We start from the raw sequence: 54,825 nt of genomic DNA, 5'->3' as shown, positions 1-54,825 counted from the left end.
TACTCCTTACTGAATCGAAGAGCACCAACATCACTGTGGTCAGTTGAGAAAGGGAGACCATGCGGGTTCACGCACGTCGCCCGATGCGGAAGGCAGCCGGAAGGACGCACGTCCGTCGGCGGTCACTGCCCCCAATACCCCGCTGTTACCCTGCTGGGTGGCGAAGATTACCATGGTCCCGTTGGGCGCAACACTGGGGGATTCATCCCAGCGCGAATCGCTCAGCACGACCAGTCGTCCGCTGTCCAGGTCCTGGCGCGCCACCTGGAAGCCGTTGCTGGAGCGGTGAACGAGGAAGATCGATTCCCCGTCGGGCGAGAAGCGCCCGCGGGCATTGTAGTTGCCGGTGAAGGTGAGCCGCTGCTGCTGGCCGCTGGCGAAGTCGTGGCGGTAGAGCTGCGGCCCGCCGCTGCGGTCCGAGGTGAATAGCAAGCTGCGACCGTCCGGCGCCCAAGCCGGCTCGGTGTCGATGCTCGAGCTGTTGGTGATGCGCTGGAACTCTCGCGAGGCGATGTCCATCACGTAGATCTCCGGCTGGCCATCCTTGGAGAGCGACATGGCGAGTCGGCGGCCATCCGGTGACCAGGCCGGCGCTCCGTTGACGCCCGGGAAGGAGGTCGCGCGCACCCGCTGGCCCGAGGCCAGGTCCTGGATATAGATCGCCGGCCGCTCGGTCTCGAAGGAGACATAGGCCAGGCGGCGCCCGTCGGGCGACCAGGCCGGCGACAGGATCGGTTCCCGTGAGCTCAGCACCTGCTGGCTGTTGCGGCCGTCGGCATCCGCCACGTAGAGGGTAAACTGCATGTTGTCGCCCACGCCCTGGGCCGTCACGTAGGCGATGCGGGTCGAGAAGGCACCGCGAATGCCGGTGATCGCCTCGAAGATCTGGTCGCTGATGTAGTGGGCGGCGCCGCGCAGTTCGTTCTGGTCGGCGGTAACCACCTCCCCCAGCATGCGGCGCTCGCCGCTGACGTCCATCAGCTCGTAGCGCAGGCGGTAGCCGTTGCCTTCGCGGCTGGCACGCCCCACCACTAGGTAGCGCACGTCTAGGCTGCGCCAGGTGCCATAGCGCACCTCGTCGCTCTCGCTGGGGCGGTCGAGCATCTGACGGCGCGGCAGCGGGTCGAAGTAGCCGCTGCGCTCCAGGTTGTCGTGGATCACCTGGGCGACGTCCTCAGGGAAGTCGTCGCCGCCGGCGAAGGGCACCACGGCGACCGGGGTCGCCCGGTCACTGCCGCGGGTGATCTCGATGGTCAGGTTGGCCTGGGCCATGCCGCTGAAGAACAGCAGCAGAGCCGTCAGCCAGGAAGTGATCAGGGCTTTCATCAGCGCACGTCTCCCGGTGTGAAACGCAGATTGAATTGACGGTAGTCCCGTTGCAGGTTGGCTGGCAACTGTCGCAGTTCGGCGAACGGTGCCGCGGCCTCGACCGCCTGGATCGCCGAGCGATCGAAGGCGCTGTCGCCGCTGCTGCGGGTGATCGAGGCGCCGAACAGCTCGCCGGAAGGGCCGAGACGCACCGCGACCTCCGCGGTGGAACCGCCCGGTACATTGGGGGGAATCACCCAGGCCTGCTCCACCGCGCGGCGGACCAGGTTGATGAAGCTGTTGGCGGCCTCCTGGCCCTGTCGCGCATTGGCGACGGCGTCGCTCTCGCCATCGATGGCGCGATCGAGCCCCTGGCTCGCCGCCTCGGCGGCGCGGCGCGCGGCTTCCTCGGCCTCGCGCTGGCGCTGGGCCTCCTGCTCCCGGCGGCGCTGCTCCTCCGCTTCGCGCTGACGACGGGCCTCTTCCTCGGCCTGACGCTGGCGTTCGGCTTCGGCCTGGCGCTGACGCTCGGCTTCCGCCTCGGCCTGACGCTGGCGTTCGGCTTCCGCCTCGGCCTGGCGCTGGCGCTCGGCCTCTGCCTCGGCCTGACGCTGGCGTTCGGCTTCCGCCTCGGCCTGGCGCTGGCGCTCGGCCTCTGCCTCGGCCTGACGCTGCCGTTCGGCTTCCGCTTCGGCCTGGCGCTGTCGCTCGGCTTCCGCCTCGGCCTGGCGCTGTCGCTCGGCTTCCGCCTCGGCCTGACGCTGTCGCTCGGCTTCCGCCTCGGCCTGACGCTGCCGTTCGGCCTCTTCCTGCTGAACGCGCTGCTCCTCACGCTGCTGGGCCTGGCGTTCGGCCTCTTCGGCGCGCCGGGCGGCGTCGGCCTCGGCCGCCTCGGCGGCACGACGGGCCTCTTCCTGAGCCTGGGTCTCGGCCTCCTGCTCCGCCTGACGCGCGGCCTCGACGGCGGCAGCCGCCTCCTCTGCCTCGCGGGCGGCCTCCTCGGCCTGACGCTGCTCCTCCGCTTCCCGCGCCAGGGCGCGCGAGCGCGCCGCCTCGGCACGCTGCGCCTGGTCGGTCACCGTCTCGGTGCTGACCAGGGTCGCCTGGACGATGGAGGATGAGGTCGGTTCCGGCTCGCGGCTGGGCAGGCTGATCACGCTGAACAGCACCACCACCACGTGCAGCGCCACCGCGAGGATCGTCGGCAGGCCGTACCCTACCCGTGGGTCCTGTGTGGCCATCGATAATCCTCAGCCTTCTCCGGAGGGCGGTTCGGAGATCAGTCCGACGTTGGCCACGCCGGCCACCTGCAGGGTGCTCATCAGGGTGACCACCTGGCCGTAGGAGACGCTGCGATCCCCGCGCACCATCACCGGCGTGCCGGGGCGGCGCTCGAGCAGGATGATCACCCGATCGGCGAGTTCGTCGAGGTCCACGGCGCTCTCCTCGCCGCCGATGGAGAGGTAGTAGCCGCCGTCGCGATCCACCGAGACGATGATCGGGTCGCTCTCATCGGCGTTCTCGATGGGCTCGGAGGTCACCTGGGGCAGATCGACCTGCACGCCCTGGGTCATCATGGGGGCGGTGATCATGAAGATCACCAGCAGCACCAGCATGACGTCGATGAAGGGCACGACGTTGATCTCGCCCATGGGCTTGCGCCCGCTGCGATTGAAAGGTCCATGCATGGCCAGACTCCCTCAGGCGGCGCCGGATTCGGCCCGGCCCTGCAGGTTGCGGTGCAGGATGGAGTGGAACTCCTCGGCGAAGTCCTCGTACTTGCCCAGCAGCCGCGCGGATTCGGACGACAGGCGGTTGTAGAAGATCACCGCCGGGATGGCGGCGAACAGCCCCATGGCGGTGGCGATCAGCGCCTCGGCGATCCAGGGGGCCACGGTAGCAAGCGTCGCCTGCTGGGTCATGGAGAGTGCCTGGAAGGAGCCCATGATGCCCCAGACGGTGCCGAACAGGCCGATATAGGGGCTGGCCGAGGCCACGGTGGCCAGGAACACCAGGTGCAGGCTGAGGCGCTCCTCCTCCCGGGACCAGGCCACCCGCATGCTGCGCTGGACGCCATCGAGGATCGCCTGGGGGCTCTTGGTTTTGGGCAACAGGCGGTTGAATTCGCGGAAGCCGGCGCGGAACACGTGCTCGGCGCCCTGGGTCTCCTGCTCCGCCGGGGTCTCCCGGTAGAGCTCGTTGAGGTCGACGCCGGACCAGAAGCGCTCCTCGAAGGCCTGGTGGGTCTGCTTGGCACGGCGCATCACGAAGGTGCGCTGGAAGATCACGACCCAGGAGAGGATCGAGCCCACCGTGAGCAGCAGCATGACCAGCTGCACCACGGTACTGGCGCTCATGATCAGGTGGGGTATGGACATGGAGTCGTTCACGGGCATCCTCGTCAGTCTTGCGGTTGGGCAGAGGGTTGGGCAGAGGGTTGGGCCAGGGCCGCGGCCAGCGCCGGCGGCCAGGGTACGGGCTTGAGGCGCGTCGCATCGATGCAGGCGATGTCGACCCGCGCCTCGCACAAGGGTTCCCCGCGACGGCTCACGACCTGGCCGAACTGCAGCCGGGCGCGGCCATGGGACCGGATCTCGGCGCTCACCTCGAGCGCGTCATCCAGTCGGGCGGGCTTGGCATAGCGACACTCCAGCTTGTGCACCACCAGCTGGATGCCGGCCTCGAACAGCTCGCGCTGGGTGATCCCCTGCGCGCGCAGCCACTCGCTGCGTGCCCGCTCCATGTACTTGAGGTAGTTGACGTAGTAGACGATGCCACCGGCATCGGTGTCCTCGATATAGACGCGCACCGGCAGACGGAACTCGCTCACGGCCGGGTCTCCCCGGCGGCGTCCGCGGCATCCTCGGCGGGTGCCAGGCCGAAGTGCAGCCAGGCCTGGCGGGTCACCACCCGCCCCCGCGCGGTGCGCATCATCAGCCCCTGCTGGATCAGGTAGGGCTCGATGACGTCCTCGATGGTATCGCGCTCCTCGCCGATGGCGGCGGCCAGCGAGTCGACCCCCACCGGGCCGCCGTCGAACTTCTCGATCATCGCCAGCAGCAGGCGGCGGTCCATGTGGTCCAGGCCGTGATGGTCGACGTGGAGCATGTCCAGCGCCCGGTCGGCGATCTCGGCGTCGATACGGCCGCTGCCGCGCACCTCGGCGTAGTCGCGCACGCGGCGCAGCAGGCGGTTGGCGATGCGCGGGGTACCTCGGGAACGGCGCGCCACTTCCCGGGCGCCGTCGGCGTCCGCCTCGACCCCCATCAGCCGCGCCGAGCGGGTGACGATCTCGGTGAGCTCGCCGATGGCATAGAACTCCAGGCGCTGGACGATCCCGAAGCGATCGCGCAGCGGCGAGGTCAGGAGTCCCGCCCGGGTGGTCGCCCCCACCAGGGTGAAGGGCGGCAGGTCGAGCTTGATGGAGCGCGCCGCCGGCCCCTCGCCGATCATGATGTCGAGCTGGAAGTCCTCCATGGCGGGATAGAGGATCTCCTCCACCACCGGCGAGAGGCGATGAATCTCGTCGATGAAGAGCACATCGCCGGCCTCGAGGTTGGTCAGCATGGCGGCCAGGTCGCCGGCGCGCTCCAGCACCGGGCCGGAGGTGGACTTCAGCCCTACCCCCATCTCGGCGGCGATGATGTTGGCCAGGGTCGTCTTGCCGAGCCCCGGCGGGCCGAACACCAGGGTGTGGTCGAGGCTCTCGTCACGGGCGCGGGCGGCGCCGATGAAGATCTCCAGCTGCTCGCGCACCCGCGGCTGGCCGATGTAGTCGGCCAGCCGCTTGGGGCGGATGGCGCGGTCGATGGGCTCCTCGTCCTCGCGGGCGTCGGCAGCGATCAGACGATCGTTCTCCAGCATCGCGCTACCCCTCCATCCGGCGGCTCAGGGCCGCCTTGATCATCGCCTCGGTGCTGCCCTCGCTCTCGAGGCCCGCCAGCATCCTGGCCGCCTCGGCGGGCTTGTAGCCCAGGCTGATCAGGGCCGCCTCGGCATCGGCCAGGGGGGCGTGGCGCGAATCGGCAGGCTGGGCACCGCCGGCCAGCTCCGCCAGGGCATCGTCGCCGGGCTCCCAGTGGGGGAAGCGGTCGCGCATCTCGATGATCAGCCGCTCGGCGGTCTTCCTGCCCACCCCGGGCAGGCGCATCAGCGCCTTGACGTCGTCGTCGAGCACGCAGCGCCGGAAGGCGGCCTCGTCCATACCGGAGAGGATCGCGAGTGCCAGCCTGGGGCCTATGCCATTGACCTTGATCAGTGCGCGGAACAACGCCCGCTCCTGCTCCCGAGCGAAGCCGTAGAGCAGGTGAGCGTCATCGCGCACGATCAGGTGGGTGTGCAGGGAGACGGCCTCGCCGGTGGCTGGCAGGGCCACCAGGGTGGTCATGGAGGCCTCGAGTTCATAGCCGACCCCGGCCACATCCACCACCAGCCAGGGAGGCTGCTTCTCAAGCAGGGTGCCGCGCAGGCGTCCAATCATGGAGAAATCCGTGTCCTTCACTGCAGGAAAGGCGGCTCAGGGCCGCCAATGACGCCACTATACTGGTCGCCCGTGCGGCTGACCAGCCCATGCTGAAACAGCGTTCGACAACTCGCCGACGCCTCATCCGGCGTCGCCGGGGAGCGACAGCCTCAGGGTTGGAAATCGCGCCAGGAACCGCCCTTCCGGCGGCTGCGGTGGCCGCCGAAGCTGCCGGCCTGGAGCAGGCCGAGGCGGGCATGGGCGTGGGTCAGGGCGATGGCCAGGGCGTCGGCGGCATCGGCCTGGGGCCTGGCGGAGAGCCCCAGGATGGCTGTCACCATATGTTGCACCTGGGCCTTGTCGGCGCCGCCGGTGCCGGTCACCGCCTGCTTGATCTGCCGCGGACCGTACTCGCTCACCGGGAGGCCGTGGTTGGCGGCACAGACGATGGCGGTGCCCCGAGCCTGGCCGAGCTTGAGCGCCGAATCGGCGTTCTTGGCCATGAACACCTGCTCGATGGCGAATTCACCGGGGCGATGGATGGCGATCAGCTCGCTCACCCCCGCATAGACCTGGGCCAGCTTCTGGGCCAGGTCATCGGCCCGGATGCGGATGCAGCCGCTGGCCACGTAGCGTGGCGTCGAGGTCGAGACGTCGAGCACCCCGTAGCCGGTGAGCCGCGAGCCGGGGTCGATGCCGAGAATCAGCACGGCCCTGCCCCGCCATCGGTTTGCTGCGTGCTCCTCATGGGGCCTCCCTGCTCGGCTCGGTGATCGGATCAGTCGCCATCATACGACACCGGCGCCCATCGGGCGCCGGTCTCTTGCTGCGTCAGGGGCCAGGAGGGATCACTCCTGCCCTTCCGCCTTGGCCTTCTGGCGCAGACGGATGCTCAGCTCGCGCAGCTGGTCGATGCTCACCTCGCCCGGGGCGTCGGTCATCAGGCAGCCGGCGCTCTGGGTCTTCGGGAAGGCGATCACCTCGCGGATGGTGCGGGCACCCGCCATCAGCATCACCAGGCGGTCGAGGCCGAAGGCCAGGCCGCCATGGGGCGGCGCACCGTACTGCAGGGCGTCGAGCAGGAAGCCGAACTTCTCGCGGGCCTCCTCCTCGCCGATGCCGAGGATCTCGAACACGGTGGTCTGCATCGCCTGGTCGTGGATACGGATGGAGCCACCGCCCAGCTCGGTGCCATTGAGCACCATGTCGTAGGCCCGGGAGAGCGCGCCCGCCGGGTTGGCCTTGAGCTCCTCGGGGCTGCAGGAGGGCGAGGTGAAGGGGTGGTGCAGCGGGCTCAGACGACCGTCGTCGTCGGCCTCGAACATCGGGAAGTCCACCACCCACAGCGGCGCCCAGGGCCGGGTGTAGAGGTCGAGGTCCTCGCCCAGCCTGACGCGCAGCGCGCCGATCGCCTCGTTGACGATGCGCGCCTTGTCGGCACCGAAGAAGATGATGTCCCCGTCCTCGGCGCCGACGCGGTCGAGCAGCTGCTCCACCACGTTCTCCATGAACTTGACGATGGGCGACTGCAGGCCCTCGAGGCCCTTGGCACGCTCGTTGACCTTGATCCAGGCCAGGCCCTTGGCGCCGTAGATGCCGACGAACTTGGTGTAGTCGTCGATCTCCTTGCGCGAGAGCTTGGCACCGCCCGGCACGCGCAGCGCGGCCACGCGGCCATCCTCGGCGCTGGCCGGGCCTGAGAAGACCTTGAAGTCCACCTGCTGCATCAGGTCGTCGACGTCGGTGAGCTCGAGCGGGATGCGCAGGTCCGGCTTGTCGGAGCCGAAGCGGTTCATCGCCTCGCTCCAGGTCATGCGCGGGAACTCGGGCAGCTCGACCTTGAGCACCTCCTGGAAGAGCTGGCGGATCATCGCCTCGGTGATCCCCATGATGTCGTCCTCGGAGACGAAGGAGGCCTCGAGGTCGATCTGGGTGAACTCCGGCTGGCGGTCGGCGCGCAGGTCCTCGTCGCGGAAGCACTTGGCGATCTGGTAGTAGCGGTCGAAGCCGGCCACCATCAAGAGCTGCTTGAAGAGCTGCGGCGACTGGGGTAGCGCGAAGAAGCTGCCCGGATGGGTGCGGCTCGGCACCAGGTAATCGCGGGCCCCTTCCGGGGTCGCGCGGGTGAGGATCGGGGTCTCGATGTCGAGGAAGCCCTGCCCCTCCAGGAAGGCGCGCACGCTGTGGGAGATCCGCGAGCGCAGGCGCAGCTTCTCGATCATCTCGGGACGGCGCAGGTCGATGTAGCGGTGCTTGAGGCGCACCTCCTCGCCCACCTTGCCGTGCTCGTCGAGCTGGAAGGGCGGCGTGGCGGCGGTGTTGAGCACCTCCACCTCCTTGGCCAGCACCTCGATCATGCCGGTGGGCATGTTGGGGTTCTGGGTGCCTTCCGGGCGCAGCCGCACGCGGCCCTGGATGCGCAGCACGTACTCGCTGCGGGCGCGGTCGGCGGTGGCGAAGGCCTCGGCGGTGTCGGGGTCGACCACGACCTGGGCGATGCCGTCGCGATCGCGCATGTCGAGGAAGATCACGCCCCCGTGGTCACGGCGGCGATGTACCCAGCCGCACAGGGTGACCGTCTGGTCCACCAGGGTCTCGTTGAGCTGGCCGCAATAATGGCTGCGCATGTCGTATCCTGTTCTGTAGCGAAATGAGGGGTTGGCGAGTGGCTGGGCGGCCCTCAGGCCGCCGCGCCCTCCTTCTTGCTGGACGATGACCCGCTCTGGGCGGAGCCTCCTGCATCACCGGCCAGGTTCTTCTTGCCGCCGGACTTGAAGTCGGTCTCGTACCAGCCGCCGCCGGCCAGGCGGAAACCGGCCGCCGAGACCAGCCGCGAAAGCTCGGGGGCCTCGCAGGCGGGACAGTCGGTCAGCGGGGCGGCGCTGATCTTCTGCAGCTTTTCCAGGCGCTGGCCGCAGGCCTTGCACTCGTATTCGTAGATGGGCATGGTTTGATCACTCCGGAAAATCACGGTATCCAGATCAGGACGCTGCCGGGCGTTCCCGGCGACAACGAATATGTGGCCGGCCCGCAGCGAATCCAAGCCTGCCAAAGCCGGACATTATAGCGTGCCCACCACCCGTGCGGGCAAGGCGCCTGCGCAAGGCCCCCAGAAGGAAGCCAACCGATGAATGCCGTCCTCCTCGATGCCTCAAGCCTAGGCCCCGATATCGACCTCGCCCCGATCCGTGAGCAGGTCGACTCCCTGGCGGTCCACGATCAGAGCACCACCGCCGAAGCCCGCGAGCGCCTGGCCGGGGCCCGGGTCGCCATCGTCAACAAGGTGGTGCTGGACGCCGCGACCCTCGAGGCGCTGCCCGAGCTCAGGTTGATCTGCGTGCTTGCCACTGGCACCAACAACATCGACATGGCCGCCGCCGAGCGCCTGGGCATCGCGGTGAAGAACGTCACCGCCTACGGCACCGCCAGCGTGGCCCAGCACACCCTGATGCTGATGCTCGCCCTGGCCAACCGCCTGCCCCTCTACCAGCGCGACGTGGCGACCGGGCGCTGGGGCGAGAGCCCCTTCTTCTGCCTGATGGACCACGGCACCCTGCAGCTGGAGGGCAAGCGCCTGGTGATCGTCGGCCAGGGGGTGCTCGGCAGCCGGGTCGCCCAGCTCGCCGAGGCCTTCGGCATGGCCGTGACCTTCGCGGCCCGGCCCGGCAAGGCGGATGACAGCCGCCCCACCCTGGCCGACCTCGCCCCCGAGGCCGACATCATCAGTCTGCACTGCCCGCTCAGCGAAGCGACCCGGCACCTGGTCGATGCCGACCTGCTGGCCACCCTCAAGCCCGGCGCCCTGCTGGTCAACTGCGCCCGCGGGGCCATCATCGACGAGCTGGCGGCCCTCGAGGCCCTCCGCGAGGGACGCCTGGGCGGGCTCGGCGTCGACGTGCTGCCGGTGGAGCCGCCCCAGGACGGCCATCCGCTGATTGATGCCCTGGCGGAGCCGCTGAACCTGATCGTGACCCCTCACAATGCCTGGATCACCCCGGAGTCGCGCCAGAATGTGGTGGCCCTCACCGCCGACAACCTGCGAGCCTGGCAGTCCGAGTGACGGAGGCCCCGCTCACAGCCCCAGCCCCTTGAGGAGCCCCCATGCGCCATCCGATCATCTTCGATACCGACCCCGGGGTGGATGACGCCCAAGCCATCGCCATCGCCCTGCGTCACCCCGAGCTCGAGCTGCTCGGCCTGACCACCACCTATGGCAACGTCGACGTGGCCACCGCCACTCACAATGCCCTGCTGCTGGCCGAGCTGGCCGGCCGCGGCGATGTGCCGGTGGCCCAGGGGGCGGCCGCGCCGCTGGTCAAGACCCGCTGTCCGCCGCCGGCCCATATTCACGGCGCCAACGGCCTGGGGGACATCGCGCTGCCAGCGGTGAAGGGCCGGGCCGATGGGCGAAATGCTGCGCAGTTCATCGTCGATACCGTCAATGCCCGCCCCGGCGAGGTCACCCTGGTGGCGGTGGGGCCGCTGGGCAACCTGGCCGCCGCCCTCCAGCTCGACCCGTCGCTTATCCAGCAGGTGAAGCAGGTGGTCATCATGGGCGGTTCGATCCGCGAGGGGGGCAACGTCACCCCGGTGGCCGAGGCCAACATGTTCAACGACCCCCATGCAGCGAGTCGGGTACTGACCGCCGGCTGGCCGCTGACCCTGGTCGGCCTCGATGTCACCCACCGCTGCGTGCTGACGGCAGAGCACATGGCGCACATCGAGGCCGGCCAGGGCGAGCTTGGCCGCGTGCTGGCCGGCAGCTACGCCTTCTACCGCGACTTCTACCGGACCTTCCTGGACATCGACGGCTGCTGCCCCCACGACAGCTGCGCCCTCGCCTGGTTGCTCAGGCCAGAGCTCTTCAGCACGGTACGCGGCCACATCACCGTGGTCACCGACGGTGATGCTGAAGGCCAGACGCTCTTCGCCCCCGAGGGGCGGACCTTCATCGACTCACGCTGGTTGCGAACGCCCGCGGTGGACGCCTGCCTGGGGGTCGACGGCGAAGCGGTGAGCGACTGGATCGCCGACGTTCTCGCCTGAGGCTCAGCCGGTGCGGAAGTCGTCCGGGGCGTGGGTGTCGAGCACCTCAAACTCCACGTGAGTGACCCGGGCGTTCTCCGGCCCCTTCCACAGCCACTCGGCGACCTCCTTGACGGCGTCGCGGCCGCCGCACAGCAGCACCTCCACCCGTCCGTCGGGCAGGTTCCTGGCGTGGCCGGTGACACCGTGCTGCAGGGCCTGCTCTTGAGTCGCCCGGCGATACCAGACCCCCTGCACCTTGCCCGTCACCAGGGCCTTGACGCAACACATCTCCATGCCCACCTCCATCGTCGCAGTGTCCGGAACGGCCCGCTGCCGCTCCGCTGGGTATGCCCTCGTTTCTACCAGCCCCGACGCTGCGGTGGCGGCCGGGCACGCCATACCGCGCGAGGCCGGCATGCTGCCGGCCTCATCGCCTTGGGGTCTCTTGGTCTTGGTGCCTGGCCCCGTCAGGGGTCCATCAGCTCGCGCCTGACCACCACGGCGGTATTGCGCGGCACCAGCGGGCGTCCCCGCTCGGCCAGATGGCAGCGAGTGAAGGCGGCGCCGAACAGCAGGATCAGCGAGCTGTAGTAGACCCACAGCAGGATCATCACCACCGAGCCCGCGGCCCCGTAGGTCGAGGCGGTGGCGGTGTGGGAGAGATAGACGGCGATCGCCGAGCGCCCCACCGAGAACAGCACCGCCGTGACCACGGCCCCCACCACCACGTCCTGCCAGCGCAGCACCACGTCGGGCAGCACCTTGAAGATGGTGGCGAAGAGCACCGCGATCACCGCCAGGGAGACCAGGAACTCCACCCCCGTGGTCAGGAAGCCCACGAAGGGCAGCAGGTCATCGGCGGCCTGCAGCATGGCGCGCACCACTACCCCGAGCACCAGTGACACCAGCAGGATGAAGCCGATAGAGAGCACCACGGTGAGCGACAGCAGGCGATTCTTGATGAAGACCAGGGCGCTGTTGGCGCTGGGCCGAGCGGTGACCCCCCAGATGGTATTGAGCGAGAACTGCATCTGGGCGAACACCGTGGTGGCCCCGACCAGCAGGGCCCCGATGCCCAGCAGCGTGGGCAGCAGGCCCGACTCCTCGATGCGCGAGCTCGCCACGGCCTGTTCGATGGCGGCGGCGGCATCATGGCCCATGGTGTCCTGCAGCTGGGCGACGATCTGGCCCTGGGCGGCATCCTCGCCCAGCACCAGGCCGATCACGGTGACGGCGATGATCACCGTGGGGGCCAGGGAGAAGAGCGTGTAGAAGGCCAGCGACCCGGCGTAGCTGAAGGCGTTGCGCTCCAGCCAGAGGCGAATCGCCCCCTGGGTCACGTTCCACCAGAACAGCAGCGTGGCCCTGAGCGCGGCCGGTGTCAGTCGGTTGAGCTCGATCATGGTGTTCCCCGCATCCCTGTGTGCCTTTCAGCATACGCGAATGTAACCGCGTGTGCTGCCATAGGGCGCATTGCACCCGCCTGCGGCGCTGACCATAATGAGCGGCGCCTTCACACCGCCCGCCAGGAATGCCCATGACCGACTGCCCGGACATCGACCGCGACGCCTTCGACTTCGACTGCCTGGTGTTCATCGGTCGCTTCCAGCCGCCTCATCTGGGGCACCTCGCGGTGATCCACGAGGCGCTCAAGCGCGCCCGCCAGGTGATCGTGCTGGTGGGCTCCTCCTGGCAGGCGCGCTCGCTGCGCAATCCCTGGCGCTTCGACGAGCGCCGCGCCATGCTGCGCAGCGCCTTCGACGACGAGGAGAACCGCCGGCTCGCCGTGGTGCCGCTGCTCGACGCCCTCTACAACAACGATGTCTGGGTGCGCGACGTGCAGCGCAAGGTGCGCGATATCGCCAGCCCTCAGGGGGCGCGGCTGCCGCGCATCGGCCTGATCGGCGCCAGTCGCGGACAGTCCAGCTACTACCTCTCGCTGTTTCCCCAGTGGGAGTCGGTGAGCGTGCCGCTGGTGGAGGGCATCTCGGCCAGCCAGATCCGCGAGCGCCTGTTCCGCTCCCCCTCCTCCGCCGACGACTACCTGAGCACCGGGGCCGCCCACGACCTGCCACCCGGGGTGGTCGCCGCCGTCCGGGACTTCTGCGCCGGCGACCACTATCGCCAGCTCAGCGAGGAGCAGCGCCTGCTGGACCAGTACCGCAGCGCCTGGGCCCAGGCGCCCTATCCACCCATCTTCGTCACGGTGAATGCGGTGGTGGTGCAGTCGGGACACGTGCTGCTGGTGCGCCGCACGGCGGCGCCCGGCAAGGGGCTACTGGCGCTGCCCGGCGGCTTCATCAACTCCCATGAGCGGCTGCTGGATGCCTGCCTCCGGGAGCTGCGCGAGCGGATTCGCCTCAAGGTGCCGGAACCGGTGCTCAAGGGGTCGCTGCGCGGCCAGCGGCTCTTCGACGAACCCCATCGCAGCTGGCGGGGTCGCACCCTGGCGGAGGCCTTCTACTTCGCGCTGACCCCCGACCAGCAGCTGCCGCGCCTCAAGCCGGTCAAGGGCGGCGACCACGCCCGCTGGGTGGCACTGGCGGACCTCGATCCCGAGGCCCTCTTCGAGGACCACTTCTTCATCATCCAGGACTTCCTGGGCCTGCCCGCCGACTTCGGCGGCACCTAGCTCAGGAAAAGGATGTGATTTCCGTCGCGAGCGATGAGGGGCCGGTCACCGCCGGAGAGGAGCTACCGGAGTGTAGTGGCCTACATGAGGATAGCGACGATCCGCCGGGGGCCGGGCTATCGAGCGCAGCAGGAAATCGCACCTTTTTCAGGCCTGGAGGAAGTCGCGCGGGAGCTTCTGCATCTGCCGCCACAGCTTCTCCACGCCGGGCTTGTGGACCAGCGAACAGCGGTAGAGGCGGATCTCCAGGGGCACGTCCCACTCCTCGCCACCGGCGCGCACCAGGCGCCCGCTCTTGAGCTCCTCGCGGATGCAGAAATCGGGGATCCAGGCCATGCCGATGCCCTGCAGCACCATCCCCTTGAGCCCCTCGGCCATGGCGGTCTCGTAGACGGTGCGCAGACGCAGGCGCAGGGCGTCATTCTTGAGCAGCATGCGCACGCTGCTGCCCAGGAAGGCGCCCTGGGTATAGGCGAGATAGGGAATCGACTCGCTCCCCTCCAGCGGAAAGCGCGGCCTGCCCTCCTCGTCCGGCAGGCTCACCGGCAGCATCTTCACCTGGCCGATGGAGAAGGAGGGAAACACCTCCGGGTCGAGCTGCATGCTGGCGTAGGGGTCGTAGTAGGCCAGCATCAGGTCGCACTTGCCCTCCCTCAGCACGTGGATCGCCTCCCCCACGTTCATGGCCACCAGCCGGGTCGGCAGCTCGCCGACCCCCTGCTGAAGGCGTGAGATCCAGGGCGGGAAGAAGCTCAGCGCCAGGGAGTGGGCGGCGACGATATCCAGCGCCTCGTTGGCGATGGAGAGCCCACGCAGGTGGCCCAGGCTCTCGTTGAGCTGCTCCACCAGGTTGCGGGCGGTCACCAGGAACAGCTGCCCTTCGGGAGTGAGGTCCACGGGCGTGGTGGAGCGGTCCACCAGGGTGGCGCCCACCACCTGCTCCAGGGCGCGAATGCGGCGGCTGAAGGCGGGCTGGGTAACGTGGCGCTGCCTCGCCGAGGCGGAAAAGCTGCGGGTATTGGCCAGAGCGACGAAGTCTTCCAGCCACTTGGTCTCGAGGTTCACCGTGACTCCCGGTCCGCGGATGGCAGGGTGGCCGACGCAGCGGCCATCGTGAAACGATAATGTATCACTGGATGGGGGACAGCAGGTAGGCGGCCCGCGAGACCAGCTTGCGCCACAGGGGGCGCGAGGTGATCTCGTCGAGGCTGATCCGTCGGCAGTCGGCGAAGTCCTTCTCCAGCATCAGGCGCACCTTGGCGGCGAACAGGCGATCCGGCAGGAAGGCGGTGATCTCGAAGTTGAGCCGGAAGGAGCGGTTGTCGAGGTTCACGGTGCCGACGCTGGCCGCCGCATCATCGATCAGCATCACCTTCTGGTGCAGGAAGCCCGGCTGGTAGCGATAGACCTTCACGCCGGCCCTGAGCATGTCGGGCAGGAAGGAGAAGGCCGAGAGGAACACAAGCAGGTGGTCGGGGCGCTCCGGGATCATGATGCGCACATCGACGCCGCGCATGGCGGCCAGGCGCAGGGCGTCCTGGACGCCCTGGTCGGGCACGAAGTAGGGGCTGGTCACCCAGAAGCGCTCGCGGGCGCTGTGGATGGCATGCTGCACCAGCAGCCCGGCGGTGTCCTGGCGGTCCGCCGGCCCCGAGGGCACGATGACCACCTGGTGGCACTCCTCGCAGGTGACCCGCGGGGTCCAGGAGAGGGTGATGACCTCGCCCGTCGCCCAGTGCCAGTCCTCCCAGAAGGCCTCCTGGAGGCCCAGCGCACTCGGCCCGGTCAGCTTGAGGTGGGTGTCCCTCCAGGGCCCATGGCGCCCCTGTCCCAGGTACTCCACGCCGACGTTGAAGCCGCCGACCCACCCCACGTGGCCGTCCACCACCAGCACCTTGCGATGGTTGCGGAAGTTGAGCTGGAAGCGGTGGCGGAAGCCCCGCGACGACCGGAAGGCGCTCACCTCCACCCCACTGCTGGCGAGGTCGCGCAGATAACCCTCGTTGAGCTTGTGGCTGCCCACCTCGTCGTAGAGGAAGTAGACCCGCACCCCGCGCTCGGCCACCCGCTGCAGGCGGTGCTTGAGCTCGATGCCCAGGGCGTCGTTGCGCACGATGAAGAACTGGATCAGCACGTAGTCCCTGGCCCGCTCGATGCCGTCGAAGAGGCTGTCGAAGGTGGCCTCCCCGTCCACCAGCAGCTCGGCGCGGTTGCCGCTGGTCAGCGGCATCTGGGCCAGCTGCTCCACGGCGCGCACGTCGGGATCCCGGGCATCGGCCACGAAGGGTTCGAGCTGCTCGCGATAGCGGGACAGCACACGGCGCAGCACGGAGTCGCGCTCGCCGCGGGCGGAGACGTAGCCGTAGAAGCGCGGGCGGCCGAAGATCCAGTAGGCGGGCACTGCCAGATAGGGCAGCGTGATGAGGGAGAGGATCCAGGCGATGGCGCCCTGGGAGGTACGACTCGACAGCAGGGCCAGCAGCGCGGAGACGACCCCCAGCACGTGGAAAAGAAAGATGGCCAGGCCGAACAGCCAGGAGGTCATGATCTCTCCCTGAAAAAACAGTGTCCTACAGGATACCCAAACGGCAGCGGCCCCGCCAGATGGCGGGGCCGCTCGGTTACCCTCGGCAGGGATCAGGCGCGCTCGGCGATGATCTCCTTCCACTTGGCGGGGCCGGTCTGGTGCACCGAGGTGCCTTGGCTGTCCACGGCCACGGTCACCGGCATGTCCTCCACCTCGAACTCGTAGATGGCCTCCATGCCGAGGTCCTCGAAGCCCACCACGCGGGACTTCTTGATCGCTTGGGCCACCAGGTAGGCGGCGCCGCCCACGGCCATCAGGTAGACCGCCTTGTTGTCGCGGATCGCCTCGATGGCGGCCGGGCCGCGCTCGGCCTTACCTACCATGCCCAGCAGGCCGGTCTCTTCCAGCATGGTACGGGTGAACTTGTCCATGCGGGTGGCGGTGGTGGGACCGGCCGGACCCACGACCTCGTCGCCCACCGGATCCACCGGGCCGACGTAGTAAATGAAGCGCCCCTTCAGGTCCACCGGCAACGGCTCGCCCTTGGCGATCATGTCCACCATGCGCTTGTGGGCGGCGTCGCGGCCGGTCAGCAGCTTGCCGTTGAGCAGCAGGGTGTCGCCGGGCTGCCAGCTCTGTACCTCCTCCGGCGTGACACTGTCGAGGTTGACGCGCTTGACGTTGCCCCCCGCCTCGCGGGTGATTTCCGGCCAGTCCTCGAGCTTCGGCGCCGGCAGCGCGGCCGGGCCGGAGCCGTCCAGGGTGAAGTGGGCGTGACGCGTGGCGGCGCAGTTGGGGATGATCGCCACCGGCTTGTTGGCCGCGTGGGTCGGGTAGTCCTTGACCTTGATGTCGAGTACCGTGGTCAGGCCGCCCAGGCCCTGGGCGCCGATGCCGCTCTTGTTCACCCTGTCGAAGAGTTCGAGGCGCAGTTCCTCGGCGCGATTGGAGGGCCCGCGGGCCTGCAGCTCCTGGATATCGATGGGATCCAGCAGCGCTTCCTTGGCGATCTCCATGGCCTTCTCGGCGGTGCCGCCGATGCCGATACCCAGCATGCCGGGCGGACACCAGCCGGCGCCCATCTTGGGAAGCTGTTCCATCACCCAGTCGACCACGCTGTCGGAGGGGTTGAGCATGGCGAACTTGGACTTGGCCTCGCTGCCGCCCCCCTTGGCTGCTACGTAGACCTCCACGGTGTCACCGGGCACGATCTTGTGGTGGATGATCGCCGGGGTGTTGTCACCGGTGTTCTTGCGGGCGCCGTCCGGGTCGGCCAGCACCGAGGCGCGCAGCACGTTGTCGGGCAGCGCATAGGCACGGCGAACGCCTTCGTTGACCATGTCGTCCAGGCTCATCTCGGCGTCCCAGCGCACGTTCATGCCCACGTGCAGGAAGACGGTCACGATGCCGGTGTCCTGGCAGATCGGCCGGTGCCCCATGGCACACATGCGCGAGTTGATCAGGATCTGGGCGATGGCGTCCTTGGCGGCAGGGTTCTCCTCGCGCTCGTAGGCCTGAGCCATGGCGTCAATGAAGTCCTTGGGATGGTAGTAGGAGATGTACTGCAGCGCATCGGCGACGCTCTGAATCAGATCGTCCTGGCGGATCTCGGTCATGAGCAAGGGGCTCCTTGGCGTTGTCGGCATGCCCGCTCGTCGCCGGCGTCGCGGCCGGCGTGGCGGGCTCGAACGGCCGGCATTATACCCTACCCCGCCGCCTGTCGACATTGGGCCGCCAAAGGTAGCAGATGCCTTCCGCAACACAAGATAACGGTATAAAAATGGAGGCTCAAGGGGATGCCTGGCAGCGCAGGCAGGCGAAGAGCCTACCCTCGGCCACCAGCCGCACCCGCAGCGAGCAGCCGGTGTCCGGCTCGCGTTCGGCATCGTGGAGCCTCCAGACGCCGTAGAGCTTGGTTATGGGAGTAGCGCACCCGGCCATCGTCGAAGCGGGCCAGCAGCGCCTTGCCCCTGCTGTCCACGGCGCTGACCCGCCGCCCCTCACCTTGGCGAAGTCGCGAGGCTGTCTATCCAAGCGCTATCCAAGCGCCAGCTGGCGCTCCTTGAGCTCGTGCAGCCGGTCGCGCAGCCGCGCCGCCTCCTCGAACTCGAGGTTCTGGGCCGCCTCGAACATGGCGTCCTCCACCCGGGTCAGCTCCTGGGCCAGCTCGGCCGGCGACAGCGCGGCGGGGTCGTAGATCGCCTCGCGCTCCGCCACCTTGCGCTCGCCGCGGCGCCCCTTGCCCTTGCGGCCCGGCGCCTGGGCGGCCTCGAGGATATCGGCCACCGAGCGGGTCACCGTGGTCGGGGTGATGCCATGGGCCTCGTTGTGGGCGATCTGCTTGTCGCGGCGTCGCTCGGTCTCCTCCATGGCGCGGCGCATGGAGTCGGTGACCCGGTCACCGTAGAGGATCGCCTTGCCGTGGGCATTGCGGGCCGCGCGGCCGATGGTCTGGATCAGCGAGCGCTCGTTGCGCAGGAACCCCTCCTTGTCGGCATCGAGGATCGCCACCAGCGAGACCTCGGGAATGTCGAGCCCCTCGCGCAGCAGGTTGATCCCCACCAGCACATCGAACTTGCCCAGGCGCAGGTCGCGGATGATCTCCACCCGCTCCACGGTATCGATGTCGGAGTGCAGGTAGCGCACCCGCACGTCGTGCTCGCCGAGATACTCGGTGAGATCCTCGGCCATGCGCTTGGTCAGCGTCGTCACCAGCACCCGCTCGCCCACCGCGCTGCGCAGGCGGATCTCCGAGAGCAGGTCGTCCACCTGGGTGCCGGCCGGGCGCACCTCCAGCTCCGGGTCGAGCAGCCCGGTAGGCCGCACCACCTGCTCCACCACCTGGCCGGCATGCTCGGCCTCGTAGGGACCTGGGGTCGCCGAGACGAAGATCGTCTGGGGGCAGATCGCCTCCCACTCCTCGAACTTCATGGGGCGGTTATCCAGCGCCGAGGGGAGCCGGAAGCCGTACTCCACCAGGGTCTCCTTGCGCGAGCGGTCGCCCTTGTACATGCCGCCCACCTGGGGAACGCTGACGTGACTCTCGTCGATGAACAGCAGCGCATCCGCCGGCAGGTAGTCGAAGAAGGTGGGCGGCGGCTCGCCCGGGTTGCGTCCTGAGAGGTAGCGGGAATAGTTCTCGATGCCGTTGCAGTAGCCCAGCTCGAGCATCATCTCGATGTCGTAGAGAGTACGCTGCTCCAGGCGCTGGGCCTCCACCAGCTTGTCATGCTTGCGCAGCCAGTCGAGGCGCTCCTTGAGCTCCGCCTTGATGGCGTCGATGGCGCCGAGGATGGTCTCCCGGGGCGTCACGTAGTGGGACTTGGGGTAGATCGTCATGCGCGGCACCTTGCCCCTGACCTCGCCGGTGAGCGGGTCGAAGAGACTGATGGTGTCGATCTCGTCGTCGAACAGCTCCACGCGCACCGCCTCGTCCTCGGCGTCTGCCGGAAAGATGTCGATGACATCGCCGCGCACCCGATAGGTGCCGCGCTTGAAGTCCATGTCGTTGCGGGTGTACTGCAGCTCCGCCAGGCGGCGCAGGAAGGAGCGCTGGTCGATCAGCTCGCCGCGGGTAAAGTGCAGGCGCATCTTCAGGTACTGGTCGGGGTCACCCAGGCCGTAGATGGCCGACACCGAGACCACGATCAGCGCATCGCGCCGCTCCAGCAGGGCCTTGGTGGCGGAGAGGCGCATCTGCTCGATATGGTCGTTGATGGAGGCATCCTTCTCGATGAAGGTGTCCGACGACGGCACATAGGCCTCGGGCTGGTAGTAGTCGTAGTAGGAGACGAAGTACTCGATGGCGTTGTCGGGGAAGAACGCCTTGAACTCGCCGTAGAGCTGCGCCGCCAGGGTCTTGTTGGGCGCCATGACGATGGTCGGGCGCTGCAGGCGCTCGACCACGTTGGCCATGGTGAAGGTCTTGCCCGACCCCGTCACCCCGAGCAGGGTCTGGTGGGCGAGCCCCGCCTCGAGCCCCTTGACCAGGCTGTCGATAGCCGTGGGCTGGTCGCCGGCGGGCTGGAACTTAGAGGCGAGGCGAAAGGGCTTGCTCATGGCGTCTCCGCGTGTGGGGTCCGGAAGGTCAGGCCTCGACGGTGGTCCGCGTGGAAACCTCCACGGTGGAGCTGGTCATCAGGCGATGGATGGGGCACTTGTGGCTGATCTCCTCGAGGCGCAGGCGCTGCTCGGGCTCCTCGATGCCGTGAAAGGTCATCTCCACGTCGAGCCGGTAGGTGCCATGGCGCTCCTCGCTGTCATCGCGATGCACCTTCACGCTCACCCCCTCCAGGGGCCACTTCTTGCGCTTGGCATACATCATCGAGGTGATCGCCTTGCAGGCCCCGAGCGACAGGTCGAAGAAATCGTGGGGATCCGGGGCGCTGCCCTCGCCGCCATAGGCCTCCGGCACATCGACGAAGAGGTCGTCGAAGCCATCCAGTTCGACTCGCTGGCGGAAGATATGGTTGCGTACGCTTACGATCTCAATGGTCTTCTTCATGGGGAACCTCCTGTTCACTTGACCTGGATGGGAAGCTTGAGGGCCTCGATGGCCTTGATCAGCGCCTCGCGCCGGGCGCGCCCCTCGACCTCGGCACCGTGACGCCCCACCTCGGCGCTGTCGACGCCGTCGAGCATCATCAGGGCGGTGGTGATACGGTTGATCTGATCGGCGTTCTCGACGCCGGTGAAGCTCAGCGATTGGTGCGCCATGGGACGGCTCTCCGAGAGGATGGCAAAAGCGGGGGCGGGCCTGTCACGGCATGCCGCGACCGCCCAGCGGAAGACTGCGGCGAGTCTAGCATGGCGCCGAGACGACCACAGCGGTTGCAATGTCGCACGGCTACCCGCATAAGAAGAGCCAGCCACCCAGCAGACGACAAGGAGCTCCCCATGCACGACTGGATCACCGCCTGTGGCGGACGGCAGGACGCCGAGGACCGGATCGCCTTCGACACCCCGGCGCCGGCCCGCCAGGCCCTGGATGGCACCGTGGTCACACCGCTGGTGCATCTGGGCGTACTCGACGTGATCGGCCAGGACGCCGAGCGCTTCCTGCAGGGCCAGGCCAGCGCCCAGGTGGGCCTGGCCAACGGCGATTTCGCTCCTCTCACCGTGTTCTGCACCCCCAAGGGGCGAATGCTGGCCAATGCCCAGCTGCTGCGCGTCGCCGAGGGGCACTATCGACTGCTGATGCAGCGCGGCCTGGTCCAGCCCCTGTCGGAGCACCTGGGCAAGTTCGCCGCCTTCTACAAGGCCGAGCTCCGGGTTCGCGACGACCTGGCGCTGATCGGCCTGATCGGCCGTGACGCCCCGGCGCTGGCCGAGGTGAGGCTGGACCTGGTGCCGCCCCCGGTGTGGCATCAGGCAGGCGATGCCGAGGCCCAGCTGCTGACCCACCCGGGGCCGCTCCCGCGCCAGCTGATCTGCCTGGCCTCCGGCCAGGCCGCAGCGCTATGGTCGCGCCTCGCCGAGCAGGCCACGCCGGTGGGCAATGCCATCTGGTGCCTGCATGACATCCAGGCCGGCCTGGCCTGGCTGACCCCCGCCCATCGCGATGCCCTGCTGCCGCAGATGATCAACTGGGAGGCGCTCGGCGGGATCAGCTTCAAGAAGGGCTGCTACACGGGGCAGGAGGTAGTGGCCCGGGCCCACTTCCGCGGCCAGGTGAAGCGCCGCCTGGTGCGAGCCCAACTGGAAGGCGGCGAGCTGCCCGCCCTGGCAAGCCCGGTGGAGAGTGCCGATGGCAAGGCGGTGGGCGAGGTGGTGGCCGCCGAACTCGACGCCTATGACCAGGCGGAGATCCTGGCGGTACTGAGCACCAAAGAAGACCTGGGACCGCTCCGCGTGGCCGGCCAGGCCGTCAAGCAGCTGAAGCTGCCCTACCCCATCGAACGCCTGGACCCGGAGAGCCTGGCGGCCAGCCGCTAGTCACAGCCGAAAAAGCCGCCTGGCCGTGGCGGTGCTGGCCGCCGCCACGGCCTCGAAGGGTTCCTCGCGCAGTTCGGCCACGACCCGGCACACCTCCGCCACCCGCGCCGGCTCGTTGCGCTCGCCCCGGTGCCCTGCCAGCGGCATGTCGGGGCTGTCGGTCTCCAGCACATAGCCCTGCGCAGGCAGGCTCGCCACCGCCCGACGCAGGCGTTTCGCCCGGTCGAAGGTGACGGCGCCCCCCAGCCCCACCACGAAACCCAGATCGATGAAGCGCCGAGCCTGCTCCGGCGACCCGGCGAAGGCGTGGATCAGCCCGCCACCAGGGAGCGCCAGCTCACGCAGTCGCCTGGCGACCCGATCGTTGGCCCGCACGCAGTGGATTACCACCGGCAGGCGGCGAGCCTTGGCCAGCCTGAGCTGGGCATCGAAGAGCCGCCACTGGGCGTCGAGGGTCTCGGGAAAGCGGGCGTCGATGCCGCACTCCCCAATGGCGACCACCCCGGGGGCCGCCGCCACATGGTCGTCCAGCGCTTGGGCCAGCGCCTCGATATCTCCCTCGCCGTGCTCATCCATGAAATAGGGGTGCAGCCCCAGGCAGACGCTGACGTCGTCGCGCGCCCCCAGCGCCAGCACGCCGGGCCAGCGTTTGCGCGTCGTGCCCGGCACCACGAAATGCGAAACGCCCACCGCCCTGGCCCGCTCGACCACCGCCTCACGGTCGGCGTCGAAATCGGGGAAGTCCAGATGGCAGTGGGCGTCGATCAGCATGTATCCCCCTCCAGGCCCGTCCCCGGCGCCGCTCGCCGGTTTGCGATTCGGCTTGGTACCTCAGTGCTCCCGGGTGGGCTGGAAGCGGATCTCCGGCCAGCGCTCCTGGGTCATCTGCAGGTTGACCCGGGTGGGGGCGATATAGGTCAGGTAGCCACCGCCGTCGATGGCCAGGTTGGCGCTCGCCTTGCGCTTGAACTCCTCGAGCTTCTTCGCATCGTCGCAGTAGATCCAGCGGGCGGTGTTGACGTTCACCCCCTCGTAGACCGCCTCCACCTTGTACTCCTCCTTGAGGCGATGGGCGACCACGTCGAACTGCAGGGTACCCACGGCGCCGAGGATCAGGTCGTTGTTGTCAAGCGGCATGAAGACCTGAGTGGCGCCCTCCTCGGAGAGCTGCTGCAGGCCCTTCTGCAGCGCCTTCATCTTGAGCGGGTCCTTCAAGCGCACCCGCTTGAACAGCTCCGGGGCGAAATGCGGGATGCCGGTGAAGCGCATCTCCTCGCCCACCGTGAAGGTGTCGCCGATCTGGATGGTGCCGTGGTTGTGCAGGCCGATGATGTCACCGGGCCAGGCCTCCTCTACCTGGGAGCGGTCCGAGGCCATGAAGGTCAGGGCGTCGGCGATCTTGACGTCCTTGCCGATGCGCACATGGCGCATCTTCATGTTCTTCTCGTACTTGCCAGAGCAGACCCGCAGGAAGGCGATACGGTCGCGGTGGTTGGGGTCCATGTTGGCCTGGATCTTGAACACGAAGCCAGTGAAGCGTGAATCCTCGGCCTCCACGGTGCGGGTGTCGGTCTCCCGCGCCTGGGGCGGCGGCGCATACTCCACGAAGCCGTCCATCATCTCGCGCACGCCGAAGTTGCCCATGGCGGTACCGAAGTAGACCGGGGTCAGCTCGCCGCGCAGGTAGGCGTCATGGTCGAAGGCGTGAGAGGCCCCGCGCACCAGCTCCACCTCCATGCGCAGCTCCTCCGCCTGGTCCTCGCCCAGCACCGCGTCCACCTCGGGGTTGTCGAGCCCCTCGATGCGGCGGTCGTCGGGAATGCGGCTGCCCTGCCCCTGGGTGTAGAGATGGATGACGTCGTTATAGAGGTGGTAGACCCCCTTGAAGTGGCGCCCCATGCCGATCGGCCAGGTCATGGGCGCGCACTGGATGTTGAGCACCGTCTCCACCTCGTCCATGACCTCGATGGGATCGCGGATATCGCGGTCCATCTTGTTGACGAAGGTGAGGATCGGCGTGGTGCGCAGGCGGCACACCTCCATCAGCTTGATGGTGCGGGCCTCGACGCCCTTGGCGCCGTCGATCACCATCAGCGCCGAGTCCACCGCCGTCAGGGTGCGGTAGGTGTCCTCGGAGAAGTCCTCGTGGCCGGGGGTGTCGAGCAGGTTGACGATGCGCCCACCGTAGGGGAACTGCATCACCGAGGTGGTCACCGAGATGCCGCGCTCCTGCTCCATCTTCATCCAGTCGGAGGTGGCGTGGCGGTCGGCGCGCTTGCTCTTGACGGAGCCGGCCATCTGGATGGCGTTTCCGAACAGCAGCATCTTCTCGGTGATGGTGGTCTTGCCCGCATCGGGGTGCGAGATGATGGCGAAGGTCCTGCGCAGCCCGACTTCGCGGGCCAGTGTGGCGTCTGACATCGATGGGGTTCGTCATCGAGGCACCGTCATGGGTGCGTGAATGAGTGCCGGTTCGGCAGTGGCCGCATTCTACGCCGGTCGGCCGGCGAAATGTAGGGCGGCCCGGCAGCGGGTATGATGGATAGCCGTCAGCGAGGAGCCGCCATGACCACCACCCAGCCACTGCCTCTCTCCACCCCCAGTCGCAACCTGGTGCGCCTGACCATCGTGCGCGGGATCACCTGGACAGGTTTCCTGATCGGGGTGATCGTCGGCGTCGAGCTGCTCGGCTTCGAGCTCCAGGTCAAGGCGGTGATCGGGGTGATACTGGCGATGGCGCTGATCAATCTGGCCACCTGGTGGCGCCTGGGTCGTCACCGCGCCGTCTCCCACGGCGAGTACCTGACCCACCTGCTGGCCGATGTGGCGGGTCTCACCCTGCTGTTCTACTTCACCGGCGGCTCCAGCAACCCCTTCATCACCTACTATCTGGTGCCGGTGACCATCGCCGCCGCCACCCTGCCCTGGCGCTTCGCCTGGATCATCGCCACCACCGCCCTGCTGGCCTACTCGCTGCTGATGGTGCAGTACCACCCGGTGCCCCAGCTGGCCCACGGCAGCCATGCCGATCACGGCATCAGCCTTCACGTGCTGGGGATGTGGCTCAACTTCGCCCTGTCGGCGGGGCTGGTGACCTTCTTCATCTACAAGATGGCCCATGCGCTGCGCAGCCGGGAGCAGGCGCTGTCGCGCACCCGGGAAGCCGCGCTGCGCAACGAGCAGGTGCTGGCCGTCGCCACCCAGGCGGCGGGCACCGCCCACGAGCTGGGGACCCCGCTCTCCACCATGGCGGTCCTGCTCACCGAGATGCGCGATGAGGCCCGCGACAACCCCGCACTGGTCAAGGACATCGAGCTGCTGCGCCAGCAGGTGGACACCTGCAAGTCGCGGTTGCGCCAGCTGGTGGAGAACGCCGACCGACGGCGCATGGGGGAGCCCCAGGTGCGCGACGCCGAGATGTGGCTGGCCGCCGTGGTGCAGCGCTGGCTGGTGCTGCGCCCCGATGTCAGCCACCGCATGGCGGTGGCGGAGCGCCGGGGGCGCCCCTGGATCTCGGTGGACACCACCCTGGAGCAGGCGCTGACCAACCTGCTCGACAACGCAGCCGATGCCAACCCGGACGACATCCTGATCAGCCTCGACTGGAACACCCAGGAGGTGGTGATCGACATCCGCGACCATGGCCCCGGCGTGGCGCTCGCCATCGCCGACCAGCTGGGCGAGACCTTCATCTCCACCAAGAGCAAGGGGCTCGGGATCGGGCTGTTCCTGACCCACGCCACCATCAACCGTCTCGGCGGCGGCGTGAGCCTGTACAATCATCCCGAAGGCGGCACCCTGACCGAAGTGGTGCTGCCGCGCAGCGAACCGGCCAGCTGAGCCATGACCCGACGTGACGAGGACGCCATGCAAGAGCCAACCACAGCCGAACGGCTGCTGATCATCGACGACGACGAGATGTTCTGCCACGTGCTGGACCGCGCCATGCGCCGCCGCGGCTTCGAGGTCGTGGTGGCCCACGACGCCGAGCAGGCGCTGGCCCTGGCGCATCAGCAGCGCCCGGCGCTGGCCACCCTCGACCTGAAGCTCGAGCACGACTCGGGGCTGAAGCTGCTGCCGGAGCTGCTCGAGGTGGTGCCCGAGTGCCGCGTCGTGGTGCTGACCGGCTACTCCAGCATCGCCACCGCCGTGGAGGCGATCAAGCTGGGGGCGGTGAACTACCTCTGCAAGCCGGCGGATGCCGACGAGGTGCTGGCGGCCTTCGGCCGGGAGGGCGGCGACCCGGAGACGGAAGTGGCCGAGCAGCCGCCTTCCATCAACCGCCTGGCGTGGGAGCATATCCAGAAGGTGCTGCAGGAGCACGATGGCAACATCTCCGCCACCGCCCGCGCCCTGGGGATGCACCGACGCACCCTGCAGCGCAAGCTGCAGAAGCGGCCGGTGAGGCGATAACGCGGCAAGCGGCCAGGAAGCGATGCCGACCCTCAGACGCAAACCCCGAGGCCATGGCCTCGGGGTTTGCATATAGCTCGGCGCCTACGGCAGGGCGCTGGCGCTTACTGCGCCGTCCAGCCCAGGTCGATGTTCCAGCTCGAGCCGGTGACCGCACCAGCGGCATCCGAGGCCAGGTAGGCGACCAGCTCGGCCACCTCGGCGGGCTCGATCAGACGCTTCACGGCGGCGTTCTTGAGCATGATCTGCTCGATCACCTGCTGCTCCTCCATGCCGTGGAGCTTCGCCTGGTCGGCGATCTGATTGTCCACCAGCGGAGTCTTCACATAGGCCGGACAGATGGCGTTGGCGGTGATGCCCTGGGCCCCGCCCTCGAGCGCCGCGGTCTTGGTCAGGCCGATCATGCCGTGCTTGGCGCTGATGTAGGCGGACTTGCCGGGCGAGGCCACCTGGGCATGCACCGAGGCGATGTTGATCACCCTACCCCAGCCATTCTCGCGCATGGAGGGCCAGACGGCCTGGGTCAGCAGGAAGGGCGCCGTCAGCATCAGGTCGATGATCTGGCGCCACTTCTCCTCCGGAAACGCCTCGATGGGGGCGACATGCTGGATCCCGGCATTGTTGACCAGGATGTCCACCCGCCCGAAGCGGCGGATGGCCTCCGCCACTGCCGCCTTGCAGGCCTCGCCATCGGTCAGGTCGGCCTGGAAGAAGACGGCGCCGGCCTGCTCGGCGACCTCGGCACCGGCCGGGTTGAAGTCCACGGCCAGCACCTGGTGGCCCTGCGCGCAGAAGTGGCGCACCACGGCTTCACCGATGCCGCTCGAGGTGCCGGTCACCAGGGCAACGCGGGGAGTAATGGGGGCGGTTCCTGACATCAGCAGCTCCTTGTCTTTTCGTTGTCATGCCCAGCGCGCGGGGCTGGAGAAATGAAGCGCCCCCAGCATAAGGCCGCCTGCTCTCAGGCGCTACCATCGCCGGGCGAGCCATCGGCCATCACCCGCTCCATCAGCTGCTGGGCCAGCCGGCTCGCGGCCGGTCGGCTGGCCACGTCGGCGAGATCGTCGAGCAGCACCAGGCGCCGACACCAGGCCGACTCCCCCAGGGTGACGGTCTCCAGCGGGTACTCCCCCGAGGGCAGCGCCAGCCAGTGGCGGCTGCCCGCCTCGGGCATCTCGGCGCTGTCGGCCGCGGGCACCATCGCCAGCCACAGCGACACCGGGGTGACCAGGGCCCCCACCAGCTGCTCGCCGAGCTCGGGGTCGGTGTGGCGCTGGAAACAGAGGGCATCGGCGGCCAGCCGGGGGTTGAAGGTCGGCGACGCCTTGGCGTCGCGCAGGTGCGCATGGGTCCAGGCCTCGGCCAGCTGGCGCAGGCGGGCATACTGCTCGGCGGTCAGGGCATGCATGGTGGGCTCCTCGGCAAGTGGGCGGCAGTATAGCGTCGCCCTCCCCGCGGTTCAGCCCGGCCTGCTATGCTGGAAGGCCGTTTCCCACCCCATGGAGCCCGTCATGACCGATGCCGAACGCCTGGCCCTGGCCGTCGAGATCGCCCGGGAGGCCGGCCAGATGATCCGCGAGGCGCGGGAACAGCGGACCTTCGGCCACCGCTACAAGCAGGGGCACGAGCTGGTCACCGATGTGGATGTCGCCGTCGACACCCATATCAGCGCACGGCTCGAGGCGAGCTTTCCCGGCGAGGCGCGACTCAGCGAGGAGCTCGCCCCGGATCGCGAGGTGCTTGGCAGCCCGGCGCCGCTGTGGGTGGTGGACCCCATCGACGGTACCGTCAACTTCGCCCACGGCCTCCACCATGTGGCGGTCTCCATCGCCTGGGCCGTGGCGGGCCGCGTGCGCCTCGGGGTAGTCCACGCACCCTTCCTCGGCGAGACCTTCACGGCGCTCGACGGCCAGGGGGCCCACTGCAACGGGCGGCCCATCCAGGCCAGTCGCCGCGGCAGCCTCGAGCGCAGCCTGGTGGGCACCGGCTTCCCCTACCGCCGCGACAGCCGCCCGCCGCTGATGCGCCGCCTGACGGCGGTCCTCGAGCGCTGCCAGGACGTGCGCCGCAACGGTTCCGCCGCGCTGGACCTCTGCGACGTGGCCTGTGGCCGGCTCGATGCCTACTACGAGAGCGTCTCACCCTGGGACTTCGCCGCGGGCTGGCTGATCGCCCGGGAGGCCGGCGCACGCACCGGGCACCTCTACCCCCGCCCCGAAGGTTTCCCCGAGGATCTCTACGGCGAGAACCTGCTGGTGGCGAGCCCCGCCATCCACCGAGAGCTGGGCGAGCTGCTGCGCCGCGCCGACAGCGGCGAGGGCATCCCGCGCTGAAGCACACCGCGCCCCCATAGGGCCCGCCAATGGTGCCTCTTGATGTCGACTATTGGCGCACCCGGTGTCGATCCGTCACAATCGACACCATTCGACCACTTCGCCACCAGGAGTCCGCATGTTCGTCGTCATCTTCGGCCGCCCCGGCTGCCCCTTCTGCGTCTTCGCCAACGAGCTGGCCACCCGGTTGCAGGGCGCCGGCGCCATCGAGGGCTTCCGCTACGTGGACATCCAGGCGGAGGGCATCACCAAGGCCGATCTGGAGAAGACCATCGGCAAGCCGGTGCATACCGTGCCGCAGATCTTCATCGACGAGACCCCGATCGGCGGCTACACCGAGTTCGAGCAGTATGTGCGCGAGCATCGCCTGCTGGAGCCGGCCCGCAGCGTCTGAGCCAGCGCCCCTCCCTGCAGCGCGCTTCCGGCTACCCAGAAGCGTCATCGCGGCGTTGAAAGCCCCCGGGCGGCACCCGCCTATACTTCCCGCCAGCATCAGACGACAAGGGAAGCCAGCGAGATGCAGAGGGAAGAGTTCGTCCAGCAGCTGTGGCTGGACTATATTCATCAGCACCCGGAAGTGGGCGCCCTGCGGTTATGGCCGGTGGACGCCCCCGCGGAATATCTCGCGCTGCTGACACTTAACCATGGGCCCTGGAGCATGGATGCCCTGATGCCCAGCCTGGCGCATCTGGGCTATCGCCCCGGGCACCGCCACGCCATGGCCGACCGCGGGCTGCTGGTGACCCTGCTCTCCCCGCCGGACGATGGCCCCTGGCTGGTACTGGCCGAGCTGCAGCTGGGCACCCTCTCCCGGGAACCGCGCCAGCGGCTCGAATCCCTGATGGCCCAGGCCCCGGTGGCCGATCAGCGCGGTCAGAACCTGCTGTGCCGCGGACGCCCCTGGCCAATGCCGGACTGGGACACCTACCAGAGGCTGTGCGAGGCCCACCCCCTGGCCGGCCTACTGGCCGTCAACGGCCCCCGCCTCCACCATGCCGGCTTCGACTGCCAGCGCCTGGGGGACTCCCTCGAGTATTTCGATGCGCGGCTCGGCGAGAGCGGCTTCAGCGGCAGCAGCGACCGCCACCACGGCATCTTCCCGGTCTCCGGGCTGCTCGACTACCGCTTCTACCCGGCCTGCTCCCAGCGCCTGCCCTTTGCCGAGGGCGACGAGCACCGCATCGAGAGCGGCGGGCTCGCCCTGGTGCAGAAATCGGTCAGCGCCAACCAGGAGCGCGCCGTGGAGCTGCTGCTGCCCCACCATACCCGCTGCGAGATCGCCTGAGCGCCAGCCGTTTCACCGCCCCGAACGACGCCGGCCCGGTCGCATCGCGACCGGGCCGGCATGTCTCACACGTGACGTGATTAGTCGAAGGTCATCTCCGGCACGTGATCCGGAACGATCAGCTTGCCGGCGGTCTTCTCGACGATCTCCTCCACGGAGACGCCCGGGGCGCGCTCCTTGAGGTGGAAGGCGCCGTCCTTGATCTCCAGATAGGCCAGGTCGGTCAGCACCCGGTTGATGCAGCCCGCGCCGGTCAGCGGCAGGCTGCACTTCTCGAGCAGCTTGGACTCGCCGTGCTTGGAGGCGTGGGTCATGGTGCAGATGATGTTCTCGGCACCGGCCACCAGGTCCATGGCACCGCCCATGCCCTTGATCAGCTTGCCCGGGACCATCCAGGAGGCGATATTGCCCTCCTGATCCACCTCGAAGGCGCCGAGCACGGTCAGGTCCACGTGGCCGCCGCGGATCATGGCGAAGGACTCCGCGGAGTCGAAGATCGCCGCGCCAGGGCGGGCGGTCACCGTCTGCTTGCCGGCGTTGATCATGTCCGCGTCGACCTCCTCCTCGGTGGGGAAGCGACCCATGCCGAGTAGGCCGTTCTCGGACTGCAGCATCACGTCGATGCCGTCCGGCACGTAGTTGGCCACCAGGGTCGGGATGCCGATGCCCAGGTTGACGTAGAAGCCGTCCTCGAGTTCGCGCGCCACGCGCATTGCCATCTGTTCGCGAGTAAGTGCCATCTTGTTGCCTCGTTGTTCGATGTAACAGCTTCGGGGGAGAAGCTCAGGAAGCGCCGGCCGGGCCGGCGGTCAACGCATCGCTATGGCCTCAGGCCTCGCGGACGGTGCGCTTCTCGATGCGCTTCTCGAAGCTGCCCTGGATGATGCGATCGACATAGATGCCCGGGGTGTGGATCTGGTCCGGCTTGAGCTCGCCCGGCTCGACGATCTCCTCCACTTCCACCACGGTGATCTTGCCGCAGGTGGCGGCCAGCGGGTTGAAGTTCTGGGCGGTGTCGCGATAGACCACGTTGCCGTAGCGATCGGCCTTCCAGCCCTTGACGATGGCGAAGTCGGCGTGGAACGCCTCCTCGAGGATATAGTGACGGCCGTTGAACTCGCGCACCTCCTTGCCCTCGCCGATCGGGGTGCCGTAGCCGGTGGCGGTGTAGAAGGCGGGGATGCCCGCGCCCCCGGCCCGCATCTTCTCGGCCAGGGTGCCCTGGGGCGTCAGGATCACCTCGATCTCGTCGTTGAGCATCTGCTGCTCGAACATGGCGTTCTCGCCCACGTAGGAGGCGAAGATGCGGCTGATCTGCTTGTCCTCCAGCAGGATGCCGAGGCCGAAGCCGTCGACGCCGCAGTTGTTGGAGATCACGGTGAGGTCCTTGACGCCCAGGCGCTTGATCTCGGCGATCAGGTTCTCGGGGATGCCGCAGAGACCGAAGCCGCCGGCAACGACGGTCATGCCGCTCTCGATGCCTGCCATCGCCTCTTCGTAGGAGTTAACGCGCTTGTCGAATCCGGCCATAGTGAGTGGCGCCTCATGTTGTTGTGAATGAGCCTGGCCAGGGGGACGCTGTGGTGTCGGCGCCCTGGAGGCGGCTCGGGGGTGAAGGATAGCGGGTCCCTGGGGACACGATGGCCCCAGTGTTGTGCCTGGTGATATATTTGTTAAGTTTGTTTTTCTTATTGATTGATCAATCCGGCTTATAAATTTGACCTTGGTAGCATGCCATGACCGTCAAGCAGCTTCGCGCCTTCCTCGCCGTGGCCCAGTCCCTGAGCTTCACCCAGGCCTGCGAACGGCTGCATCTCTCCCAGCCGGCGCTGAGCCTGGCCATCAAGGGGCTCGAGGAGAGCCTGGGGGGGCGACTGCTGATCCGCACTACCCGCAGCGTGCGCCTCACCCCGGAGGGCGAGTCCTTCGTGCCGCTGGCCAAGCGGCTGCTGGCGGAGTGGGACAACACCGAGGAGCTGATGCGCCAGCGCTTCACCCTCCAGCTGGGTCGCCTGGCGGTGGCCACCATGCCGTCCTTCGCCAGCAACCTGCTGCCGCCGGCGCTGATGGCCTTTCGCAGTCGCCATCCGCGCATCAACGTCACGGTTCACGACGTGATCAACGAGCAGGTCATCGACATGGTGCGCGACCGCCAGGTGGAGCTGGGCATCGCCTTCGAGCCCGAGGCGGTGGGCAGCCTGGCCTTCACCCCGCTGTTCGTCGACCGCTTCGTGGCCGTGGTGCCGCCCCGCTCGCTGCTGGCCCATCACGACAGGCTCAGCTGGGAGACCCTCTTGACCCATGACTTCATCGCCCTGCAGCGCCCCTCCATGGTGCGGCGGCTGCTCGAGCAGCAACTCGGCGAACGCGGCATCCGCCTGCCGTCCGCCTTCGAGAGCCACCAGCTGGCCACCGTGGGGCGCATGGTGGCCAGCGGCCTGGGCGTCAGCGCGGTGCCCTCGCTGTGCGCCCGGCAGATGGAGGAGCTCGGCGCCCGCTGCCTGCCGCTGGACGACCCGGCCATCGAGCACGCCGTCGGCATGCTCACCCACGGCGAGCTCTCCGCCGCCGCGCTCGCGCTTCGCCAGGTGCTGGTGGAGACCCTCGGCCGAGCCGAGCCGGTGGCCGAGTGAGGACGCTGGGCAGCCGCCCGGCGATCCTTTAGCATTGCCGCATCCTTGCCCCTCCCACTGCCCACGGAGAGACGCATGCCGACCCTCAAGGGTCTCGTCAGCCTTCTGCTGCTCACCCTCAACACCCTGTTCTGGGGCGTTCCGCTGATCCTGCTCACCCTGCTCAAGCTGGTGACCCCCGGCCGGCGACTGCGCCGGCGCGTCCTGGGTGGGCTCAACGCCGTGGCCCTCAACTGGATCGGCGTCAACCTGTGGTGGATGCGCCACTGGCTCAAGCCGCGCTTCGAGATCGAGGTCCCCGAGGGGCTGCGCCGCGACCAGTGGTGGCTGGTGATCTCCAACCACCGCAGCTGGACCGACATCTTCGTGCTGTTCTTCGCCCTGCACCGCCGCATCCCCATGCCGCGCTTCTTCCTCAAGCGTCAGCTGATCTGGATCCCCATCGTGGGGCTGGCCTGGTGGGCCCTGGAGTACCCCTTCATGCGCCGCATGAGCGCCGAGCAGCGGGCCCGCCACCCCCACCTGGCGCGCCGCGACCAGGAGGCCACCGAGCGGATGTGCCACCGCGCCCGGGAGGCGCCCATCGCCATCTTCAACTTCCTCGAGGGCACCCGCTTCACGCCGGCCAAGCGCGAGGCCCAGGGCGCCCCCTTCCGCCAGCTGCTGCGCCCCAGGGCCGGCGGCATCGCCCAGGTGATCAACCTGCTCGGCGACCGGCTGGAAGGGGTCCTCGACGTGACCCTGAGCTATGACAACCCCGACCCCACCTTCTGGGGCTTCCTGTGCGGCCAGGAGCAACGCGTGGTGATGAAGGCGCGCGTCCTTCCGGTGCCGGCCTGGATGCTCGAGGGGGACTATCAGGACGACCCCGACCTCAAGGAGCGCTTCCACTCATGGCTCAACGCCCTGTGGCAGGAAAAGGACGACTCGCTCTCGCGCTGATGCTGGCGGCGCTGCTGCTGGGAGGCTGCGCCTCGCGGCCCGACGCCCCCGACAGCGCCCGCACCAACGCCACCGCCGAGAGCGGCGGCTGGGTGGTGGTGCAGCGCGGCGATACCCTGGGCGAGATCGCGCGACGCGGTCAGGTGCCCCTCGAACGCCTGCAGCGCTTCAACCCCGACGTGGACCCGCGGCGCCTCGCCGTGGGCCAGCGCCTGCTGATGCCCACCCAGCAGGAGCGTGCCCCCTCCGGCGGCCCCTATCGCTACCAGGTGCGGCCCGGCGATACCTACTCGAGCATCGCGCGCCGCTTCGGCACCCGTGCGTCGCGCATCCAGGCCGCCAACCCCGGGGTCCAGCCCACCGCCCTGAGGGTCGGCCAGCTCATCCAGGTCCCCCTCGCCGGCGGCGCCTCGGCCGGTGCCTCTCGCCCGGCGCAAGCCGGCTCGAGCGGGTCGGGGGGCGCCGCCGCCCCGGCGCGAGCCAGCCTCCCCGACCCCGGCAACCTGCCGAGTTCGGCCCGCAACTGGCCCTGGCCCCTGGAGGACTACCGCATCGTGCGTGCCTTCGGTGCCGACAGCCGCGGGACCCTGCAGCCGATGCTGCTGGCCACCGGCCGCGGCGCCCGGGCCCGCGCAGTAGCCGATGGCGAGGTGCGCTTCGCCGACAGCATGCGCCAGCTGGGGCAGGTGGTCATCGTCCACCACGCCGACAACCTGCAGAGCGTCTACGCCCTGTGCGAGACCACCCTGGTCGCCAACGGCGCCCGGGTCAGCCGCGGCGACCCGCTCTGCGAGGTGGGCTACAGCAGCACCAGCGAGCGCCATGACCTGCTGTTCGACCTGCGCCACGGCGGCAAGCCGATCGATCCGCGCCGCGTACTGCGCTGAACCGCGTCATGCAACCGTCACCCCGGCGTCGCCGGGGTGTCATCGCGCAGGCCCATCCTCGACGGGTGACGGGGCCCATGACGGGCCCGCCACGCCGCGGGGATGCACATGCGTATCTGTCTGGTCAGCGAAACCTGGGCGCCGGAGATCAACGGCGTCGCCCATACCCTGGGTCACCTGAGCCGGGAAGCCATCGCACGCGGCCATCGCCTGCAGCTGGTGCGTCCGCGACCGGCCTCACCGGCGCCACGCAGCGAGGGCATGGAGGCCGAGCTTCGGGTGCGCGGCGTCTCGCTGCCGGGCTACCGGGAGGTCCGCCTGGGGCTGCCCGCCGCCCGCTGCCTCACCCAGTTCTGGCGTGAACAGCGCCCCGACGTGGTCTACCTCGCCACCCAGGGCCCGCTGGGCTGGTCGGCGCAGGGTGTCGCGCGGCGCCTGGCCATCCCAAGCGTCGCCGGCTGGCACACCAACTTCGACCACTACTGCCATGACTATGGCGTTCCCTGGCTGAGCGGCCCGGTGCGCCGCCGCCTGCGCACCTTCCACAACCGCAGCCAGGCCACCCTGGTGCCGACCCGCAGTCAGGCCGAGGCGCTCACGGCCGATGGCTTCCGGGAGGTGCGGGTCATGGCACGCGGCATCGACGGGGAGCGCTTCTCCCCGGCCCACCGCGACCCCGCCCTGCGCGCCCGCTGGGGGGCCGGCGAACACACCCCGGTCATCCTCCACGTGGGACGCCTGGCCCCGGAGAAGAACCTGGCGCTGCTGCGGGAGAGCTGCGTGGCCATCGGCGAGGCCCGCCCCGATGCGCGCATCGTTATCGTCGGCGACGGCCCGGGACGCAAGGCCCTGGCGGCCTCGCTGCCCCATGCCCACTTCACCGGCTTCATCCCCGCCGACGACCTGGCGCGCCACTATGCCAGCGCCGACCTCTTCCTGTTCCCCTCGCTCTCGGAGACCTGGGGCAACGTGCTGCTCGAGGCGATGGCCAGCGGCCTGGCCACGGTGGCCTTTCGGCATGCCGCCGGCGCCGAGCTGATCGACCACGACCTCAACGGCTTGGCGCCGGCAGTGGAGGACGTCGCCGGCTTCCGGGAGGCCGCCGTTACCCTCTGCCAGCAGCCGGCCCGACGGGCCCGCCTGGGGCGAAATGCCCGTGAGCGGGCGCTGGCCTACGCCTGGCCGGCGATCGCCGACGCCTTCCTCGCTGTTCTCGACCACGCCCGGGAGACTCCCCATGGACACTCGCGCCCCCGCCCTGCTTGACCGCCTCGACCTGTTGGAGTGGCGACTCTGCCAGCGCATCGGCCGCCTCAACCTCTATCGCCCCTGGCTTTGGCTGCTCCGCCTTGCCAACCGTCTCGGGGACTGGCCCGCCTGGGTGGCCCTGGTGCTCGCCCAGCCGCTGCTGCAGGAGAGCGGCGGCTGGCGGCACCTGGTGCAGTACACCCTGACGGCCCTGGTCGCCATTGCCGTTTACCGCCTGGTGAAGACGCGCCTGTGCCGGGAGCGTCCCTTCATCACCTTCGTGGGCAACGTGCGCTCCCACGAGCCGGCCCGGGACCGCTACAGCTTTCCCAGCGGCCACACCATGCATGCGGTGATGTTCCTTGTGCTGACCGCGAACCATCTGCCCTGGCTGGCGCCTTGGCTGGTCCCGCTGGTGCTGCTGATAGCCCTCTCCCGGGTTGGCCTCGGCCTGCACTACCTGAGCGATGTGGTGGCCGGCGCCCTGCTCGGGCTGCTGTTCGCCGGCGCGAGCCTGGCCCTGGTCGGCTGACGCTCGGCGCACGGCTCGTCGGATCAGCACCGCCGTGGCATCCTTGGGCGATGCCGACCGAGATCCTGCTGCCCGACCCGCCCCTGTGGCTCACGGCTCCCCTGCTGGGGGAGCCCCATGCCTCCCGGCTGCTTCACACCCTCGATGCCGAGCTCGCCTGGCAGCGCCCCACCCTGCGCCTCTACGGCCGTGAGCACCTCATTCCCCGCGCCCAGGTCTGGATGGGCGACCCCGAGGCGCACTATCGCTATTCCGGTCGGGACTTTCGCCCCGAGCCCTGGCACCCAGCCGTGGCCGAACTGCGGGATCGGGTGATCGCCGCCCTGGCAGACCACGGCATGCAGGCCGGCTTCAACAGCGTGCTGCTCAATCGCTATGCGGGCGGCGAGGAGCGCATGGGCTGGCACAGCGATGACGAGCCCGAGCTCGGACGCGAGCCGCTGATCACCGCCGTCTCGCTGGGGGCCGAGCGCCCGCTGCGCTTTCGCCGGAAGCCGAGCGCGGCCCCTGCCGGAGTCGCGGGAGCCGCCGCGCCCTTCAATGCCTGGCTGCCCCACGACAGCCTGCTGGTCATGGGGCCCGGCGTGCAGCGTACCCTGCAGCACGCCCTGCTGCCGCGGCGAATCCCCGGGCTGCGCATCAGCCTGACGTTTCGTTGGATAAGAGGCTAGGCACGGCGAGTGGAGGGGGGATTCCTACGGGCGAGCACGACGACAAGTTAACGGTATAAAAACAACCGCCGCGCCCCGAGTACAGGACGGCCACCCGAAGGTGGCCGTCCTGTGTCCATCAACTCCCAGCGATCAGCCGCGGTAGTAGCCCGGCGCCACGAAGGGCATCCTGCTGACCGTCATCGGCAGGCGCTTGCCACGCACATCGGCGAACACCTGGGTCCCGATCTCGGCATGGGACACCGCCACGTAGCCCATGGCGACCGGCCGCCCCACCGACGGACCGAAGCCTCCGGAGGTGACGATCCCGATGCAACCGCCCTCGGCATCGAACAGCTCGACACCCTCGCGCACCGGCGCACGCCCCTCCCCCAGCAGCCCGACCCGCTTGCGCTGGTGATCCTTCGCGTGCATCTGGTGCAGGATCACATCCGCCCCGGGGAAGCCACCGGCACGCTCTCCGCCGCGGCGCCGCGGCTGGCCGATCGCCCACACCAGCCCCGCCTCCACCGGCGTGGTCTCGGTGTCGATATCGTGGCCATAGAGGCAGAGCCCCGCCTCCAGACGCAGGGAGTCCCGGGCGCCCAGGCCGATCGCCTCCACCTCTGGCTCGGCCAGCAGGCGTTGCGCCAGTGCCTCGCTCTGCTCGGCCGCCACCGAGATCTCGAAGCCATCCTCGCCGGTGTAGCCGCTGCGGCTGACCCACACGGGGAAGCCATCGATCTCGAAGCGGCCGTGCTGCATGAAGACCATCTCGCAGGCCGCCGGGCAGAGGCGCGCCATGACCTCGGCGGCCTTGGGGCCCTGCAGGGCCAGCAGGCCGCGGTCGAGGACCTCGAGCTCATGCCCAGCGGAGAGCCCACGGCGCAGGTGGGCGATGTCCTGCTCCTTGCAGGCGGCATTGACCACCAGGTAGAGATGGTCCCCGGCATTGACCACCATCAGGTCGTCGAGGATGCCGCCCGCCTCGCTGGTGAACAGCGCATAGCGCTGCCAGCCCGGCTCGAGGCCGACGATATCCGCCGGCACCAAGGTCTCCAGCGCCTCGGCCGGAGACGGCCCCCGCAGCAGCAGCTGGCCCATGTGGGAGACATCGAAGAGGCCGCAGGCGCTGCGGGTATGCTCGTGCTCCTTCTTGACACCGAGCGGGTACTGAACCGGCATCTCGTAGCCGGCGAAGGGCACCAGCTTCGCGCCCAGCTCCCGATGCAGACCATGCAGCGGGGTGTGCTTGAGTTCGCTCATCTTCTCTCCCTCGTCTTCGAGTCTCGCAAACAAGGACGGGAGGTGCCATGGCACCTCCCGTCGTCATCGGGCCGGCCTCAGCCCTTGTCGTGGTCGAGCTCTTCGCCCGGCAGGACCTCCTTGCCGTCGAAGTAGTCTCGGGTCAGCTTGAACACCACCGGCGACAGCAGCGCCAGGGCGATCAGGTTGGGAATCGCCATCATGGCGTTGAAGGTGTCGGCCATCAACCAGATGAAGCCCAGGTTGGCCATGGCCCCCAGCGGGATCGCCAGCACGAACAGCACCCGGTAGAGCATGATCGAGCGGGTACCGAACAGGAACTGGAAGCACTTCTCGCCGTAGAAGGACCAACCGAGGATGGTGGTGAAGGCGAAGACCGCCAGCGCCACCGACACGATCTGGTTGCCGAAGCCCGGCAGGGCCGCGTCGAACGAGAGCGCGGTCAGCGAGGCGCCGGCCTCCCCCTCGATCCACACCGTGGAGGTCAGGATCACCAGGGCGGTGATGGTGCAGATGATGATGGTATCGATGAAGGTGCCGAGCATGGCGATCATGCCCTGGCGCACCGGGTTCTTGGTCCTGGCAGCGGCGTGGGCGATGGGCGCACTGCCCAGGCCCGCCTCGTTGGAGAAGATGCCGCGGGCCACACCGAAGCGAATGGCCGCCATCACCGCCGCCCCGGCGAAGCCGCCGGCCGCCGCGATCGGGTTGAAGGCGTAGTAGAAGATCAGCCGGAAGGCCTCGCCGATCTGGCCAGCGTTGACGATCAGCACCAGGATACCGGCGATCACATAGAGGATGCCCATGATCGGCACCAGCTTGCCGGCTACCTTGGCGATCCGCTTGATGCCACCCAGGATCACCGCACCGGCCAGCACCATGATCACCACGCCGGTGAGCCCATGGGGGATGCCGAAGGTGGAATCCAGGGCGTCGGCCACCGAGTTGGACTGCACGGTATTGCCGATGCCGAAGGCCGCCACGGCCCCAAAGAAGGCGAAGGCGCCACCCAGCCACAGCCACTTCTTGCCCAGGCCGTTCTTGATGTAGAACATCGGACCACCGATATGGTAGCCGGTGCTGTCGGTCTCGCGGTAGCGCACCGCCAGCACCGCCTCGGCAAACTTGGTGGCCATGCCCACCAGCGCCGTGATCCACATCCAGAACACCGCACCGGGGCCGCCCAGGGCGATGGCGGTCGCCACGCCGGCGATGTTGCCGGTGCCGATGGTGGCGGAAAGCGCCGTCATCAGGGCGTTGAAGGGCGAGATCTCGCCGTCATCGTCCTTCTTCTTTTCGCCGGGCGCCGGCTTGGCATCCCGCCCCTGCCACATCAGCTTGAAGCCCATGCCGAGCTTGCGCAGCGGCATCAGCTTGAGGCCGATCTGGAGGTAGAGGCCTACCCCCAGCAGCAGGATGAGCATCAGCGGCCCCCACACCACGCCGTTGATGGCCCCAAAGATACTGTTCAAGGTTTCCACGTGAATCTCCCTTTGCGATTGTTGTTTTGATTCGCCGACCACGCCCCGCAATGCCAGGCGATCATCCCGCCGTGGCGTTGGCCATGCGCAGGATCGACGAAACGAACCGCGCTAACATAGCGGATCTTGCCGCCTCTTCACCAGCCTGACGAAAGACTCAACTTCAATTCTTGCCCCATTCGGTGAAAACATGTTTCCGATGAGAAACACGAACAGGGCCCGCGAAGCCATGCCGCTACCCGCAGGATAGTCAGTCTCGCCGGCATCGTCGCCCCGCGCCGCCTGCCCGGCGCCGAGCCGTGACCCCAGGCGGCGTTGACCACCAGTGACGAGGCCAAATCTCCCCGTGACGGGGCCTGCGGCTGGACGAAAGGCCACCGCCAGGCCACCCTTGGAGGCGGGAGTACGCCCCGGATACGCCGCGGGGGCTCGCCAAACGCCGTCGATGGCGTTAGCATTTGCACATCCAGAAAACCTTTTTCGTATAGGAAATTCTCATGAGCTCAATTCCTGCCAACCTCCGCTACGCCGACAGCCACGAATGGGTGCTGGACAACGGTGACGGCACCGTGACCATCGGCATCAGCGACCACGCCCAGCAGGCGCTCGGCGACGTGGTGTTCGTGGAGCTGCCCGAGGTCGGCCGCACCCTCGCCGTGAAGGAGGAGTTCGGCGTGATCGAGTCGGTCAAGGCCGCCTCCGACCTCTACGCCCCGGTGGCCGGCGAGGTCATCGCCGTCAACGAAGCGCTCGAGGACGCCCCCGAGACCGTCAACGAGGCCCCCTATGCGGACGGCTGGATCATGAAGGTTCGCCTGGACGACAGCGCCCAGCTCGACGACCTGCTGGATGCTGACGGCTACGCCGCCGTCGCCCAGTCCGACGACTGAGGCCGCCGCGACGCTCCCTGCTGCCCCGGCCGCCCTGGCCGGGGCCTTGATTTCAACGCCTGCGTCGTCCCCTCGACGCCCCTGACCCACGCTACGGTGCCCCCATGCCGATCGACACTCGCCGCCTGGCCGACCTGGCCGCCCACGATGACTTCCTGCAACGCCACAACGGTCCCCGCGAGGCGGACGTGACGGCCATGCTGGCCACCCTCGGGGTGGAGAGCCTTTCGGCGCTGATCGAGCGCACCGTGCCGGCGGATATCCGCCTGGGCCGCGAGCTCGAGCTGGACCCGCCGCGCAGCGAGGCGGAGGCGCTGGACTACCTGAAGCGCCTGGCGCGTCAGAACCGCGTGTTCAAGAGCTATATCGGCCAGGGCTACCACGGCACCCACCTGCCGCCGGTGATCCAGCGCAACGTGCTGGAGAACCCGGGCTGGTACACCGCCTACACCCCCTACCAGCCGGAGATCTCCCAGGGCCGCCTGGAGGGACTGCTCAACTTCCAGCAGATGGTGATGGACCTGACCGGCATGGAGCTGGCCAACGCCTCGCTGCTGGACGAGGCCACCGCCGCCGCCGAGGCCATGGCGCTGTGCCACCGTGCCAACAAGAAGGCCAAGAGCGAGGTCTTCTTCGTCGCCGACGACGTGCTGCCCCAGACCCTGGACGTGGTGCGCACCCGGGCCGCCTACTTCGGCTTCGAGCTGGTGGTGGCCCCGGTCGAGCAGCTGGCCGAGACAGAGGCCTTCGGGGCCCTGCTGCAGTACCCCGGCGAGAGCGGCCGGGTCCATGACCTGGCGCCGCTGCTCGGCGCCGCCGCCGAGCGCGGCATCATGACCTGCGTGGCCGCCGACATCATGAGCCTGGTGCTGCTCAAGGAGCCGGGGGCGCTGGGCGCCGACATCGTCATCGGCACGACCCAGCGCTTCGGCGTACCGATGGGCTTCGGCGGCCCCCACGCGGCCTTCTTTGCCACCACCGACAAGCTCAAGCGCTCGATCCCGGGACGCATCATCGGCGTCTCCCAGGACAGCCGCGGCGGCCAGGCGCTGCGTATGGCGATGCAGACCCGCGAGCAGCACATCCGTCGCGAGAAGGCCACTTCCAACATCTGTACCGCCCAGGCGCTGCTGGCCAACATCGCCGGCTTCTATGCGGTCTACCACGGCGCCGAGGGGCTGCGCACCATCGCCTCCCGCATCCATCGCCTGACCACCCTGCTGGCCACGGGCCTCCGCGAAAAGGGCATTAAGCTTGCCCACGACAGCTGGTTCGACACCCTGCGCCTGACCGGCGTGGATGCCGGCAAGCTACACGGACGCGCCCTGACCCGCGAGATCAACCTGCGCTACTTCGACAATGGCGACGTGGGCGTAAGCCTCGACGAGACCACCACCGCCCATGACCTGGACGTGCTGTTCGACGTGCTGGTGGGCGAGGAGCACGGCCTCTCCGTCGCGGCCCTGGACGAGCGTGCCGTGGCCGAGGGCGCCAGCGGGATTCCGGCGGCGTGCCGGCGCGAGAGCGACTTCCTGACCCACCCGACCTTCAAGCGCTACCGCAGCGAGACCGAGATGCTGCGCTACCTCAAGCGCCTGGAGAACAAGGACCTGTCGCTGGCCCACGCGATGATCCCGCTCGGCTCCTGCACCATGAAGCTCAACGCCACCAGCGAGATGATCCCGATCACCTGGCCGGAGTTCGCCAACGTGCACCCCTTCGTGCCCCGCGACCAGGTGGCCGGCTACCAGCAGATGATCGACGAGCTGGCCGCCTTCCTGGTTGAGGTGACCGGCTACGACCACATCTCCATGCAGCCCAACTCCGGCGCCCAGGGCGAGTACGCCGGTCTGGTGGCGATCCGCCGCTACCAGGCCGCCATCGGCGAAGGCCACCGGGATGTCTGCCTGATCCCGAGCTCCGCCCACGGCACCAACCCCGCCTCGGCGGCCATGGTCGGCCTCAAGGTGGTGGTGGTGGAGTGCGACGCACAGGGCAACATCGACGTCAACGACCTGCGCGCCAAGGCCGAGCAGCACAGCGAGGCGCTCTCCTCGATCATGATCACCTATCCCTCCACCCACGGGGTCTTCGAGGCCAACGTGCGCGAGGTGTGCGCGATCGTGCATGCCCACGGCGGCCAGGTCTACGTGGACGGCGCCAACATGAACGCACAGGTGGGCCTGACCCGTCCAGGCGACTTCGGCGGCGACGTCAGCCACCTCAACCTGCACAAAACCTTCTGCATCCCCCACGGCGGCGGCGGCCCGGGCATGGGTCCGATCGGCGTTAAGGCGCACCTCGCCCCCTACGTCTCGAACCACGTGGTCACTCCCATCCCCGGCGTCAACGCCGACTGCGGCGCGGTATCGGCCGCGGCCTTCGGTTCGGCGTCGATCCTGCCGATCTCCTGGGCCTACATCAAGATGATGGGTGCACGGGGCCTGCGCGAGGCCACCGAGCTCGCCATCCTCAACGCCAACTACATCGCCGCCCGCCTCGGCGAGCACTACCCGGTGCTCTATCGTGGCGAGAACGGCAGCGTGGCCCACGAGTGCATCATCGACATCCGTCCGCTCAAGGCGGCCTCGGGCATCAGCGAGGAGGACATCGCCAAGCGCCTGATGGACTACGGCTTCCACGCCCCGACCATGTCCTTCCCGGTACCGGGCACGCTGATGATCGAGCCCACCGAGTCGGAGTCCCTCTACGAGATCGACCGCTTCTGCGACGCCATGATCGCAATCCGCGAGGAGATCGCGCGGGTCGAGGCCGGCGAGTGGCCGGCGGACGACAACCCGCTGGTCAACGCCCCGCACACCCAGGCCGACCTGATGGACGCCGAGTGGAAGCGCCCCTACTCCCGCGAGCTGGCCGCCTTCCCCACCGCGGCGGTCAAGGCCTCCAAGTACTGGCCTGCGGTCAACCGGGTCGACAACGTCTTCGGCGACCGCCAGCTGGTCTGCTCCTGCCCCAGCATCGACGAATATCGCGACTGATCCGCTCTCGCCCATGACGACCAAGGCCCCGCCATCCGGCGGGGCCTTGCGTTTGACGGCGCCGGTCAGGCCGGCCTGCCCTCGGTGCTTCTCGCTTTCACATCATCAAGGCCCTGCCGGGAGCTCCCCGAAGCCGGAGAGCGCCTGGCGACGCTGCTCCCGGAAATCCTCGAGCAGGCGCACGTAGCGGCGCGGCATCTCGCTGCCGGCGCGGGTGACCAGATGCAGGGTCTCGTGGACCGCCACCGGCAGGTCCAGCTCCTTGACCTGGCGCTGCCAGGGCGAGGTCTCCAGCACCAGCCGCGAGACCACGGTAAAACCTAGCCCCCGGGCCACCGCATCCAGCACCATGCCCACCTCGTTGGTGAAGCCCTGGCGCCGGAAGTGGCTCATGGAGCGAAACTCGCGGGGGAAGTTGCTGCGCAGCAGCGCACTGGCGTGGTTGAGGCCATCGTAGTAGTTGACGAAGCCGATGCCCATCAGCTCGGCGAGCCCGCTGCCGGCGAAATCCGCCGGCACCACCAAGCACAGGGGCTCGCGGTGCCAGGGTTCCACCTTAAGGTCAGGCTGGCGCAGGGTGTCGGTGACGATGCCCAGGTCGTAGCGGCCGGCCAGCACGTCCTGGACGATCTCGTGGTTGAAGGCAAAGCTGTAGCTGACCGAGAGGCCGGGGTGCATCTGCTGCTGCCCGAGCAGGAAGGGGTAGAGCATCAGCCCCACGCTGCCTGGCGAGGCGAGCCGGCACTCCCCCGAGAAGAGGGAGTCGGCATCCAGGGAGTGGCGAAACTGCTCGTGGTCGGCAAACAGCTTCAGCGCATAGTCATAGGCCCGCCGCCCCGCCTCGGTGAGGGTAAAGCGCCGGCCGTGACGCTCCAGCAGCGGCTTCTCCAGGTACTGCTCGAGCTTGCGCACGTGCTGGCTGACGCCGGGCTGGGTCATCTCCAGGCGGCGCGCCGTCTGGGTGAAGCTGCCGGTCTCGACCAGGGTGATGAAGGTGCGAAAGTAGAGCGCGTTGAACATGGCGGGCCAGATGAGGGGTGGGCAGGCCATTGTAGCACCGGGCGCAAGCGTGCCGTGATAGCATCGGCACAGACGACACCCGCGACAAGGACGCCTCTATGCCCGATACCATCTCCAGCATCATCTCTCCTGAAGGCAGCCTCGAGATCCTCTCCCAGCACGAGGTGAGTCGCCTTCACGACACCTCCAAGGCCGGCCTGCACGACATCCTGCGCCGCTGCTCCCTGGCAGTGCTCAACTGCGGCTCGCCCATCGACGACGGCGTCGCCCTGATGGAGGCCTACCGGGACTTCGATATCGAGGTGATCCCGCAGGATCGCGGCATCCGCCTCAAGCTCACCAACGCCCCGGCCGAGGCCTTCGTGGATGGCAAGATGATCCGCGGCATCCGCGAGCACCTCTCCTCGGTGCTGCGCGACATCGTCTACGTCTACAACGAGATCCAGGGCCACCAGCGCTTCGACCTGAGCACCGGCGAGGGCACCACCAACGCCGTGTTCCATATCCTGCGCAAGGCCGGCACCCTCAAGCCCGGCCGCGATCCCAGCCTGGTGGTTTGCTGGGGCGGCCACTCCATCTCCCGCGAGGAGTACGAGTACAGCAAGGACGTCGGCTACCACCTGGGCCTGCGCGAGATGGACATCTGCACCGGCTGCGGCCCGGGCGCCATGAAGGGCCCCATGAAGGGCGCCAACGTGGCCCATGCCAAGCAGCGCCGTCGCGAGGGCCGCTACCTCGGGGTCTCGGAGCCCGGCATCATCGCCGCCGAGGCGCCCAACCCCATCGTCAACGAACTGGTGGTGATGCCCGACATCGAGAAACGCCTGGAGGCCTTCGTGCGCCTGGGCCACGGCATCATCGTCTTCCCGGGCGGGGTGGGCACCGCCGAGGAGATCCTCTACCTGCTCGGCATCCTGCTCCATCCGGACAATGCCGACATGGAACTGCCGGTGATCTTCAGCGGGCCGGCCAACAGCGCCGAGTACTTCGCGCGCATCGACGAGTTCCTGGTCTACACCCTCGGGGAAACGGTGCGTCAGCGCTATCGCATCATCATCGACGACCCCACCGAGGTGGCCCGCGCCATGCGCAAGGGCATCGATGCGGTGGCCGAGTACCGCCGGGCGCGCCAGGACGCCTTCTACTACAACTGGCGCCTGACCATCGACCGCCCCTTCCAGGAGCCCTTCGCGCCCACCCACGAGGCCATGGCCGGGCTGGCCCTGCACCGCAACCAGCCGGTTCATGAGCTGGCCGCCAACCTGCGCCGCGCCTTCTCGGGGATCGTCGCCGGCAACGTCAAGGAACAGGGCATCCGCGCCATTCAGGCCCACGGCCCCTTCCGCCTGCACGCCGAGGAGGAGCTGATGGCGCGCCTCGACCGGCTCCTCGACTCCTTCGTCGCCCAAGGCCGCATGAAGCTCTCCGGCGACTACGAGCCCTGCTACACCCTGGGCTGAGCCGCACGCCTCAGGAGATCAAGGCTCACCAACGCAAGGAGCAAGCCCAGGGGAGGTCCCTGACGCTTGCTCCTTGTCGCATATGCTTGAGGCTTGTTGGCTCTTTGCCTGTGGCAGGCCTAGCGAGGCGCCTTGATCCACAGCCCGAGGGCGTGCAGCAGCAGCCCCAGGGTGGCGCCGTGGGCAATCAGCAGCTCCCAGCCGATGAAGTCGGTGAACAGGGCGTGGTAGAGCCCCATCCCCGCCAGGCCTACCACCATGCACACGGCCAGCCGCCCCATCAGGGGCGGCAGGCGCCGGCGTGCCTCGGCCTCGAGCATCCGCCAGTGGGCCACCGCCACGCCGGCCACCACCAGCAGGGCGATCAGGATCAGGTTGAAGCGGTTGTCGTGGCCGCCCACCAGGTAGCGGGGGATGGTCGACAGCATCAGCAGCGCAAGGCCCAGCATCAGGCTGAGCCGTTCGGGGGTCGGCTGGGCGCCCATCTCAGGCCACCTTGAGCGCTTGGGACTCGATCCACTCCTCGGCCCAGGGCAAGGCGGCGTCATCGGCCATGAAGGTCTCCATGGCATCGACCTCCAGCCGCTCGCCGAGACGCTGGGCGCCCTGCCCCTGCAACAGCTCGTCGAGCTGACGCCCGGCACCGCAGAAGGTCTCGCCGTAGGAGCTGTCGCCCAGGGCGATCAGCCCGTAGCGCAGCGAGGAGAGCCCGGGGCTCTGCTCGGCGATGGCCCGGGCGAAGGGCACGAAGTTGCCCGGGTAGTCGCCGCTGCCGGTGGTGGAGACGCAGAACAGCGCCAGGTCGATATCCGACCCGGTGAGGTCCTCGAGGACGGGATTCTCGAGGATGGCCACCTCGAAGCCGGCCTCCTCGAACAGCGGCTTGACCTGCTCGGCGACGTCCAGGGCGCCGCCATACATGGTACCGACGAAGATCTTGAGCATGGGCATGTCTTGGATTTACCTGAGAATTCCACTCGGATATTAACACGACTCATTGGCGCGGCCCATCCCCCGGCGAGGCGTTTCGCCGCACCCCGGGCCCTGCGCCGGGCGGGATGACCCAGTATAATGCTGGGTCTTTCATCCCCTGCACGGAGGCGACATGCAGCAGACCTTCGAGACCTGGATCACCCCGATCATGATCGGCGGCCTGATCCTGTTCATGGGCTTCATCATCTGGGACCTGGCGAAGAAGTCCAACGCCGGACGCTTCGGCACCCTCATGCTCTTCGTCGTGCTGGGCGCCGGCATCCTGGGCTATGTGTTCAAGGTGGTGATCACCTGGGCACTGGAGAACGGCGGCGGCGTATAAGGAACGTAGAACGCCACCCCGAAGGGTGGCGTTCTACGCAGGGTGGCACGGCGAAGATCAGGCGTCGCCGCGGTAGCCCTCCACCTGGCTCTTGAGCTTCTGGCCGGGTCGAAAAGTCACCACGCGCCGGGCGGAGATCGGGATCTCCTCGCCGGTCTTGGGGTTGCGGCCCGGCCGTTCGCGCTTGTCGCGCAGGTCGAAGTTGCCGAAACCGGACAGCTTGACCTGTTCATTCTCGCGCAGGCAGGCCCGGATCTCCTCGAAGAAGGCTTCCACCATGGACTTGGCCTCGCGCTTGGAGAGGCCCAGCTCGGCATGCAGATGCTCGGCCAGCTCGGCCTTGGTCAGTGCACCCATGTTCACTCCCTCGTATGGGGTCCGCCTCACGGCCGGTACCGACTCCCCGCTCCGCCTCGCCGGCTCCTTCGCCGCGCCTCTCCGCAACGCTTAACCGCGAAGCTCCGCGCCCAGGTGCTGACGTGACTCGGTGACGATGGCATCGACCAACTGATTGATTTCTTCGTCATTCAGCGTGCGCGAAGGATGCTGCCAGGTCAAGCCCAGCGCCACGCTCTTGCGTCCTTCCGCGACCCCCTTGCCCCGATAGACATCGAACAGGCGGCTCTCGGTGAGCCATTCGCCGGCCTGGCCTTGGATGGTATCGAGCAGCGCCTGGACGGGCAGATCCTCGTCCACCAGGAAGGCCAGGTCACGGCGCACTTCCGGGAAGCGCGACAGCGGCGTGAAGGCCGGCACCCGGCCATGGGTCAGGGCATCGAGGCGCACCTCGAACAGCACGGCGTCCACCTTCAGCCCCAGCTGGGCGCGCACCGCGGGGTGCAAGGTGCCGATCCAGCCGGCCTCCTCACCGCGGTGGAGGATCCGGGCGCACTGACCAGGATGCAGTGCCGAATGCGTCGCGGGCTCGAAGCGCCAGGCCTCGGGCTCGCCGCCCATGGCCAGGAGGCTCTCCAGGTCGCCCTTGAGGTCGAAGAAGTCGACACCGTCGCGCGCGGCGGCCCAGCCCTCGGGATCCCGGGAACCACACACCAGTGCGCCCAGCATGGGCAGCTGCTGCAGCTCGTCGAGCTCACCGCGGAAGATCAGGCCGGTCTCGAACAGGCGCACCCGAGTCTGCTGGCGATTGAGGTTGTGCTGAAGCGCACGCACCAGGCCCGGGAAGAGGCTCGCCCGCATCACCGACAGGTCCGCGGAGATGGGGTTGGCCAGTACCGGCGAGACGGCCTCGGGCAGCAGCGCCTTCTGCAGGTCAGGGGCGACGAAGCTGTAGGTCACCGCCTCCTGGTAGCCGCGGGCCACCATCTGGCGACGCAGGCGGGCGAGCGGTGTGCGCGACTCGTGGTCGGGACGCAGGGCCAGGCGTGCCGCCGGACGGCGTACCGGCAGGCGGTTGTAGCCGTGGATCCGGGCCACCTCCTCGATCAGGTCCTCCTCGATGGCGATATCGAAGCGCCAGCTCGGCACCGCGGCGCTCCAGCCAAGCGCATCGGCCTTCACCGCCATCCCAAGACGCTCCAGGATGTCGGTGACCTCATCGGCGGGCAGCGCCTTGCTCAGCGCCTGCTCGAGCCGCGCGGCGCGCAGGCGCACCTGGCGCTCGCCGGGCAGGTGCTCACCGCTTGCCACCTCCACCAGCGGCCCCGGCTCGCCGCCGGTGATCTCGAGCAGCAGCGCCGTGGCGCGTTCGGCGGCCTCCCGGGCCAGGAGCGGGTCCACCCCGCGCTCGAAGCGGTGGGAGGCATCGGTATGCAGGCCGTAGTTGCGCGCCTGGCCGGCCACCGCTAGGGGCGCGAAGAAGGCCGACTCCAGGAAGATGTCGCGGGTCTCGGCATTCACGCCGGAGTGCTCGCCACCCATGACGCCGGCGATAGCCAGGGGGCCGCGCTCATCGGCGATCACCAGGGTGTCATCGGCCAGGGTGACCTCCTGGCCATCGAGCAGCACCAGGCGCTCACCCTCCCTGGCCAGGCGCACCACCACGGCCCCGTGAAGGTTGGCACGATCGAAGGCGTGGAGGGGCTGGCCGAGCTCCAGCATCACGTAGTTGGTGACGTCGACCACCGGATCGATGGAGCGGATGCCGCTGCGACGCAGCCGCTCCACCATCCACAGCGGCGTCTCGGCGGTCACGTCGACCCCCTTGATCAACCGGCCGATATAGCGCGGGCAGCGCTCGGGGTCCTCGACGCGCACCGCGAAGGTCTCGTCATGGGTCGCGGCGACCGGCGCGATGGCGGGCCCGACCACCGGCAGGCGATTGAGCACACCCACCTCGCGAGCCATGCCCTTGACACTCAGGCAGTCGCCGCGATTGGGGGTCAGGTCCACCTCGATGGTATGGTCGTCCAGGCCCAGCCAGGCGCGAAAGTCCTCGCCCACCGGCGCATTCGCCGGCAGCTCCAGGATGCCCGGGGAGGTCTCCTCCTCCAGGCCGAGCTCGGAGGCGGAACAGATCATGCCGCGGGACTCCTGGCCGCGCAGCTTGGCCTTTCTGATCTTGAAGTCGCCGGGTAGCAGGGCCCCGACCCGGGCGAAGGGCACCCGCTGCCCCACCGCCACGTTGGGCGCCCCGCACACCACCTGGACCGGCTCGCCGGAGCCGTCGTCGACCCGGCAGACACTCAGCTTGTCGGCATCGGGGTGCGGGATCTTCTCCAGCACCTCGGCCACCACCACGCCCTCAAAGGTCGCCGCAACAGACTCCACCGCGTCCACTTCGAGCCCGGCCATGGTGATCTGGTCGGCCAGGGCCTGGGTCGTAAGCTGCGGCGACACCCATTCGCGCAGCCACTGTTCAGAAAATTTCATGACAAATCCTGTGTTCTGCTGGTGCGAGGGAGGTCAGGCAAACTGGCGCAGGAAGCGCAGGTCATTGTCGAAGAACATGCGCAGATCATTCACGCCATAGCGCAGCATGGCCAGCCGCTCGGCCCCCATGCCGAAGGCGAAGCCGGTGTAGCGCTCAGCGTCGATGCCGGAGTGGCGGAACACCTCGGGGTGCACCATGCCGCAGCCCATCACCTCGAGCCAGCCGCTGTGGGAGCAGACCCGGCAGCCGTCACCGGAGCACATCACGCACTGGATATCGACCTCGGCGGAAGGCTCGGTAAAAGGGAAGTAGGAGGGACGGAAACGCACCGAGAGATCGTCACGCTCGAAGAAGGCGTGCAGGAAGTCCTCGATGGTGCCCTTGAGATCGGCGAAGCTGACATCCTCGTCCACCAGCAGCCCTTCCACCTGGTGGAACATGGGGGTATGGGTCAGGTCGGAATCGCTGCGGTAGACCCGGCCCGGGCAGACGACACGGATGGGCGGCTTGCCCTCCTTCATGGTGCGCACCTGGACCGGCGAGGTGTGGGTGCGCAGCAGTCGGGTGGCGTCGAAGTAGAAGGTGTCGGCCATGCCCCGCGCCGGATGGTGGGCCGGGATGTTGAGCGCCTCGAAGTTGTGGTAGTCATCCTCGATCTCGGGACCCACCGCCACGTCGTAGCCGATGCGAGTGAAGAGCCCCTCGATGCGCTCCAGGGTGCGCGTCACCGGATGCAAACCGCCGCTGGACTGACCGCGCCCGGGCAGGGTCACGTCGATGCGCTCGGCGGAGAGGCGCGCCTCCAGGGCTGCCTTCTCCAGGGCCGCACGGCGCCCCTCAAGCTCCTCGGCGAGCGCCTGCTTGGCCTGGTTGATCCGTTCACCGGCGGCCGGGCGCTCGGCGGCCGGCAGCTGGCCGAGCCCCTTGAGCAGCGCGGTGATCTCGCCCTTCTTGCCGAGGTAGCGCACACGAAGCTCCTCCAGGGCCGGAATGGTCTCGGCGGCCTGGATCGCCTGGCGGGCCTCGCTGACCAAAGTGGGAAGGTGGTCCATCCGTTGCGCTCCGAATTCAAGTATCAGTCTTCAAGAAAAAGGGGAAGAGCGGCTGCTCTTCCCCCTGAACGTCAACGTGTGCCCTGCCGTGACAGGACACACGCGGATGACGCGGTCACTTACTGGGCAGCCTTGGCCTTCTCGACAATGGCAGCGAAGGCTGCCTTCTCGTGCACGGCCAGATCCGCCAGGACCTTGCGGTCGATCTCGATACCGGCCTTCTTCAGGCCACCGACGAAGCGGCTGTAGGACAGGCCATGCTGACGGGCACCGGCGTTGATACGCTGGATCCACAGGGCGCGGAACTGGCGCTTGCGCTGGCGGCGGTCGCGGTAAGCGTACTGGCCGGCCTTGATGACGGCCTGCTTGGCAACGCGGAACACGCGGCTACGGGCACCGTAGTAACCCTTGGCCTGCTTGAGAATCTTCTTGTGACGACGACGGGCGACAACGCCACGCTTGACACGAGTCATAGCTTACTCCTGACGAAAATAGGGTCTACCAAGGGTTACAGATTGGGCAGCATCCGCTGGATCAGCGCCTTATCGGCGTCGTGGATCTGCTTCATGCCGCGCAGCTGACGCTTACGCTTGGTGGACTTCTTGGTCAGGATGTGGCTACGGAACGACTGCTTGTGCTTGAAGCCGTTGGCCGTCTTCTTGAAGCGCTTGGCGGCGCCACTGTTGCTCTTGATCTTCGGCATGGAAGAACACTCCATTACGAGGTTTTTTTCAGAAAACCCGGGGCCGACGGTGGGCTACCCCACCGCCCGTTGGACGGGCCGCCGGATCACTTCTTCTCTACTGCTGCTTACTGCTTCTTCTTGGGGGCAATGATCATGATCATCTGCCGCCCTTCCATCTTGGGGAAGGACTCCACGGTTCCGATCTCCTCGAGATCGGCGGCGATCCGTTCCATCAGCTTGCGGCCGAGGTCCTGGTGCGCCATCTCACGACCGCGGAAACGCAGCGTGACCTTGCCCTTGTCGCCACCTTCGAGGAAACGGATCAGGTTCTTAAGCTTGACCTGATAGTCGCCCTCGTCGGTGCCAGGCCGGAACTTGACTTCCTTGACCTGAATCTGCTTCGTCTTCTTCTTCTGAGCAGACTTCTGCTTCTTCTGCTCGAAGACGAACTTGCCGTAGTCCATGATCTTGCAGACGATCGGATCGGCATTGGATATCTGTACGAGGTCGAGTCCCGAGGCTTCGGCGCGCTCCAGTGCTTCGCTGGTGGGCACTACGCCCAGCTGCTCGCCGTCGGCATCGATCAGGCGAACCTGATCCTCGGTAATACGCTCGTTCATCGGGGGGCGCTTATCCTGGACGCGCCCTCTTGGGTTGCTTCGCTTGATCGCTCAGTCTCCTTAAGACGATTGACGATGTCGTCAGCCGAGTTCGGCGTTCAGACGCTCGATGAGGTCATCGACCCGCATGGTGCCTAGATCCTCGCCGGTGCGTGTACGCACGGCCACCGAGTCGGCCTCGACTTCCTTATCCCCCACCACGAGGAGATAGGGAACTTTCTGCAACGTATGCTCGCGGATTTTAAAGCCGATCTTCTCGTTCCTCAAGTCCGCCTTGACGCGCAGGCCGATTTTCTGCAAACGCTTCTCGAGATCCAGCACGTAATCGCGCTGGGCATCGGTGATATTGAGGATCACCGCCTGCTGCGGCGCCAGCCACAGCGGCATGGCCCCGGCGTAGTGCTCGATGAGAATCCCCAGGAAGCGCTCGAAGGAGCCCAGGATCGCGCGGTGCAGCATCACCGGGGTCTTGCGGGCGCCGTCCTCGTCGACGAACTGGGCGCCGAGGCGACCCGGCAGGTTGAAATCGAGCTGCAGGGTGCCGCACTGCCAGACCCGATTGAGGCAGTCGCGCAGGGAGAACTCGATCTTGGGGCCGTAGAAGGCCCCCTCGCCCGGCTGCAGTTCCCACTGGAGTCCGGTGGCGTTGAGGGCCGCCTCGAGGCCCGCCTCGGCACGGTCCCACATCTCCGGCTCACCGAGGAAGTCCTCGGGACGGGTGGAGAGCTTGAGCTCCACGTCGTCGAAGCCCAGTTCCTTGTAGACCTTCAGGGTCAGGGCGATGAAGTCCTCGGCCTCGGCCTGGATCTGCTTCTCGGTGCAGAAGATGTGAGCGTCGTCCTGGGTGAAGGCGCGCACTCGCATCAGGCCGTGTAGCGAACCGGAGGGCTCGTTGCGGTGGCAGCTGCCGAACTCGGCCAGGCGTAGCGGCAGGTCCCGGTAGCTCTTGAGGCCCTGGTTGAACACCTGCACGTGGCAGGGGCAGTTCATCGGCTTCACCGCGTAGTCGCGCTTCTCGGACTCGGTGGTGAACATCAGCTCACTGTAGTGCCCCCAGTGGCCGGACTTCTTCCACAGCGAGAGATCCACCACCTGAGGCGTCTTGATCTCCTGGTAGCCATTCTCGATCTGCACCCGGCGCATGTACTGCTCCAGCGCCTGGTACATGGTCCAGCCGTTGGGGTGCCAGAACACCATGCCCGGGGCCTCCTCCTGGAGGTGGAAGAGGTCCATCTTCCGGGCCAGCTTGCGATGGTCGCGCTTCTCGGCCTCCTCGAGGCGCTTGAGGTAGGCCTTGAGCTGCTTCTTGTCGGGCCAGGCGGTGCCGTAGATGCGGGTCAGCATCGGCTTGGTGGCATCGCCGCGCCAGTAGGCACCGGCCAGCTTGGTGAGCTTGAAGGCCTGCAAGTGCCGGGTGTTGGGCACATGGGGCCCCCGACACATGTCGATGTACTCTTCGTGATGATAGAGGCGGATGGTCTCGCCTTCCGGGATCTCGCGCACGATCTCCTGCTTGTAGGGCTCGTCGCGGTCCAGGAAGGTGCGCATGGCGTGATCGCGATCGACGTACTCGCGGCGCACGTCGTAGCCCTTGTCGATCAGCTGCTTCATGCGCTTCTCGATCGCCTCGAGGTCCTCGGGGGTCGCCGGGCGGCCGAAATCGATATCGTAGTAGAAGCCGTCGTCGATCACCGGACCGATCGCCATCTTGGCCTCAGGGAAGAGCTGCTTGACGGCGTGGCCGACCAGGTGGGCGCAGGAGTGGCGGATCACCTCCAGCCCCTCGGGATCGCGAGCGGTGAGGATGGCCACCTCGGCGTCGTGCTCGATCAGGTCGGCGGCATCCACCAGTACACCGTCGATCTTTCCGGCCACACAGGCCTTGGCAAGCCCGGGGCCGATCGCCTCAGCCAGCTGCATCACGGTGATCGGGGTATCGAAGGTTCTCTGACTGCCGTCGGGCAGGGTAACGATGGGCATTAAGGGGGTCCTTGTGCGCAGTGGTGGCCCATACGAGAGACCACGTGTCGCGGTAAACAGCGATGGCAAAGCGGCGCCTACTTTACCAGAGTCGGTCACCGGGGCGCCACCTGCCGCGACCGCCAGCCGGAACGAAGCAGGGGCGCCCGAAGGCGCCCCTGCCGGTCGGGCGATGACTCGCCCGGTTCACGACGGTCGATTACTGACGAACGATCTCGACGCGACGGTTCAGGGCACGGCCCTCGTCGGTGTCGTTGCTCGCGACCGGACGCTCCAGACCGTAGCCCACGGCGATCATGCGGTCACCGGCGACGCCCTGGCTTTCCAGGTAGGTGCGCACGGAATTGGCACGACGCTCGGAGAGGCCCTGGTTGTACTGGGCGGAACCGACGGAGTCGGTGTGACCCTCGATG

Annotated in this window: 56 protein-coding genes (1 of these 56 cut by a window edge); 19 read left to right on the top strand and 37 right to left on the bottom strand. The window is 68.1% G+C overall.

What is annotated here, in order from left to right:
* Positions 1 to 39 precede the first annotated feature (39 nt).
* The 10 genes from tolB to DER72_RS03860 all read right to left on the bottom strand — a co-directional run bounded on the left by tolB (position 40) and on the right by DER72_RS03860 (position 8,717).
* A complete protein-coding gene (gene tolB / locus DER72_RS03905; protein ID WP_110068685.1) occupies positions 40 to 1,326 on the bottom strand; it encodes a Tol-Pal system beta propeller repeat protein TolB in 1,287 nt (428 codons plus the stop codon).
* Positions 1,326 to 2,549: a cell envelope integrity protein TolA gene (gene tolA / locus DER72_RS03900; RefSeq protein WP_110068684.1), complete on the bottom strand. Its 1,224-nt coding sequence runs from the start codon at positions 2,547 to 2,549 to the stop codon at positions 1,326 to 1,328. The genes tolB and tolA overlap by 1 nt, the downstream gene beginning before the upstream one ends.
* Before the next feature lie 9 nt (positions 2,550 to 2,558).
* Positions 2,559 to 2,996: a protein TolR gene (gene tolR, locus DER72_RS03895; protein WP_110068683.1), complete on the bottom strand. Its 438-nt coding sequence runs from the start codon at positions 2,994 to 2,996 to the stop codon at positions 2,559 to 2,561.
* Positions 2,997 to 3,008: 12 nt separating this feature from the next.
* Positions 3,009 to 3,698 carry a protein TolQ gene (gene tolQ, locus DER72_RS03890; RefSeq protein ID WP_110068797.1) on the bottom strand — a complete coding sequence of 230 codons (690 nt, stop codon included), beginning with the start codon at positions 3,696 to 3,698 and terminating at the stop codon, positions 3,009 to 3,011.
* An 11-nt stretch (positions 3,699 to 3,709) separates the two neighbouring features.
* Entirely contained in the window at positions 3,710 to 4,138 is a 429-nt protein-coding gene (ybgC, locus tag DER72_RS03885; RefSeq protein WP_309064153.1) for a tol-pal system-associated acyl-CoA thioesterase, read from the bottom strand.
* Positions 4,135 to 5,172 carry a Holliday junction branch migration DNA helicase RuvB gene (ruvB, locus tag DER72_RS03880; RefSeq protein ID WP_110068682.1) on the bottom strand — a complete coding sequence of 346 codons (1,038 nt, stop codon included), beginning with the start codon at positions 5,170 to 5,172 and terminating at the stop codon, positions 4,135 to 4,137. Before ruvB ends, ybgC begins: the two co-directional genes overlap by 4 nt.
* 4 nt (positions 5,173 to 5,176) lie before the next feature.
* Complete coding sequence (ruvA, locus tag DER72_RS03875; RefSeq protein WP_110068681.1) at positions 5,177 to 5,788, bottom strand: Holliday junction branch migration protein RuvA; 612 nt, start codon at positions 5,786 to 5,788, stop codon at positions 5,177 to 5,179.
* A gap of 152 nt (positions 5,789 to 5,940) precedes the next feature.
* Positions 5,941 to 6,480, bottom strand: coding sequence for a crossover junction endodeoxyribonuclease RuvC (ruvC, locus tag DER72_RS03870; protein ID WP_110068680.1), 540 nt, complete (start codon positions 6,478 to 6,480; stop codon positions 5,941 to 5,943).
* Between the two features lie 138 nt (positions 6,481 to 6,618).
* The gene (aspS, locus tag DER72_RS03865; RefSeq protein ID WP_110068679.1) at positions 6,619 to 8,397 is read right to left on the bottom strand and encodes an aspartate--tRNA ligase; all 1,779 of its coding nucleotides are present in this window, start codon (positions 8,395 to 8,397) and stop codon (positions 6,619 to 6,621) included.
* Between the two features lie 53 nt (positions 8,398 to 8,450).
* A complete protein-coding gene (locus DER72_RS03860; protein ID WP_110068678.1) occupies positions 8,451 to 8,717 on the bottom strand; it encodes an FmdB family zinc ribbon protein in 267 nt (88 codons plus the stop codon).
* Positions 8,718 to 8,897: 180 nt separating this feature from the next.
* On the opposite strand from DER72_RS03860, the gene DER72_RS03855 reads away from it, so the two are divergent.
* Both DER72_RS03855 and DER72_RS03850 read left to right on the top strand, forming a co-directional pair.
* A complete protein-coding gene (locus DER72_RS03855; protein ID WP_110068677.1) occupies positions 8,898 to 9,830 on the top strand; it encodes a D-2-hydroxyacid dehydrogenase in 933 nt (310 codons plus the stop codon).
* Between the two features lie 41 nt (positions 9,831 to 9,871).
* On the top strand, positions 9,872 to 10,816 hold the full coding sequence (locus DER72_RS03850) for a nucleoside hydrolase (protein ID WP_110068676.1): 945 nt from the start codon (positions 9,872 to 9,874) through the stop codon (positions 10,814 to 10,816).
* Positions 10,817 to 10,819: 3 nt separating this feature from the next.
* Here DER72_RS03850 and DER72_RS03845 read toward each other — a convergent pair whose 3' ends face one another.
* Both DER72_RS03845 and DER72_RS03840 read right to left on the bottom strand, forming a co-directional pair.
* Positions 10,820 to 11,092 carry an acylphosphatase gene (locus DER72_RS03845; RefSeq protein ID WP_110068675.1) on the bottom strand — a complete coding sequence of 91 codons (273 nt, stop codon included), beginning with the start codon at positions 11,090 to 11,092 and terminating at the stop codon, positions 10,820 to 10,822.
* A 173-nt stretch (positions 11,093 to 11,265) separates the two neighbouring features.
* Positions 11,266 to 12,201, bottom strand: coding sequence for a YihY/virulence factor BrkB family protein (locus DER72_RS03840; protein ID WP_110068674.1), 936 nt, complete (start codon positions 12,199 to 12,201; stop codon positions 11,266 to 11,268).
* Positions 12,202 to 12,335: 134 nt separating this feature from the next.
* Here DER72_RS03840 and DER72_RS03835 point away from each other — a divergent pair, with 134 nt between their 5' ends.
* Positions 12,336 to 13,430 (top strand): bifunctional nicotinamide-nucleotide adenylyltransferase/Nudix hydroxylase, encoded by a 1,095-nt coding sequence (locus DER72_RS03835; protein WP_110068673.1) that lies wholly within the window; start codon positions 12,336 to 12,338, stop codon positions 13,428 to 13,430.
* A gap of 147 nt (positions 13,431 to 13,577) precedes the next feature.
* Here DER72_RS03835 and DER72_RS03830 read toward each other — a convergent pair whose 3' ends face one another.
* The 6 genes from DER72_RS03830 to DER72_RS03800 form a co-directional block, all read right to left on the bottom strand.
* Positions 13,578 to 14,495, bottom strand: a complete 918-nt coding sequence (locus DER72_RS03830; protein WP_110068672.1) for a LysR substrate-binding domain-containing protein — start codon at positions 14,493 to 14,495, stop codon at positions 13,578 to 13,580.
* A gap of 64 nt (positions 14,496 to 14,559) precedes the next feature.
* Positions 14,560 to 15,975 carry a cardiolipin synthase gene (gene cls, locus DER72_RS03825; protein WP_110068671.1) on the bottom strand — a complete coding sequence of 472 codons (1,416 nt, stop codon included), beginning with the start codon at positions 15,973 to 15,975 and terminating at the stop codon, positions 14,560 to 14,562.
* Positions 15,976 to 16,067: 92 nt separating this feature from the next.
* Positions 16,068 to 17,573 carry a fumarate hydratase gene (locus DER72_RS03820; protein ID WP_110068670.1) on the bottom strand — a complete coding sequence of 502 codons (1,506 nt, stop codon included), beginning with the start codon at positions 17,571 to 17,573 and terminating at the stop codon, positions 16,068 to 16,070.
* Positions 17,574 to 17,994: 421 nt separating this feature from the next.
* Complete coding sequence (gene uvrB / locus DER72_RS03810; protein WP_110068669.1) at positions 17,995 to 20,016, bottom strand: excinuclease ABC subunit UvrB; 2,022 nt, start codon at positions 20,014 to 20,016, stop codon at positions 17,995 to 17,997.
* Positions 20,017 to 20,044: 28 nt separating this feature from the next.
* The gene (locus DER72_RS03805) at positions 20,045 to 20,461 is read right to left on the bottom strand and encodes an OsmC family protein (RefSeq protein WP_110068668.1); all 417 of its coding nucleotides are present in this window, start codon (positions 20,459 to 20,461) and stop codon (positions 20,045 to 20,047) included.
* 14 nt (positions 20,462 to 20,475) lie between these two features.
* The gene (locus DER72_RS03800; RefSeq protein WP_110068667.1) at positions 20,476 to 20,673 is read right to left on the bottom strand and encodes a hypothetical protein; all 198 of its coding nucleotides are present in this window, start codon (positions 20,671 to 20,673) and stop codon (positions 20,476 to 20,478) included.
* 180 nt (positions 20,674 to 20,853) lie between these two features.
* On the opposite strand from DER72_RS03800, the gene DER72_RS03795 reads away from it, so the two are divergent.
* Positions 20,854 to 21,891, top strand: a complete 1,038-nt coding sequence (locus DER72_RS03795) for a folate-binding protein YgfZ (RefSeq protein WP_110068666.1) — start codon at positions 20,854 to 20,856, stop codon at positions 21,889 to 21,891.
* Here DER72_RS03795 and DER72_RS03790 read toward each other — a convergent pair whose 3' ends face one another.
* Entirely contained in the window at positions 21,892 to 22,662 is a 771-nt protein-coding gene (locus DER72_RS03790; protein ID WP_110068665.1) for a TatD family hydrolase, read from the bottom strand. It abuts the gene before it with no gap.
* 60 nt (positions 22,663 to 22,722) lie between these two features.
* Positions 22,723 to 24,312, bottom strand: a complete 1,590-nt coding sequence (prfC, locus tag DER72_RS03785) for a peptide chain release factor 3 (RefSeq protein WP_110068664.1) — start codon at positions 24,310 to 24,312, stop codon at positions 22,723 to 22,725.
* A 144-nt stretch (positions 24,313 to 24,456) separates the two neighbouring features.
* Here prfC and DER72_RS03780 point away from each other — a divergent pair, with 144 nt between their 5' ends.
* Positions 24,457 to 25,731: an ATP-binding protein gene (locus DER72_RS03780; protein ID WP_110068663.1), complete on the top strand. Its 1,275-nt coding sequence runs from the start codon at positions 24,457 to 24,459 to the stop codon at positions 25,729 to 25,731.
* Positions 25,732 to 25,758: 27 nt separating this feature from the next.
* On the top strand, positions 25,759 to 26,304 hold the full coding sequence (locus DER72_RS03775) for a response regulator transcription factor (protein ID WP_110068662.1): 546 nt from the start codon (positions 25,759 to 25,761) through the stop codon (positions 26,302 to 26,304).
* Positions 26,305 to 26,408: 104 nt separating this feature from the next.
* Here the strand turns inward: DER72_RS03775 and DER72_RS03770 are convergent, their stop codons facing one another.
* Both DER72_RS03770 and hybE read right to left on the bottom strand, forming a co-directional pair.
* Positions 26,409 to 27,182 carry a 3-hydroxybutyrate dehydrogenase gene (locus tag DER72_RS03770; protein ID WP_110068661.1) on the bottom strand — a complete coding sequence of 258 codons (774 nt, stop codon included), beginning with the start codon at positions 27,180 to 27,182 and terminating at the stop codon, positions 26,409 to 26,411.
* Between the two features lie 83 nt (positions 27,183 to 27,265).
* Entirely contained in the window at positions 27,266 to 27,712 is a 447-nt protein-coding gene (hybE, locus tag DER72_RS03765; protein ID WP_110068660.1) for a [NiFe]-hydrogenase assembly chaperone HybE, read from the bottom strand.
* A gap of 103 nt (positions 27,713 to 27,815) precedes the next feature.
* On the opposite strand from hybE, the gene DER72_RS03760 reads away from it, so the two are divergent.
* From DER72_RS03760 to DER72_RS03750, 3 genes are all read left to right on the top strand, one after another.
* Positions 27,816 to 28,637 (top strand): inositol monophosphatase family protein, encoded by an 822-nt coding sequence (locus DER72_RS03760; RefSeq protein ID WP_110068659.1) that lies wholly within the window; start codon positions 27,816 to 27,818, stop codon positions 28,635 to 28,637.
* 118 nt (positions 28,638 to 28,755) lie between these two features.
* The gene (locus DER72_RS03755) at positions 28,756 to 29,031 is read left to right on the top strand and encodes a GrxA family glutaredoxin (RefSeq protein WP_110068658.1); all 276 of its coding nucleotides are present in this window, start codon (positions 28,756 to 28,758) and stop codon (positions 29,029 to 29,031) included.
* A 123-nt stretch (positions 29,032 to 29,154) separates the two neighbouring features.
* Positions 29,155 to 29,922 (top strand): DUF1338 domain-containing protein, encoded by a 768-nt coding sequence (locus DER72_RS03750; RefSeq protein WP_110068657.1) that lies wholly within the window; start codon positions 29,155 to 29,157, stop codon positions 29,920 to 29,922.
* An 80-nt stretch (positions 29,923 to 30,002) separates the two neighbouring features.
* Here DER72_RS03750 and DER72_RS03745 read toward each other — a convergent pair whose 3' ends face one another.
* Positions 30,003 to 30,662 (bottom strand): CoA transferase subunit B, encoded by a 660-nt coding sequence (locus DER72_RS03745; RefSeq protein ID WP_110068656.1) that lies wholly within the window; start codon positions 30,660 to 30,662, stop codon positions 30,003 to 30,005.
* 88 nt (positions 30,663 to 30,750) lie between these two features.
* Entirely contained in the window at positions 30,751 to 31,452 is a 702-nt protein-coding gene (locus tag DER72_RS03740; protein ID WP_110068655.1) for a CoA transferase subunit A, read from the bottom strand.
* Between the two features lie 206 nt (positions 31,453 to 31,658).
* Between DER72_RS03740 and DER72_RS03735 the strand changes: the two genes are divergently transcribed.
* The 6 genes from DER72_RS03735 (at position 31,659) to DER72_RS03710 (ending at position 36,835) form a co-directional block, all read left to right on the top strand.
* Positions 31,659 to 32,555 (top strand): LysR family transcriptional regulator, encoded by an 897-nt coding sequence (locus tag DER72_RS03735; RefSeq protein ID WP_110068654.1) that lies wholly within the window; start codon positions 31,659 to 31,661, stop codon positions 32,553 to 32,555.
* A 75-nt stretch (positions 32,556 to 32,630) separates the two neighbouring features.
* On the top strand, positions 32,631 to 33,497 hold the full coding sequence (locus DER72_RS03730; protein ID WP_110068653.1) for an acetyltransferase: 867 nt from the start codon (positions 32,631 to 32,633) through the stop codon (positions 33,495 to 33,497).
* Positions 33,449 to 34,384: a LysM peptidoglycan-binding domain-containing protein gene (locus tag DER72_RS03725; protein WP_110068652.1), complete on the top strand. Its 936-nt coding sequence runs from the start codon at positions 33,449 to 33,451 to the stop codon at positions 34,382 to 34,384. The genes DER72_RS03730 and DER72_RS03725 overlap by 49 nt, the downstream gene beginning before the upstream one ends.
* Before the next feature lie 108 nt (positions 34,385 to 34,492).
* Positions 34,493 to 35,650: a glycosyltransferase family 1 protein gene (locus DER72_RS03720; RefSeq protein WP_110068651.1), complete on the top strand. Its 1,158-nt coding sequence runs from the start codon at positions 34,493 to 34,495 to the stop codon at positions 35,648 to 35,650.
* Positions 35,622 to 36,164: a phosphatase PAP2 family protein gene (locus DER72_RS03715; RefSeq protein ID WP_110068650.1), complete on the top strand. Its 543-nt coding sequence runs from the start codon at positions 35,622 to 35,624 to the stop codon at positions 36,162 to 36,164. The genes DER72_RS03720 and DER72_RS03715 overlap by 29 nt, the downstream gene beginning before the upstream one ends.
* Positions 36,165 to 36,214: 50 nt before the next feature.
* Complete coding sequence (locus tag DER72_RS03710; RefSeq protein WP_110068649.1) at positions 36,215 to 36,835, top strand: alpha-ketoglutarate-dependent dioxygenase AlkB; 621 nt, start codon at positions 36,215 to 36,217, stop codon at positions 36,833 to 36,835.
* 132 nt (positions 36,836 to 36,967) lie between these two features.
* Here DER72_RS03710 and gcvT read toward each other — a convergent pair whose 3' ends face one another.
* Both gcvT and DER72_RS03700 read right to left on the bottom strand, forming a co-directional pair.
* Positions 36,968 to 38,080, bottom strand: coding sequence for a glycine cleavage system aminomethyltransferase GcvT (gene gcvT / locus DER72_RS03705; RefSeq protein ID WP_110068648.1), 1,113 nt, complete (start codon positions 38,078 to 38,080; stop codon positions 36,968 to 36,970).
* Between the two features lie 77 nt (positions 38,081 to 38,157).
* A complete protein-coding gene (locus tag DER72_RS03700) occupies positions 38,158 to 39,561 on the bottom strand; it encodes a sodium:alanine symporter family protein (protein ID WP_110068647.1) in 1,404 nt (467 codons plus the stop codon).
* Positions 39,562 to 40,058: 497 nt separating this feature from the next.
* Here DER72_RS03700 and gcvH point away from each other — a divergent pair, with 497 nt between their 5' ends.
* Together gcvH and gcvP are read left to right on the top strand one after the other, a co-directional pair.
* Positions 40,059 to 40,451 carry a glycine cleavage system protein GcvH gene (gcvH, locus tag DER72_RS03695; protein ID WP_110068646.1) on the top strand — a complete coding sequence of 131 codons (393 nt, stop codon included), beginning with the start codon at positions 40,059 to 40,061 and terminating at the stop codon, positions 40,449 to 40,451.
* A gap of 104 nt (positions 40,452 to 40,555) precedes the next feature.
* Entirely contained in the window at positions 40,556 to 43,450 is a 2,895-nt protein-coding gene (gene gcvP, locus DER72_RS03690) for an aminomethyl-transferring glycine dehydrogenase (protein ID WP_110068645.1), read from the top strand.
* Positions 43,451 to 43,555: 105 nt separating this feature from the next.
* Here the strand turns inward: gcvP and DER72_RS03685 are convergent, their stop codons facing one another.
* The gene (locus DER72_RS03685) at positions 43,556 to 44,470 is read right to left on the bottom strand and encodes a LysR family transcriptional regulator (protein WP_110068795.1); all 915 of its coding nucleotides are present in this window, start codon (positions 44,468 to 44,470) and stop codon (positions 43,556 to 43,558) included.
* A gap of 98 nt (positions 44,471 to 44,568) precedes the next feature.
* Here DER72_RS03685 and ppnN point away from each other — a divergent pair, with 98 nt between their 5' ends.
* The gene (gene ppnN / locus DER72_RS03680) at positions 44,569 to 45,930 is read left to right on the top strand and encodes a nucleotide 5'-monophosphate nucleosidase PpnN (RefSeq protein WP_110068644.1); all 1,362 of its coding nucleotides are present in this window, start codon (positions 44,569 to 44,571) and stop codon (positions 45,928 to 45,930) included.
* Positions 45,931 to 46,049: 119 nt separating this feature from the next.
* Here the strand turns inward: ppnN and DER72_RS03675 are convergent, their stop codons facing one another.
* The gene (locus DER72_RS03675; protein ID WP_110068643.1) at positions 46,050 to 46,415 is read right to left on the bottom strand and encodes a hypothetical protein; all 366 of its coding nucleotides are present in this window, start codon (positions 46,413 to 46,415) and stop codon (positions 46,050 to 46,052) included.
* A gap of 1 nt (position 46,416) precedes the next feature.
* On the bottom strand, positions 46,417 to 46,881 hold the full coding sequence (locus DER72_RS03670; protein WP_110068642.1) for a flavodoxin domain-containing protein: 465 nt from the start codon (positions 46,879 to 46,881) through the stop codon (positions 46,417 to 46,419).
* A 154-nt stretch (positions 46,882 to 47,035) separates the two neighbouring features.
* On the opposite strand from DER72_RS03670, the gene DER72_RS03665 reads away from it, so the two are divergent.
* Positions 47,036 to 47,245: a DUF2788 domain-containing protein gene (locus DER72_RS03665; protein WP_110068641.1), complete on the top strand. Its 210-nt coding sequence runs from the start codon at positions 47,036 to 47,038 to the stop codon at positions 47,243 to 47,245.
* A 57-nt stretch (positions 47,246 to 47,302) separates the two neighbouring features.
* Here the strand turns inward: DER72_RS03665 and ihfA are convergent, their stop codons facing one another.
* The 8 genes from ihfA to DER72_RS16565 form a co-directional block, all read right to left on the bottom strand.
* Entirely contained in the window at positions 47,303 to 47,602 is a 300-nt protein-coding gene (gene ihfA / locus DER72_RS03660) for an integration host factor subunit alpha (RefSeq protein WP_110068640.1), read from the bottom strand.
* 90 nt (positions 47,603 to 47,692) lie between these two features.
* Positions 47,693 to 50,074 (bottom strand): phenylalanine--tRNA ligase subunit beta, encoded by a 2,382-nt coding sequence (gene pheT, locus DER72_RS03655; RefSeq protein ID WP_110068639.1) that lies wholly within the window; start codon positions 50,072 to 50,074, stop codon positions 47,693 to 47,695.
* A gap of 33 nt (positions 50,075 to 50,107) precedes the next feature.
* On the bottom strand, positions 50,108 to 51,127 hold the full coding sequence (gene pheS, locus DER72_RS03650; RefSeq protein WP_110068638.1) for a phenylalanine--tRNA ligase subunit alpha: 1,020 nt from the start codon (positions 51,125 to 51,127) through the stop codon (positions 50,108 to 50,110).
* Positions 51,128 to 51,246: 119 nt separating this feature from the next.
* Entirely contained in the window at positions 51,247 to 51,600 is a 354-nt protein-coding gene (gene rplT / locus DER72_RS03645; protein WP_021817421.1) for a 50S ribosomal protein L20, read from the bottom strand.
* A 35-nt stretch (positions 51,601 to 51,635) separates the two neighbouring features.
* A complete protein-coding gene (rpmI, locus tag DER72_RS03640) occupies positions 51,636 to 51,830 on the bottom strand; it encodes a 50S ribosomal protein L35 (RefSeq protein ID WP_089725334.1) in 195 nt (64 codons plus the stop codon).
* Positions 51,831 to 51,937: 107 nt separating this feature from the next.
* Positions 51,938 to 52,480, bottom strand: a complete 543-nt coding sequence (gene infC / locus DER72_RS03635; RefSeq protein ID WP_258306193.1) for a translation initiation factor IF-3 — start codon at positions 52,478 to 52,480, stop codon at positions 51,938 to 51,940.
* Between the two features lie 33 nt (positions 52,481 to 52,513).
* Complete coding sequence (thrS, locus tag DER72_RS03630) at positions 52,514 to 54,412, bottom strand: threonine--tRNA ligase (RefSeq protein ID WP_110068636.1); 1,899 nt, start codon at positions 54,410 to 54,412, stop codon at positions 52,514 to 52,516.
* 199 nt (positions 54,413 to 54,611) lie between these two features.
* A protein-coding gene (locus tag DER72_RS16565; protein ID WP_110068635.1) for an OmpA family protein crosses the window boundary here: on the bottom strand, positions 54,612 to 54,825 show its 3' portion. 449 nt of this gene lie beyond the right edge of the window; only the last 214 of its 663 coding nucleotides appear in the window; the start codon falls outside the window, past its right edge — the gene reads right to left on this strand; the stop codon is at positions 54,612 to 54,614.

This window comes from Halomonas sp. A11-A (assembly GCF_003182195.1).
GTDB classification, from domain to species: Bacteria; Pseudomonadota; Gammaproteobacteria; order Pseudomonadales; family Halomonadaceae; genus Halomonas; species Halomonas alkalicola.
This window is presented reverse-complemented; position numbering and strand designations above follow the sequence as displayed.

Coding starts and splice junctions, on each gene's coding strand:
- tolB (WP_110068685.1), bottom strand. CDS start 1,326: ATGAAAGCCCTGATCACTTCCTGGCTGACGGCTCTGCTGCTGTTCTTC.
- tolA (WP_110068684.1), bottom strand. CDS start 2,549: ATGGCCACACAGGACCCACGGGTAGGGTACGGCCTGCCGACGATCCTC.
- tolR (WP_110068683.1), bottom strand. CDS start 2,996: ATGCATGGACCTTTCAATCGCAGCGGGCGCAAGCCCATGGGCGAGATC.
- ruvB (WP_110068682.1), bottom strand. CDS start 5,172: ATGCTGGAGAACGATCGTCTGATCGCTGCCGACGCCCGCGAGGACGAG.
- ruvA (WP_110068681.1), bottom strand. CDS start 5,788: ATGATTGGACGCCTGCGCGGCACCCTGCTTGAGAAGCAGCCTCCCTGG.
- aspS (WP_110068679.1), bottom strand. CDS start 8,397: ATGCGCAGCCATTATTGCGGCCAGCTCAACGAGACCCTGGTGGACCAG.
- DER72_RS03860 (WP_110068678.1), bottom strand. CDS start 8,717: ATGCCCATCTACGAATACGAGTGCAAGGCCTGCGGCCAGCGCCTGGAA.
- DER72_RS03855 (WP_110068677.1), top strand. CDS start 8,898: ATGAATGCCGTCCTCCTCGATGCCTCAAGCCTAGGCCCCGATATCGAC.
- DER72_RS03850 (WP_110068676.1), top strand. CDS start 9,872: ATGCGCCATCCGATCATCTTCGATACCGACCCCGGGGTGGATGACGCC.
- DER72_RS03845 (WP_110068675.1), bottom strand. CDS start 11,092: ATGGAGATGTGTTGCGTCAAGGCCCTGGTGACGGGCAAGGTGCAGGGG.
- DER72_RS03840 (WP_110068674.1), bottom strand. CDS start 12,201: ATGATCGAGCTCAACCGACTGACACCGGCCGCGCTCAGGGCCACGCTG.
- DER72_RS03835 (WP_110068673.1), top strand. CDS start 12,336: ATGACCGACTGCCCGGACATCGACCGCGACGCCTTCGACTTCGACTGC.
- cls (WP_110068671.1), bottom strand. CDS start 15,975: ATGACCTCCTGGCTGTTCGGCCTGGCCATCTTTCTTTTCCACGTGCTG.
- DER72_RS03820 (WP_110068670.1), bottom strand. CDS start 17,573: ATGACCGAGATCCGCCAGGACGATCTGATTCAGAGCGTCGCCGATGCG.
- uvrB (WP_110068669.1), bottom strand. CDS start 20,016: ATGAGCAAGCCCTTTCGCCTCGCCTCTAAGTTCCAGCCCGCCGGCGAC.
- DER72_RS03805 (WP_110068668.1), bottom strand. CDS start 20,461: ATGAAGAAGACCATTGAGATCGTAAGCGTACGCAACCATATCTTCCGC.
- DER72_RS03800 (WP_110068667.1), bottom strand. CDS start 20,673: ATGGCGCACCAATCGCTGAGCTTCACCGGCGTCGAGAACGCCGATCAG.
- DER72_RS03795 (WP_110068666.1), top strand. CDS start 20,854: ATGCACGACTGGATCACCGCCTGTGGCGGACGGCAGGACGCCGAGGAC.
- DER72_RS03790 (WP_110068665.1), bottom strand. CDS start 22,662: ATGCTGATCGACGCCCACTGCCATCTGGACTTCCCCGATTTCGACGCC.
- prfC (WP_110068664.1), bottom strand. CDS start 24,312: ATGTCAGACGCCACACTGGCCCGCGAAGTCGGGCTGCGCAGGACCTTC.
- DER72_RS03780 (WP_110068663.1), top strand. CDS start 24,457: ATGACCACCACCCAGCCACTGCCTCTCTCCACCCCCAGTCGCAACCTG.
- DER72_RS03775 (WP_110068662.1), top strand. CDS start 25,759: ATGCAAGAGCCAACCACAGCCGAACGGCTGCTGATCATCGACGACGAC.
- DER72_RS03770 (WP_110068661.1), bottom strand. CDS start 27,182: ATGTCAGGAACCGCCCCCATTACTCCCCGCGTTGCCCTGGTGACCGGC.
- hybE (WP_110068660.1), bottom strand. CDS start 27,712: ATGCATGCCCTGACCGCCGAGCAGTATGCCCGCCTGCGCCAGCTGGCC.
- DER72_RS03760 (WP_110068659.1), top strand. CDS start 27,816: ATGACCGATGCCGAACGCCTGGCCCTGGCCGTCGAGATCGCCCGGGAG.
- DER72_RS03755 (WP_110068658.1), top strand. CDS start 28,756: ATGTTCGTCGTCATCTTCGGCCGCCCCGGCTGCCCCTTCTGCGTCTTC.
- DER72_RS03750 (WP_110068657.1), top strand. CDS start 29,155: ATGCAGAGGGAAGAGTTCGTCCAGCAGCTGTGGCTGGACTATATTCAT.
- DER72_RS03745 (WP_110068656.1), bottom strand. CDS start 30,662: ATGGCACTTACTCGCGAACAGATGGCAATGCGCGTGGCGCGCGAACTC.
- DER72_RS03740 (WP_110068655.1), bottom strand. CDS start 31,452: ATGGCCGGATTCGACAAGCGCGTTAACTCCTACGAAGAGGCGATGGCA.
- DER72_RS03735 (WP_110068654.1), top strand. CDS start 31,659: ATGACCGTCAAGCAGCTTCGCGCCTTCCTCGCCGTGGCCCAGTCCCTG.
- DER72_RS03730 (WP_110068653.1), top strand. CDS start 32,631: ATGCCGACCCTCAAGGGTCTCGTCAGCCTTCTGCTGCTCACCCTCAAC.
- DER72_RS03725 (WP_110068652.1), top strand. CDS start 33,449: ATGGCTCAACGCCCTGTGGCAGGAAAAGGACGACTCGCTCTCGCGCTG.
- DER72_RS03720 (WP_110068651.1), top strand. CDS start 34,493: ATGCGTATCTGTCTGGTCAGCGAAACCTGGGCGCCGGAGATCAACGGC.
- DER72_RS03715 (WP_110068650.1), top strand. CDS start 35,622: ATGGACACTCGCGCCCCCGCCCTGCTTGACCGCCTCGACCTGTTGGAG.
- DER72_RS03710 (WP_110068649.1), top strand. CDS start 36,215: ATGCCGACCGAGATCCTGCTGCCCGACCCGCCCCTGTGGCTCACGGCT.
- gcvT (WP_110068648.1), bottom strand. CDS start 38,080: ATGAGCGAACTCAAGCACACCCCGCTGCATGGTCTGCATCGGGAGCTG.
- gcvH (WP_110068646.1), top strand. CDS start 40,059: ATGAGCTCAATTCCTGCCAACCTCCGCTACGCCGACAGCCACGAATGG.
- gcvP (WP_110068645.1), top strand. CDS start 40,556: ATGCCGATCGACACTCGCCGCCTGGCCGACCTGGCCGCCCACGATGAC.
- DER72_RS03685 (WP_110068795.1), bottom strand. CDS start 44,470: ATGTTCAACGCGCTCTACTTTCGCACCTTCATCACCCTGGTCGAGACC.
- ppnN (WP_110068644.1), top strand. CDS start 44,569: ATGCCCGATACCATCTCCAGCATCATCTCTCCTGAAGGCAGCCTCGAG.
- DER72_RS03675 (WP_110068643.1), bottom strand. CDS start 46,415: ATGGGCGCCCAGCCGACCCCCGAACGGCTCAGCCTGATGCTGGGCCTT.
- DER72_RS03670 (WP_110068642.1), bottom strand. CDS start 46,881: ATGCCCATGCTCAAGATCTTCGTCGGTACCATGTATGGCGGCGCCCTG.
- DER72_RS03665 (WP_110068641.1), top strand. CDS start 47,036: ATGCAGCAGACCTTCGAGACCTGGATCACCCCGATCATGATCGGCGGC.
- ihfA (WP_110068640.1), bottom strand. CDS start 47,602: ATGGGTGCACTGACCAAGGCCGAGCTGGCCGAGCATCTGCATGCCGAG.
- pheT (WP_110068639.1), bottom strand. CDS start 50,074: ATGAAATTTTCTGAACAGTGGCTGCGCGAATGGGTGTCGCCGCAGCTT.
- pheS (WP_110068638.1), bottom strand. CDS start 51,127: ATGGACCACCTTCCCACTTTGGTCAGCGAGGCCCGCCAGGCGATCCAG.
- rplT (WP_021817421.1), bottom strand. CDS start 51,600: ATGACTCGTGTCAAGCGTGGCGTTGTCGCCCGTCGTCGTCACAAGAAG.
- rpmI (WP_089725334.1), bottom strand. CDS start 51,830: ATGCCGAAGATCAAGAGCAACAGTGGCGCCGCCAAGCGCTTCAAGAAG.
- thrS (WP_110068636.1), bottom strand. CDS start 54,412: ATGCCCATCGTTACCCTGCCCGACGGCAGTCAGAGAACCTTCGATACC.